This window comes from Methylobacterium sp. Leaf89 (assembly GCF_001422215.1).
Lineage (GTDB): Bacteria > Pseudomonadota > Alphaproteobacteria > Rhizobiales > Beijerinckiaceae > Methylobacterium.
The window spans coordinates 55,780-111,965 of the sequence record NZ_LMML01000026.1 but is presented as its reverse complement, the minus strand read 5'-3'; the positions used below and the strand labels follow the sequence as shown (position 1 = coordinate 111,965).

Below are 56,186 nucleotides of genomic sequence, written 5' to 3'. Positions count from 1 at the left end.
TCCAGCATCGCATCGACGAAGAAGCGCAGGCCCTGCTCCGTCGGCAGACGGCCGGCCGAGGCGTGGGGTGCGAAGATCAGCCCGGAATGCTCGAGATCCGCCATGACGTTCCGGATCGAGGCCGGCGACAGGGCCATGGGCAGGATGCGCGCGAGGTTACGCGAGCCGACCGGCTCGCCGGTCGTCAGATAGCTCTCGACGATCTGCCGGAAGATTTCACGCGAGCGTTCGTTCAGCGCGCTGAGAACCTGCATCTGCTGCGATGTGGAGAAGGGGCGGGCGGGCTCGGTCACATTCCATTCCTGAGGCGGAGAGTGTGACGGTCTCCCGTGCTTTACACAATGCCGTCCACCGTCGCCCCTGGCGGACGCATGGAGAATACGAGAAACCGCTTGGCCGCGGAAGGCGTTCCGCACCTCGGGCTCACCGGCGGCGCCGGCAATCCGCCCGACCTCGCTTGCCGGGCGGGGGCCGGAACCGTAAAGCCGCACTCCATCGACACCGGTAAGGAGATCGGCATGCGGCCCTCGAAGCGCGCGAACGACGAACTGCGCATGGTCACCCTGGAGCGCGCCGTCTCCCGCCACGCCGAAGGCTCATGCCTCGTCAGCTTCGGCGACACCAAGGTGCTGTGCACGGCCACCTTGGAAGAGCGCGGCCCTGGCTGGCTGCGCGGCTCCGGCAAGGGCTGGGTCACCGCGGAATACGCCATGCTGCCGCGCGCCACTCACGCGCGCACCCGGCGCGAGGTGACGGCCGGCAAGCCCTCCGGACGCACCCAGGAGATCCAGCGCCTGATCGGCCGCTCCCTGCGCGCCGTGACCAACCTGCCGGCGATCGGCGAGCGCCAGATCACCGTCGATTGCGACGTGATCCAGGCCGATGGCGGCACCCGCACCGCGGCGATCACCGGCGCCTGGGTCGCCCTGCACGAGTGCTTCACCTGGATGCGCGGCCGCTCGATCATCTCGGTCGACCCCCTGCGCGACCATGTGGCGGCGGTCTCCTGCGGCATCTACAAGGGCAAGCCCGTCCTCGACCTCGACTATTTGGAGGATTCCGTGGCCGAGACCGACGCCAACTTCGTCATCACGGGCACCGGGGGCCTCGTCGAGGTCCAGGGTACCGCCGAGGGCAAGCCGTTCTCGGAGGAGGAGCTGTTCGAGCTGATGCGCCTCGCCAAAAGCGGCATCCAGTCCCTCGTCGCCCTCCAGAAGCAGGCCGTGGCGCAGGGAGTCTCCGCATGAGCGAGCACCGCATCCTCACGGGTCGCGTCGTCATCGCGACCCACAATGCCGGCAAGCTCGTCGAAATGCGCGAGTTGCTGGCGCCGTTCGGCGTCGACGCGGTCTCGGCCGGCGAACTCGGCCTGCCCGAGCCGGACGAGACCGGGACGATGTTCGCCGAGAACGCGGCCATCAAGGCGCACGCCGCCGCGACGGCCTCGGGCCTGCCGGCCTTCGCCGACGATTCCGGCCTCTGCGTCAACGCCCTCGACGGGGCACCCGGGCTGTTCTCGGCCCGCTGGGCCGGGCCGTCCAAGGATTTCACCGGCGCCATGGCCCGTATCGCCGCGGAACTCGACAAGCGCGGCGCCACCACCCGGCGGGCGCACTTCGTCTCCGCCCTGGTGATCGCCTGGCCGGACGGCCACACCGAGACCTTCGAGGGCCGGGTCTTCGGCGAACTCGTGCCGCCGCGCGGCGCGAGCGGGTTCGGCTACGACCCGATGTTCCAGCCCGACGGCGACCACCGCACCTTCGGGGAGATCTCCTCCGCGGAGAAGCACGGCGTCGACTGGCAGACCGGCAACGCCCTGTCGCATCGCGCCCGCGCCTTCGTGCTCCTGGCCCAGACCTGCCTGCGGCGTCCGTAAACTGCCTGCGGCGCCCTTGAGACCGGCCGCGGGATTGCCAAACGGCGGTCCCGCGCGCACATCCGCGTCATGACCGAACCGACAGGCCCGGACCACCCGACCCGCGATGCGGGGTTCGGGGTCTATGTCCACTGGCCCTTCTGCGCCGCGAAGTGCCCGTATTGCGACTTCAACAGCCACGTGCGCCACGCGCCCGTGGACGAGGGCCGTTTCCTGGACGCCTTCCGGGCCGAGATCGCCCATGTGGCGGCGCGCACGCCCGGACGGACGGTATCGAGCGTCTTCCTCGGCGGCGGCACGCCCTCCCTGATGCAGCCCGCCACCGTGGCAGGTCTGCTCGACGCCATCGGCGGCGCCTGGACCGTGACGCCCGACGTCGAGATCACCCTGGAAGCCAATCCCACCAGCGTCGAAGCGGAGCGCTTCCGCGGCTACCGCACCGCCGGGGTCAACCGCGTCTCCCTCGGCGTCCAGGCCATGGACGACGCCGCCCTGAAGCAACTCGGCCGCCTGCACAGCGCAGCCGAGGCCATGGCGGCGGTGCGGGTCGCGGCGGCGCATTTCGAGCGCTACTCCTTCGACCTGATCTATGCCCGGCCCGACCAGGGCCCGGCCGCGTGGCGGGCCGAACTCGAAGGTGCCATCGCCCGGGCGGCGGAGCACCTGTCGCTCTACCAGCTCACCATCGAACCGGGCACGCCGTTCTACGGCCTCGCCGCCGCCGGCAAGCTGGTGCCGCCGGACGACGATGCCGCGCGTGCCCTCTACGACGTGACCCAGGAGGTCTGCGACCGGGCCGGCTTGCCGGCCTACGAGATCTCCAACCACGCCCGGCCCGGTGCGGAATCCCGGCACAACCTCCTGTACTGGCGCTACGGCGAATATGCGGGCATCGGCCCCGGCGCCCACGGACGCCTCGTCGAAGCGGCGGGCCGGATCGGCACCGTCACCGAGCGGGCGCCGGAAGCCTGGCTCGCCCGGGTGGAGGGGCGGGGTCACGGCATCGTCGAGACCGAGACGCTGGCCGCCTCGGACCAGGGCGACGAGTTCCTGATGATGGGTCTGCGCCTGCGCGAAGGCATCGACCCCGCGCGCTACGCCGCCCTGAAGGGGAGGGCCCTCGACCCGGGGCGGATCGACGGCCTCGTCGCCGAGGGGCTGATCGCCCGACATGCGGGCGGCCGCATCGCCGCGACGCCCGCCGGCGCGCCGGTGCTCAACGCGCTGGTGGCGGCGCTCGCCGCCTGATCAGGTGCCCGACGGGCCGAGGGTGCGCGGCGCCGGGCTGACGATGGCCGGCGCGCCCGAACGGATCTCGTAGACCGCCAGGGCGCGGTCGCTCGGGCCGTCCGGCCGGAACCGGAAGGTCCCGTCGACGCCGGAGAAGCCGGACGGGTTGGTCAGCGTGGTGTCTGCGAAACGCTGCGAGCCGAACTGGCGCGACAGGGCCGCCATCAGCGAGACCGCGTCGTAGGCCAGGGTGGCGACGCGCGGCGGCACCGAGCCGAACCGCGCCTGGTAGCGCTGCGAAAAGCCGGTGAAGCCGGCTGCGTCCGGGGCCGCGAACCAGCCGCCCTGGAGGGCGGGCAGGGCGTAGATCCGGGGATCGTTCCAGACGGCGGTGCCGATCGGCCGGACCCGGCCGGGGGCGAACCCGGCCTTGGTCAGGGCCGGGGCGACGGTGGCGAGGCCATCCGGCGTATCCGGCAGGAACAGCGCGTCGGCCTGGGCCGCCGGCCCGGTGATCAGGCCGCCGAGGCGCCCGATGGCGGGGGCCGGATTGCCGACGGGATAGCGCTCGATCGCCACGAGGCGCGCGCCCTTGCGGGCCACTGCCTCGCGGAACTGCGCCTCCACGGCGTTTCCGTAGCTCGAATCCGGGATCATCGCCGCGAAGGATTTGCGGCCGGACGCGACGGATTCGTCGACGACCCGGTCGACCTCGGCCTGGGGCAGGAAGCTCAGGAGGTAGGTGCCGCGGGCCGCGACCCCGGCATCGGTCGAGAAGGCGATGAGGGGCTTGCCCGCCGCGCGTACCACGCCGGCCGCCGCCTGGACGTTGGCGGCGAAGAGCGGGCCGAGGACGACCTCGGCCCCATCCGCCACGGCGGCTTGGGCCGCCTCGCGGGCGCCGTCCGGCGCGCCGCGGTCGTCCTTCACCAGGATCTGCAGGTCGGACTTCTGGAAATCCTCGATGGCGAGTTCGGCCGCATTGCGCATCGCCGTGCCCACCGCCGAGCCCGGTCCGGTGAGCGGCACCACCAGGGCGACCTTCACCGATCCGGTGCCGATCCGCCCCCCCGCAGCGGCGATCGGCGCGTCGGGCCCCGGGCCTTCCGCCTGCGGTGGCGGGACCCGGTTCGAGACGCGGCCGCCGCCGTCCGGCACTCCGACGCAGGCCGCGAGCAGGAGCAGGGTCGAGATCCCGACCAGCCCGGATTTCAGCCTGTTGGCGTGCGTCATCGGAGGCCCCCCTGTCGCCGGCTGACGAACCAGGCTTGCAGCCTAGGGGCCAAAAGTAAATGTGAACCGACGCGCCGCCGAGCATTCCGCAGGGAGCCCCGATCGTGGCAAGGTCCCGGCCATGACCCAGAAGATCGACACGCGGACCCGGCGGCGGCGCGACCCGGCCGCGACGGGGCCCGGCGCCCGCCCACCCGCCACCTTCACGGCCTTCGGGCTCGCCGCCGAGGCCGAGGCGATCGAGCCCGGTCTCCACGTGGTGGCAACCCCGATCGGAAACCTGAAGGACGTCTCGTTCCGCGCCCTGGCGACGCTCGCCGCCGCCGATGCGGTGCTGGCCGAGGACACCCGCGTCACCCGCACGCTGCTGATGCATTACGGGATCACCACGCCCCTGGTGGCCTATCACGAGCATTCCAATGCGGCGGTGCGCGAGCGGATGATCGCCCGGATGCAGGGCGGCGAGGCCCTGGCCCTGGTCTCCGACGCGGGTACGCCCCTCGTGTCGGATCCGGGTTTCAAGCTCGTGCAGGCGGCGATCGAGGCCGGCCTCAGCGTCACGCCCATTCCGGGCCCCTCGGCGGTGATGACCGCCATCGTGGCCGCCGGCCTGCCCACCGACCGGTTCTTCTTCGAGGGCTTCCTGCCCGCCAGGTCCGGCGCGCGGCGCAACCGCCTGGAGGCGCTCGGGCGCATCCCCGGCACCCTGGTGTTGTTCGAATCGCCCCATCGCCTGCCCGAGATGCTGGTCGACGCCGTGGAGGTCCTCGGGCCTACGCGCCCGGCAGCGGTCGCTCGCGAGCTGACCAAGCTCTACGAAACGATCCGGCGCGGCAGCCTCGGCGATCTCGCCGCGCTCTACGCGGAGGAGGGCGCGCCGAAGGGCGAGGTGGTGGTGATCATCGGCACGCAGGACGAGGTGCCCGACGCCGCCGAGACGGATGCGGGCCTCGATGCGGCCCTGACGGCGGCGCTCGCCCGGCACTCGATCAAGGACGCCGCGACCCTGGTGGCAGAGGAGACCGGCCAGCCCCGCCGGGTCGTCTATGCCCGTGCCCTGGCCCTGGCCCGGCGCGACGATGAGACCTGAGGGCCCTGCGGCCGAGCGCCGGCGCGCCACCGAGCTGCGCGGCCGAACGGCCGAGACCCTCGCGCTCCTCGCCCTGATGCTGAAGGGGTACCGGCCGCTCGGGTCGCGCTTTCGCGCGGCGGGGGGCGAGATCGACCTGATCGTCCGGCGCGGGGCGACGATCGCGTTCGTGGAGGTGAAGGCGCGCAGCACGCTGGAGGCGGCGCAAGGCGCCATCGACGCCCGCAAGGTCGCCCGATTCTCGCGGGCTGTCCGGGCCTGGATCAGTCGGCACCCGAACACCGACGCGGCGACGTTTCGGGCGGACGCGGTGTTCGTCTCGCCCTGGGCCTGGCCCCGGCACGTGGCCGACGCCTTTCCGATCCGATGATCTCAGGCGCGCGCGGCCGCCACGGCTGCGATCAGCGTCCGCTTGAGGTCGGCCTGGCTGAACGGCTTCTGCACGACCGGACGATCGCGGAACGGCTCACGGATGCCGGCGCCGCCGTAGCCCGTCGAGAATACGATGGGCAGGTCGCGCTTCACGATGGCTTCGGCCACCGGATAGATCGGCTCGCCCGCCACGTTGACGTCGAGGATGGCGACCTCGAAACTCTCGTTCTCCGCCATCTCGAGGGCGGTCGACAGACGCGCGGCGGGGCCGACGACGGTGCAACCGAAATCGAGCAGCATGTCTTCGAGCAGCATCGAGATCGCGGCTTCGTCCTCGACGACAAGCACGCGAGCCCCATTGAGAAGGTCTTCGTCCACTTGAGCACTCACGCCGGGGCTTCTTCCCTTCGATCGACTTGGAAATCCGGAACGCCTTCCGCGGAAGGTGTTCAGGGGTTCGCTCCCACCGTGTGCAATCAGGCTCGCAACATGCGAATGATGCAGGGCCTGAGCGAGCCGGCAAGGCCCTTTGAACAGCCCGGCACAGAGCGAGCCGTCGCCCGTTCCGTGGGGCGTGTCAAGCACCTGAACCTCGTCAAAGGCCGTCTGCGGGGCAGCAATGTTACGGTCTGAAACATTTCTGCGCCACCGACTCCTACCGGTAGGCAGCCCCCCCCTGGAATGCCAACAACCTATGTTAACGGGACGGTCCGGGGTGCGAGACTGGACGCGACGGTCCGCGATGGCCTGGCTCGCGCTCTCCGGCGTGCGGGCTCCCGACTCGGCCACGGCCGGGTCTCCCCTCGTGGTCGCCTCGAAGAGCGATACCGAGGGCGCGCTGACCGGCGCCATGATCGCCCAGGTTCTGGAGAAACTGAACCTGCCCGTCCTGCGCAAGCTGGGACTCGGGCCGACCCTGATCGTTCGCAACAGCCTCCTGTCCGGCGAGATCGCGATCTATCCCGAATACACCGGCAACGGCGCCTTCTTCACCGGCACGGAGACCGATCCGATCTGGAAGTCGCCGCAGGGCGCCTACGACACCATCCGGCGGCGCGACGCCGAGCGCGGCCTCGCCTGGCTGACCCGGGCACCGGCCAACAACACGTGGCTGATCGCCGTCAACGGGGACCTGGCACGGCGCGAGCACCTGACCACGATGACCGACTTCGCCGGAGCGGTCCGCCGCGGCCTCATTCGGCTCGCCGCCTCCACCGAGTTCGTGGAGAGTCCGGCGGCCCTGCCGGCCTTCGAGGCGGCCTATGGCTTCGCCCTGCCCTTGAATCGCATCATCAGCCTGCCCGGCGGTGACACGTCCGTCACGGCGCGAGCGGCCGCGCAGGGGATCAGCGGCGTGAATGCCGGGATGGTCTACGGGACCGACGGGGCCCTCGCGGCGCTCGACCTCGTCGTCATGAGCGATCCCCTGGATGCCCAGATCGTCTACGAGGTGGCCCCGGTGATCCGGCAGGCCGACCTCGCCCGCCACCCCGAGATCGCGCCCGCCCTGGCGCGCGTGTTCACCCGCCTCGACGCCGAGACCCTGCGGCGGCTGAACGCGCGCATCACCGTGGACGGCGACGTGGCCGAAGCGGTGGCGGCCCGTTACCTGTCCGAGAACGGGCTGCTGCCGTGACGGCGGGGATATCGGGAAGCGCGCTGCGGACGGTCGGGATCGGGCGCGTCCTCGCGTTGCTCGTCGGCACCGCCTGGCTCGGTGCCCTGGCGCTCGCCCTGACCTGGCTGCCGGTGCTCACCATCGCGCAGAACCGGCTCGCGCTCGGGGATCCACGGACCGGCTCGGAGGCGCTCGGCGCAACCGGCGCCCTGGTTCTCGCAATGAGCGCCCTCGCCATCGCCCTCGTGGTCTCGCGCAAGCGGGCGGCGGCGGCGCTCGCCACGCTTCTGCTTCTCCTGGCCATCCTGGCCTTCGGACAGGGCCTCGGCGCCGGTGCTGCCCGGTCCATCGCCGAACTCCCGCCGGCCGCGCGGGCCAGTCTCGGATCGGGATCCTGGCTCGGCCTGTTCCTCCTCGCCGGCGCCCTCGGCCTCGCGGTTCGGCGGTCTCGCAAACCGGGTTTCGGCCTCGCCATCGGCCTCGGCTTGGGCCTGGCGCTCGTCGTCCTCGGGTGGTCGGGCGCCTTCGATGCCCTCTCGCTCGCGGTCGAGTACGCGGCGCGGCGCGAGACGGTGAACGCGGCGCTCGCGGAGCATCTCGCCCTCGCGGGCGCGTCCCTCATTCTCGCGGGTCTCCTCGCAGTCGGGCTGTCGCTGCTCCCGCAGGGGCTGGTGGCCGTGGTCCTTGGCGGGATTCAAGTCGTGCCCGCCGTGGCCCTCCTCGGGGGAATGGTCGCCGTGATGTCGGGCCTCCTCCGCGCCGTTCCGATCCTGCGGGACCTTGGTCTCTCGGCGCTGGGCCCCGTCCCCCCCATCGTCGCCATCGCCGCCTATCTGGCCCTGCCCCTCTGGCGCGGGCTGACCCTGGCCCTGCGGGCGCCGGACGACGACACCCTGCAGGCTGCCGAGGCCCTCGGCCTCTCGCGGGGACAGGTGCTGGCGCGGGTCCGTCTGCCGATCGGTGCGCCGATCCTCGTCGGGGCCGTGCGGGTGGCGGCCGTGCAGGGCCTCGGCCTCGCCACCCTCGGCGCCCTTGTCGGGGCCGGCGGCCTCGGCCGCATCGTCTTCGACGGGATGGCGCAGTTCGCACCCGACCTGATCCTCCTCGGGGCGATCCCGGTCGTGGTGCTCTCGTTGCTGGCCGAGCGCGGTCTCAGCCGACTGGAGGCCGCCGCGCGGCGGCGGTGGCACGCATGAGCCGGTCGCGACGAACCGCGGCCCTCGGCTTCGCCCTCATGGGCCTCGGCCTCGCTGTGGCCAGTCATCCCAGGGTGGCGAGCTGGATCACCGAGGCCCTGGGGGAGCCGGCGCGGCGTCCCCTGTCGGTGGAGCGCCTCCTCGACCTGGCATGGAAGCACCTCGCCCTGGCCGGAACCGGCCTCACCCTCGTGGCCGTCCTGGGGATCGGCCTCGGCATCCTGATCACGCGCCGCTTCGCAGAACCCTGGCGGCCGTTGATCGATGGACTCGCGGCGGCCGCGCAGGCGGTGCCCCCGGTGGTCGTGGTTGCGCTCGCCCTGCCGATCCTCGGCTTCGGAGGTCCCCCGACGCTGCTCGCCCTCGTCGCCTACGGAATCATGCCGGTCCTGCGGGGGACGGCGGGCGCCATCGCGGGGGTGGCACCGGAGGTCCGCGAGGCCGGACGGGCGATCGGCCTGACCCGGCACCAGATCCTGGTACGGATCGAACTGCCCCTGGCCGCCCCCGATATCGTCGAGACCCTGCGCACCGCCCTGGTGCTCGCCATCGCCACCGCCGCCGTCGGCGCCCTGGCGGGGGCCTCGACCCTCGGCACGCCCATCGTGTCGGGCCTGCAGAACCAGAACACCGTGGCGATGCTCCAGGGCACCGCCGCCACGGCCGCCCTGGCGTTCCTGGCCGACGCCGCGCTGCTGGCCGGCGTCGGCGGGTGGCGCGCTATTCGTCCTTGAACACCACCTGCGCGCCGCGGCTGACGCGGTTAGCGAGGTCGCGCGCATCCCAGTTCGTCAGGCGGATGCAGCCGTGGGATTCGGTCTTGCCCACCTTCTCCGGCTCCGGTGTGCCGTGGATGCCGTAGGAGGGGATCGAGAGATCGATCCAGACCACGCCGACCGGATTGTTGGGGCCGGGCGGGATGGTGAACTTGGTCTTCGCCTTCACGCCGGCGAACTGGTACTTCGGATTGTAGGTGTAGGTCGGCGCGTAGGCGACGCCTTCGACCTTCGCGTCGCCGGACGGGGCCGGCTTCTCCTCGCTGCCGATCGAGGCCGGATAGAACGCGACGAGTTTGCCGTCCCGGTCGAAGGCCCGCACGGCGCGGCTCTCCTTGTCGACCTCGATGCGGGTCACGTCCTTCGCGTCGCGCGCCTCGGGATCGACCGCCTGGGCGTTCGAGCCCTTCGTGTCCGTCGCCTTGCCGGTATCCTTGTTGGACTCCCTCTCGCTGGAATCTCTCTTGCCGGATTCCGTCTTGCCGGATTCCATCTTGCTGGCCTCCTGCGCCTGCTTCTTCGCGGCCTTCTCCTCCGTCGTCGCCTTGCCGGTCTCCAGCGGCTTCACCGCGGCGACCAAGATCACCGTACCGGCCTTGCCGAAATCCGCGTCGGGGTTGAGCGCGCCGAGGAGATCCGGGGCCATGTGGAAGCGCTCGGCCAGCATCTCGCGGGGGCTTGTATAGCCCAGCGCGTCGAGATCGGCCTGCTCCTCCATCTTCGCCGGCATCTTCTCGACGAAGGGCCCCGCCGCATCGGCCTCCGTGACTGTATATTCGGTGAGCACCGGATCACGGCTCGTCGCCTGAAGCGTGTCGGCGAGGTCGGGCGCGATCTCCGTTTCGGCCTTCAGGCCGTTGGCGGAGGCGAAGGCCGCCAAGGCGCCGCGAAGGTTGTCGCCGTCCCGGCCGTCGATGGCGCCGGGCGAGAAATGGGCCCGATCGAGGAGGATTTGCGCCTTCACGAGCGCCGGCTCCGGGCGCTTCGCCCCGCTGCGCTTGGCCGCCTCGCCCTTCGACTCGGCCCTGTCCGTCCTCTTCGCCGCGCCCGTCTTCGGTTCGCCGCCCTGGGCGTCGGCCTTCGCGGCGTCCCCGGTCGGCGCCAGGGCTGCGGATTCCACCGCCTCGCGCGTCAGGGCCGGTCCCTCCGCCTTGTCCTTCGTCTCGGCCTGCGCGCCGCCCGCCAGGGCGACCAGGGCGAGGGCGGCGAGACCGCCGCCGATGCGTGTCGAAGGATACCTGATCACCGAAGAACTCCCGCGCTATCCGCCTGATGGCGCAGGAGTAAGCGCGCGGGGCCGTCCGGCGTTCCGCCCTTCACTGACAGAGGCGGTGGCCGGCATTCCGCTGCCGCTCGTCGAGATGGAGGTGGTTGGCGTGGGCCGCATCCGAGCCCGGGCCGAGGACCGTGCGGAAGAACGCGCAGGCCCGGCCGCGTACGGCGGCCAGGAAGGTCGCCTCCGGCGTTCCCTCCGGCGCGGCCAGCACCGAGAGGGCCCGGCGGTTGGCGAAGGTGAAGCCCATCACGTCGATGCCGTTGGCGAAGCTGTGTTCGCTGAGCTTGGCATCGGGATCGTGGTTCTGGCCCCGGCATTCGTAGGAGGTGCCGATCGTCAGCCCCTTCAGCGGCTGGCCGAGGTCGCGCTCGGCGGCCGCCTGCGCCTCCGTCGCCCAGCGGGCGAGGGATTCGGCGGCTTCGCAGACCAGGGTCACCGGCGGCGCCAGGGCGAGGTCGTCGGCCAGCGCCGTGACCTTCAGGGGCCTGGCTGCCCCGCACTGACCGTTCGCGATGGCCGGCAGAGGCTCGAAGCGTGCGCCGAGGCGCTCCAGGCGACGCCGGCAGGCGCCGTCGTCGACGGGCACCACGGTGATGGCCAGGGCGGGGGCCGAGAGTTCGGCGGGTCGCGGGGGCGGTGCCGGCACTTCCCCGCCGTCCGCGGGCTTCACCGGTTCGGCCTCGCGCGCCTTTGCCGCCTCTGCCGGCGGCGACAGTTCCGCCGGTCGTTCGGGTGGGCGCGGCGCTTCGACCTGGGCCGGCGGGGGGAGCTCGGTTGGGCGCGGCGGGGGCGCCGGCGGCGGCATCGGGATCGCCGTCGCATCCGACGGCACGCCTTTCTCCTGCGCCGAACCGTCGCGCGTGAGGCCGAGTTGGCCGGCGAGGACGAGGATCGCGGCTCCGGCAAGGCGACAGGCGGGTCGGTGACGCATCTCGTTTTCCATCTGGTCCGGGGCCCCGGACCGCCGGTAACGGTCGGGAGGCGCTGCGGGTTCGCGCGGGGCCTTTACCGCGTCAACCCAGAGACGAAACCGATGCCGTGTCGCTTGCGGGCGTAGGCCCGCATTTGCGCTTCGCGCCTGGGTGCTTACCTTGCGGCGCGACGCGCGATGAACCGGACGAAGGACTGCGAATGACCACTGGCACGCCCGACGCTTCCCAGGAGATGGCTCACGAGACGACCGCCGCCGCGGCGCGGATCGGCCCCTTCGCCGACCCGGCCTGGTCGACGCCCCACGGCCTGCCGCCGTTCGAGGACATCGTGCCCGCCCATTATCTCCCGGCCTTCGATGCGGCGCTGGCCAGCCACCGGGCCGAGATCGACGCCATCGCGGCCGACACCGCCCCGGCGACCTTCGCCAACACAGTCGCGGCTCTGGAGCGAGCGGGGCACGACCTCGACCGCGTCGCCTCGGTGTTCTTCAACCTGAGTGGAAGCCACACCAACCCCGAGCTGCAGGCGGTCGAGCGGACCATCACCCCGCGCCTGGCCCGCCACGGCAGCGCGATCTACCTCGATGCCGCCCTCTGGGCCCGCATCTCCGCGGTGGATCCCGAGGCCGAGCAGCTCGGACCGGAGGAGCGCCGGGTGCTCGACCGCTACCGGACCCGCTTCCGCCGCTCGGGTGCCGATCTGGCGCCCGAGGCCAAGGATCGGATGGCTGAGATCGCCGCCCGCATGGCCGAGCTCGGCACCAGCTTCAGCCAGAACCTGCTCGCCGACGAGAGCAGTTTCGCCCTGCCCCTGGAGACCGAGGACGATCTTGCCGGGCTGCCGCCCTTCCTGCGCGCGGCAGCGGCGGCGGCGGCCCGGGAGCGGGCCAGCGCGCACGGCCACGTCATCACCCTGTCGCGCTCGCTGATCGAGCCGTTCCTCGTCTTCTCCACGCGCCGGGACCTGCGCGAGAAGGCCTACGACGCCTGGACCCGCCGCGGTGAGAGCGGCGGCGCCACCGACAACCGTGGCCTCATCGCCGAGATCGTCGCGCTGCGGGCCGAGCGGGCCCGACTGCTCGGCTACGACAGCTTCGCCCATTTCAAGCTCTCGGACACGATGGCAGGCTCGCCCGACCGGGCGATGGACCTCCTGCGCAACGTCTGGACGCCGGCGCACCACCAGGCCGCCACCGAGCGGGACCGGCTGCAGGCGCTGGTTCAGGCGGAAGGCCACAACTTCGATCTCGCCAAGCACGACTGGCGTCACTACGCCGAGAAGCTGCGCCGGGCCGAGCACGACCTCGACGAGGGCGAGATCAAGCCGTACCTGCCCCTCGACGGCGTCATCGCGGCGGCCTTCGACACGGCCGAGCGTCTCTTCGGCCTGCGCTTCGCGGAACTGCCCGACGTGCCACGGTATCATCCGGACGTGCGCGCCTGGGCCGTGCGCAACGCGGACGGGTCCGAGGTCGGCCTGTTCCTCGGCGACTACTTCGCCCGCGCCACGAAGCGCAGCGGCGCCTGGATGAGCGCCTTCCGGTCGCAGGAGCGGCTCAACGGCGACATCAAACCGATCATCGTCAACGTGATGAACTTCGCCAAGGCGCCGGACGGCGAGGCCACGCTGCTCTCCTTCGACGATGCCCGGACGCTGTTCCACGAGTTCGGCCATGCCCTGCACGGCCTCCTCTCCGACGTGACCTACCCGCTCCTCGCCGGAACCGCGGTGGCGGGCGACTTCGTCGAGTTGCCGTCGCAGCTCTACGAGCATTGGCTCGAACAGCCGGAGGTGCTGCGCAAGCACGCCCGGCACTACCGCACCGGTGAGCCGATGCCCGAGGACCTGCTGAAGCGCCTGCTCGCGGCCCGGACCTTCAACCAGGGCTTCGCCACCATCGAGTACACCGCCTCGGCGATCGTCGACATGACGCTGCACCTGTCGAGCGCCGGCGAGGACGGGCTCGACGTGGCGGCCTTCGAGGCGGACGCCCTGAAGCGCATCGCCATGCCGGCCGAGATCGCGATGCGGCACCGGACGCCGCATTTCGCGCATATCTTCTCGGGCGACGGCTACGCGGCCGGCTACTACAGCTACCTCTGGTCCGAGGTGCTTGATGCCGACGCCTTCGACGCCTTCCGCGAGGCCGGGGACATCTTCCATCCGGAGACCGCGGCGCGGCTGCGCAAGTACGTGTACGGGGCCGGCAACCTGCGTGATCCGAGCGAGGCCTATACCGCCTTCCGGGGGCGGTTGCCGAGCATCGACCCGCTCCTGCGCCAGCGGGGGCTGGCGGCCTGACGACCCGCCACGCGGGAGACAGGGTAACGGTTTCGTAAAGAAACAGCCTTAACCAATGCTTCCTGCCCCATCAGGAAGCATTGGTCATGACGGATAAGGCCCTCGCGGCATCGGCCGACCCCTCGCCCGACACCCTGCTCAAGCAAGCAATCCTCGGCGCCCGCGCGTCGGCCGAGAAGGCCGCTGCGCCGCCCGTCGCCGGCGGCGCCCCCTGGACCGCGAAGCTCCGCCCCGAGCCGCGTCTCCTCGCCATCGCCGCGGTAAGCCTCGGGCTCGGTGCCCTCATGGGGGCCGGCGCGATGAGCCTCGCAGCCCCGCGCGGGGCGGACGGCAGCGAGACCCTGGCGCAGATCCGCCACCAGATGGAGATCGGCCGCACCGAATCCGAGCGGCAGGTCGAGCGCCTGGCCAAGGGCCTCGCACAACTTCAGGACATTGCGGAGGCCGGCCGCCAGGAGGCCAAGGCGCGCCACACGAATCTCGCCGAGCGCCTCGGCCGCGCAGAGCAGGGCCTCGCCACGAAGCTCGCCGCCACCGGTGACCGCCTCGAGCAGGCGGAGAAGGACCAGAGCGCCCGCCTCGCCGCCCTCACCCTGCAGATCGAGAAGCGCACGGCGGCCCCGGCTCCGCCGCCCGTCGTCGCGCCCCAGGCCGCCAAACCTGCCGCCCCCGAGCCCACCGAGACGGGCGCGCTTCCGGACAAGCCGAAACCGTCACCCGCCGAGGGCTGGGCGGTCCGGGAGGTCTACGATGGGGTGGCGGTCCTGGAGGATCGCAAACGCCGCCTCGTGGAGGTCGGCCCGGGCGACACCGTTCCGGGTGTCGGACGCATCGAGGGCATCGAACGGCGGGGCAAGAGCTGGGTCGTCGTCACCAAGCAGGGCATCATCACGCCGCAGGCGTGGTGAGGCCGGGCCGAGTTCGGCCGACCTGACGAACCGCGGTCAGGACGCCTGGGCCTCGATCTCGGTCTCGGCGTTCCGCACGGGGAAGCGGGGCTCGATCGTCAGGGGATCCGCGATCATCGACCCCCGCGCCGCGCGGTTGCGCCCGTGGGTCAGTGCCCGCGTCTGCGCTTCCGCCGACGGATGCAGGATGGCGGTCAGGAAGGCAAAGCCTTCGAAGTCGGAATCGAGGTTCTTGGCTTCGAACACTGGCATGGCGGTCACCGGACCCGAGGTCCTGAAGGGCCCCCGGAGGGAGCCTCAGGACCCGTCATTGGCAGATAATGGGGACAGCGGCAATAAGTTCCGAAAGCCCACAATTATTTACCGTTAATTCACCTCTGCGCCGGACCGAAGGTTAACGCGGTGCGGCAGCGCACCTGATTACAGTGTTCGCGCATCCTGGTAGATCGCCGCGGGAAGGCCCCGGATGTCGGTCTCGACGGTGAGGAGGTGGCCGGCCAGCGGGTCGTCGGCCGGGTCGCGCCCGCGCAGGGCGGTGGTGATGAACAGGGTCGTCAGATCCGGGCCGCCGAAGGCGCATTTGGTGACGAGCGCGGTGGGCACCGGCAGCACGCGCTCGATCTGCCCCTCCGGATCGAAGCGGGTGATGCGCGATCCGCCGTAATGGCAGACCCAGAGATACCCGGCGGCATCGACCGTCAGGCCGTCCGGCTTGCCCCAATCGGCTTCGAAGGCCGCGAAGGGCTGGGGCGGTCCGATGCGGTCCTCCGCGATGGGATGGACCCGGATCACCCCTTCGGCGGTATCCGCGGTGTAGATCCGGCTGCCGTCGGCCGTCATCACCGGTCCGTTCGACACGGCGACCCGCCCTCCGAAGGCATCGAGGCGCCCACCGTGCCAGCGGTGGAAGGTGCCGGTGGGCTCCGCCTCGGCGTCGTCCATGGTGCTGAAGTAGAGGGCGCCGTCCGGTCCGACATGGCCGCTGTTGAGCCGGTTGCCCGAGCGATGATCGTCGGGCGCCACCAGCGGATCCCGACGGCCGCTCTCCAAGTGAAGCCGCACGACACCGGATTCGAAGCCGGCGAGCACCGTGCCGGGATCTTCCGTGAGAAGCGCGAATCCGAGCTTCTCGTCCTGCGGATAGCGCTGGGTCGCCCCGCTCGCGGGGTCGTAGCGCCAGATCGTCGGTGTCTCGACGTCGACCCAGCTGAGCGTGCCCGAGCGGGCGTCCCAGGTCGCTTCCTCGCCGAGTGCGCAGCGGCAGGGAACGGCGACGCGGGGCGTGTGCGGATGGACGCGCAGGGTCATCGGGTCGGGCTCCGGGCTCGGCAGGGGCTTGAACGGGGGAGCGGCACTCCGCTCCGGCGACGTCGGTCAGGCGACGTCTTCGCGCAGGAGCTCGGTGTTGACCGCGAAGGCCGCCATGGCCCCCTCGGCGGCGGCGACCACGGCGAATTGCACCCGGCGGGAGGCGTCCCCGGCGACGAACAGGCCGGGCACGTTGGTGGTCTCGTACTCGCCCGTCGGCACCACGCCCTTTCGGGTCAGGTCGCAGCCGAGCTGCGTGATGAGGTCGGACGGCTCGCACGGCATCGTCATCAGGAACACCGCGTGGCAGGGCAGACTGGTGCCGTCCGCGAAGGTGAGGCGCTGCGGTTGGCGGCCGTCGCCGTCAAGGCGCCGAATCGGCGTCTCGACGATGCGGACGCCGTGGCGGGCGAGACGCGCGCGATCGTGGTCGGAGAGAACGGTCGGCTGCGCATCGGTGCAGAGGGTGACGTCGTCGCTCCAGACGGTCAACTCGAGGGCCATGCCCTTGGCCGCATCGCCATGGGCATAGACGACGAGGGGCCGGTCTCGATTCTCGTAGCCGTCGCAATAGGGGCAGGAATGGACCCCGTGGCCCCAGTAGAGGTCGAAGCCCTCCACCGAGGGCAGGGCCTGATGCAGGCCCGTCGCTAACACCAGCTTGCGCGTCGTCTCGTGACTGCCGTCGGCCAGGGTGACGCAGAAGCCTTCGTCGCAGCCCCGGGCCTGGGTGACCTCGACCGCGCGGCGCTCCACCGTGGGATAGCGGTCCAGATCGGCCTCGGCCCGGGCCCGTAGCTCCAAGGGCGGCGTGCCGTCTCGAGTGAAGACCCCCCAGCTCCGCGGTGTGACCGCGTTGCGGGGCTGGCCGGCATCGCAGAGGAGCACGTCGCGGCGGCAGCGTCCGAGGATGAGCGCCGCGTTGAGGCCCGCCGGACCGCCGCCGACGATGATGACGTCGCGCATATCGCCCGCTCCCCGGCCTGACCTGTCCGAAGATCAACGGTCGGACACGGGGGGAGGTTCGGTGAAGGCCCCCCGGAACAGGAAAAAGGGCGCTCGCGCGCCCTCGTTCCGTTCCCCAGGGCCAACGCGCGCCTCAGGCGGCGGTCGGAGCCTTCACGGGGATGCCCTTCTCGGACAGGAACTGCTGCAGCTCGCCCGATTGGAACATCTCGCGGGTGATGTCGCAGCCGCCGACGAACTCGCCCTTCACGTAGATCTGCGGAATGGTCGGCCAGTTGGAGAAGGCCTTGATCCCGTCCCGGACCGCCGCATCGTCGAGGACGTTGACGCCCTTGAACGGCACTTCCAGGTAATTGAGGATCTGGACGACTTGGCCCGAGAAACCGCACATCGGAAACTGTGGCGTGCCCTTCATGAAGACGACCACGTCCTGGGACTTGATCTCGTTCTCGATCGCGGTGTTGACGTCGCTCATGGGAGTCCTCGTTCGTCTCGGGTCGTGGAAGCTCGCGCTTGAGTTCAGGATTCCGGCGCGGATTTCAAGGCCGTCGATCCTGCGATCCGCCGCAGTGCCGCATCCAGATCACACGGAAGCACGAGAAGTTCGTCCGGACCGAGTGGGCATTGCGCCGGCAGGTTCGGAATCAAGGTATCGCCGTAGCGCCTCAGGCTCAACTTCGCCAGGGCCTGCGCAGATGACCAGATCTTATCCCAGTCCAGGCGTTGCCGCATGGAGCGCTCGTATCGATTCATCGCCGTGATCTGGAACGTCCCGGCTTCCTGGTACCAGTGGTCGAGGGCTGCCGCGTCCGGCGCGGACAACCGCTTCAGCAGATGCGCCAAAGTCTGTGCCAGCAGGCTCTCCACGGCCTGGACCTGGGATCGACCCACGCTCTCGATCTCCTCGGCGACGTTCTCCCAATCCAGGATGTTCGACAGGTCCGGCCGACGCGCGAGAGCGCGCAGGGTCGAGGCCTGCTGCTCGGCCCAGGTCACGATGTCGTCGTCGTAGAGGCTCGGCTGGTCCATACGGTCCGCCTCCGGGGAGACCTCAATCCTGCGGGACGCCCGTGGTGAGCGCAAGGGCGTGCAGCACGCCCCCCATCCGGCCCTGCAGCGCGCCGTAGACCATCTGGTGCTGCGCGACGCGGGTCTTGCCCTTGAAGGCGGTGGACAGGACCGTGGCGGCGTAGTGGTCTCCGTCGCCGGCCAGATCCTTGATCTCGATCCGGGCGTCGGGCAGCGCCTCACGGATCATCGCCTCGATCTCGCGCGCATCCATCGGCATCGGGTTGGCTCCTGACGGTCGGAAAGGGGGGGCTTCAGGCTGGGACGCCCGCCGGTTGGCTCGCCATGTAGGCCGGCAGCCAGCCCTCGTGGGTCTCGCGCAAGGTGGCCACCGATATGGTCTCGCCGTGCGGCAGGGTCAAATGGTCGTTGCCCGTCACGCCGATCACGGCCGCCGGGATGCCCTGGGCCGAGGCGCTGTAGAGCAGGTCCGGTGCGGTCTCGGGGTCGACGGCCAGGAGGTATCGAGCCTGGTCCTCGCCGAACAGGTAGGCATGGGTCGCCAGGCCCTGGGGCACCTCGGGGAGGGCGGCGCCGATGCCGCCCGCCATCGCCATTTCGGCCAGCGCCACGGCGAGGCCGCCGTCGGACAGGTCGTGGACGGTGTCGACGAGACCCGACGTGATCAGCCCGCGCACGAAGTCGCCGTTGCGGCGTTCGACGGCGAGGTCGACCGGGGGCGGAGCCCCTTCCTCGCGCCCGGCGATCACCGAGAGGTAGACAGACTGGCCGAGCCAGCCGGCGGTCTCGCCGATCAGCACCAGGACGTCGCCGGCGCGCTTGAGGTCGAGGGTGGCGTGGCGCGTGACGTCGTCGAGGACGCCGACGCCGCCGATGGTGGGGGTCGGCAGGATGCCGACGCCGTTGGTCTCGTTGTAGAGCGAGACGTTGCCGGAGACGACGGGGAAGTCGAGGGCCCTGCAGGCCTCGCCGATGCCCTTCAGGCAGCCGACGAGCTGGCCCATCACCTCGGGCTTCTCCGGGTTGCCGAAGTTCAGGTTGTCGGTGATGGCCAGCGGCCGTCCGCCGACCGCCGTGATGTTGCGCCAGGCCTCGGCCACGGCCTGCTTGCCGCCCTCCATCGGATCGGCCTCGCAGTAGCGCGGGGTAACGTCGGCGGTCATGGCGAGACCGCGCGGACCGTCCTCGACCCGCACGATGGCCGCGTCGCCGCCCGGCTTCTGCACGGTGTTGCCGCCGATGAAGTGGTCGTACTGCTCGTAGACCCAGCGCTTCGACGAGAGGTCGGGCGAGCCCACCAGGCGCTTCAGGGCCTCGGCGCTGCCCACGGTCTCGGGCACGTCGGGGGCGGCGAGCACCGGCTGGTGCGTGTTGGCGATGTGGGGCCGGTCGTAGAGGGGCGCCTCGTCGCCGAGCTCCTTGATCGGCAGGTCGGCCATGACGACGCCGTCATGCTTCACGACGAAGCGCAGCGTGTCGGTGGTGTGCCCGATGATCGCGAAGTCGAGGCCCCACTTCACGAAGATCGCCTCGGCCTCGGCCTCCATGCCGGGCTTGAGCACCATGAGCATCCGCTCCTGGCTCTCGGAGAGCATCATCTCGTAGGCGGTCATGCCGGCCTCGCGGGCCGGCACCTTCTCGATGTGGAGCTCGACGCCGAGGTCGCCCTTGGCGCCCATCTCGACGGCCGAGCAGGTGAGGCCGGCGGCCCCCATGTCCTGGATCGCGATCACGGCGCCCGAGGCCATCAGCTCGAGGCAGGCCTCCAGCAGCAGCTTCTCGGCGAAGGGGTCGCCCACCTGCACGGTGGGGCGCTTCGACTCGGAGGCGTCGTCGAATTCCGCCGACGCCATGGTGGCGCCGTGGATGCCGTCGCGGCCGGTCTTCGAGCCGAGATAGACGATCGGATTGCCCACGCCGGTGGCCGCCGCGTAGAAGATGCCGTCGGTGCGGGCGAGGCCCACCGCCATGGCGTTGACGAGGATGTTGCCGTCGTAGCGCGGGTGGAAGCCCATGGCGCCGCCCACCGTCGGCACGCCGAAGGAATTGCCGTAGCCGCCAATGCCCGCGACCACGCCGGAGACGAGGTGGCGGGTGCGCGGATGATCCGGCGAGCCGAAGCGGAGGGCGTTCAGGGCGGCGATCGGGCGCGCGCCCATGGTGAACACGTCGCGCAGGATGCCGCCGACGCCGGTCGTCGCGCCCTGGTAGGGCTCGATGAAGCTCGGGTGGTTGTGGCTCTCCATCTTGAAGACGCAGGCGAGCCCGTCGCCGATGTCGATCACGCCGGCATTCTCACCCGGGCCCTGGATCACCCAGGGCGCCGAGGTCGGCAGGCCGCGCAGGTGCTTGCGGGACGACTTGTAGGAGCAGTGCTCGTTCCACATCGCCGAGACGATGCCGAGCTCGGTCAAGGTCGGGTCGCGCCCGATCAGGCCACGGAAGCGCGCGTACTCGTCCGGCGTCAGGCCGTGCTGGCGGACCAGTTCGGGGGTGATCGGAACATCGTTGCGGAACATGCGACCCTCTCGGCACCGCCCCCGTCCGGGTCCGGCCGTGCGTGACGGCTCTAAAGCGGAACGCCGCGCCGTGGCAACACGCGATCGTGGCGCGAGCGCGATCCGCGGCCCTAATCCTCCGGGCTTTCGGCGATGAAACGCCCCTTGGGCTGCTCCTTCACGTCGCGCCACCGCCGGATCAGCGCATGGACGGGTTCGGGGCCGGCCACGAAGGCGACGTAGTCGAAGGCCTCCGGGTCGCGGCTCGACATGAGCAGCTGGAAGTGCATCCGGAACAGGTTCCACTTGCGCCGGGCGATGATGCGCGTCTCGATCAGATCCTCGATCCGGACGTGAATCTCGACGGGGCGATGGGCCAGGGGCGCCGGAAGCTTCGAGGCGCTGAGCGGATTGCGCTGGTGGACCGAGAGCCAGTCCCACTTGGCCCGGACGTCGAGCCAGCGGATCGCGTCGCTCGCCGCCACCCGGGCGAGGGCGCCGCGGGTCTCGGTGGCGCGGGGATCGAGGGTGATCCACGGGATGACGCTGCCGATGCTCACGAAGGAGACCGGCGTACCGCGCCGGCCGAATTCGGGATCGGCGACGAGCACCCGGTCGAGCGCCTCGAGACCGAGGAAGCTCGATGAGGAATGGCCGATGACCACGATCTCGGAGGCCTGGCCCTCCGCGCCCCGGATGATCGACGCGAAGGCGTCGAGCCGGGCGCGCATCCGGGTGTCGGCGCCGCTGGCGTGATCGTGGGTGAAGGCGGTGTCGTCGACGAGGTGCGCCACGTAGAAAGGTTTGCCGCGGGTCGCCCGCATGAGCAGCGCGAGGAGCCCGTAGGCCAGCACGGGCACCGCCAGGAGCCCCCAGATCCCGGACAGGCCAGGCACCAGGGCGACGGCAGCCGACGCGAGGCCGAGGCTCAGGACGACGAGGAACAGGTAGATCAGGTGCACGCCGACGATGATCCGGGCGAAGCGACGGGCCTCACGCCGGAAGGGAGCGACGTAGCCCGACCGGATCAGGCGCCACCACAGGGCCGGCACCTCGAGCAGACGGCGTCCGTTGGTGCGGGGGAACCGGGCCGCGACGATGTCGTCCCAACGCAGGAGGGTGTAGTGCGTCGTGTGTCCGTCGAGATCCACGCGCCAGTCGACGGCCAGCCCGTCCGCGCTCCGCTCTGGATCGCCCACCGTGATCGCCAGTCCGCGCCGGACGGCCGTGAGCCGGGCTTCCCGCCGGAACAGACCCCAATAGGTCTCGGGTTCGCGGGGATCGAAGCCCGGCATGTAGAAGACCTGACGGGCAGCCGGTGCGGGCGGTTCTGAAGGCGTGATGATGGGGACCCGTCCGATTCGAAGCTGGCGGCCGCTGGCCGCGCCCGTCCCTACACGATGGCGATCCGGATAGACGAGTGCGAAAGCGCATCCGGGCGCCGTCGGGGCGCCCCGACCGCACGTCCTACCGGGCGGCCGGCGCGTGGGACAGGAAATCCGCCACCGCCGCGACGAAGCGCTCGCCGTAGGCCTCGCGCTTGCGCTCGCCGACGCCGTGGACCGTGCGCAGGGCGTAGAGGTCGACGGGCTTGGTGCGCGCCATCTCGATGAGGGTCCGGTCGGGGAAGACCATGAAGGCGGCGATGCCCTCGGCCCGGGCGATGGTGGCGCGCAGGCCGCGCAGGTGCTGGAACAGGGCCTCGGTAGCGGGATCGAGATCCAGGCTCGCGTCCTCGCGGGCCGCCCCGCGCTTGCGGTCGCGCGGCTCGGCCACCTTCGGCTCGGGGTCGGGCCGCATCTGGATGGCCTCGCGGCCGAACAGGATCGCCTCGCCCTTGTCGGTGAGCGAGAGCCCGCCGAACCCGTCGCCGTTCTCGGTCACGGCCCCGGCGGCGAAGAGCTGGCGCAGCATCGCGCGCCAGGCGGCGATGGGCTTGTCGGCACCGACCCCGAAGGTCTTCAACGCCGCGTGGCCGTTACGCCGGATCGTGTCGGATTCCTTCCCGTGCACCACGTCGCAGACATAGGCGGCGCCGAAGCGCTGGCCGGTGCGCACGATGGCCGAGAGCAGCTTCTGGGCCGGCACCGTCGCGTCGATGAGCGAGACGCCGCTGCGGCAGAGGTCGCAGCGCCCGCAGGGTTCGCTCGCCTCGCCGAAATAGCCGAGCAGCGACTGGCGCCGGCAGGTGGCCCCTTCGCAGAGCGCGATCATGGCTTCCAGCTTGCGCCGCTCCACGCGCCTGCGCTCGTCCGGCACGTCCTTCTCGTCGATCTGGCGGCGGCGCAGGGCCATGTCGTCCAGGCCGTAGATGGTCAGGGTGTCGGCAGGCAGGCCGTCGCGGCCGGCGCGGCCGATCTCCTGGTAGTAGCCCTCGACGTTGGAGGGCATGTCGGCATGGCAGACGAAGCGCACGTCGGGCTTGTTGATGCCCATGCCGAAGGCCACCGTGGCGGTCATCACCACGCCGTCCTCCTGCAGGAAGGTGTCCTGGTTCCGCATGCGCGTTCCCTGGTCGAGGCCGGCATGGTAGGGCAGGGCGTTGAAGCCGTCCTTGGCCAGGGTCTCGGCCAGCTGCTCGGTGCGCTTGCGGGACGAGCAGTAGATGATTCCGCTCTCGGCGCGCCGGTGGCGCAGGAAGCGCTCGATCTGGCGGGTGGGGTTGTCTTTCGGCGTGAAGGTCAGGCGGATGTTCGGCCGGTCGAAGGAATGGACGAAGGCCTTGAGTTCGCGACCCGCCGGGAACAGCCGCTCGGTGATGTCGGCCCGGGTCGCCTTGTCGGCAGTGGCGGTGAGCGCCACGGTCTGGACGTTGCCCAGCGCCTCGCGGGCCCGGGCGAGGTCCCGGTATTCCGGACGGAAGTCGTGACCCCATTGCGAGACGCAGTGTGCCTCGTCCACGGCGAGCCGGCGCACGCCGGCGCCCCGCAGGGCATCCATGAGCCCCTCCATCATCAGCCGCTCGGGCGAGACGAAGAGCAAGCGCAGGTCGCCGGAGCGGATCTGCCGCCAGGTCTCGCGGGAGGTCGCCTCGGCGACGGACGAGTTCAGGGTCGCGGCCGCCACGCCGAAGCCGAGCATCTGCTGCACCTGGTCGTGCATCAGGGCGATCAGCGGCGAGACCACGACGGTCAGCGACGATTCGACGAGCGCCGGCAACTGGTAGGTCATCGACTTGCCGGAGCCCGTGGGCATCACGGCGAACACGTCGGCCCCGTCGAGGACGGCGCCGATCACCTCGTCCTGGCCGGGCCGGAAATCGTCGTAGCCGAAGGTGGTCTTCAACGCGGCGCGAGCCTCGTCGAGGCGGCTTGTCATGGGCATCCTGGCCTGATGGTGAGCGGGCGGGCCGCTTGCGGCGCCGATGTGTCGGCAAGACGCTCGACGCGTCTACACGGGTGACGCGTCGATCCGGGGATCGGCATAATGCCTCTGACCATCCGAAGCGAGGAGGTCAATCGCCTCGCGGAGATGGTGGCCACCTGGCCAAGACGAGCCAGACCGAAGCGGTGCGCCGGGCCCTCGCACAGGAGTTCATCGGCAACGACATCACGCAGACCGACAGTCCGGGGATTCTCGTCTGACGCTCCGACACCATTGGGCAATCAGTTCGACGCGATCCGCCCGTCCGCGACCTTGACCATATCGGCCCGCCCGTCCAGCTCGCCGAACAGGGCCGGGTCGGCCCCCGTCATCCAGACCTGCCCCTGCAGGGCTTCGAGGGCATCGAAGAGCCCGGCGCGCCGGCGCGGATCGAGATGGGCCGCGACCTCGTCGAGCAGGATCACGGGCGCCAGGCCGCTCATGGCCTGGACAAGGCGGGCATGGGCGAGGACGAGGCCGATGAGGAGTGCCTTCTGCTCGCCGGTGGAGGCGGTGGCGGCGGGCACGTCCTTCGGGCCGTGGCGGACCACGAGGTCGCTGGTCTGCGGTCCGCTCAGGGTTCGGCCGGCGGCGCGGTCGCGGCTGCGGCCCTGGCGCAGGGCCATGCGGAAGCGGTCCTCGGCCTCGATCGCGGGCCAGACCGCCACGAGGTCGTCGAGGTCGCCTTCCAGGCGCAGGCCGGCCCAGGGAAAGGGCTGGGCATCGTCACGGGTCTCGGCGATGAGCCGATCCAGGCGCTCGGCAGTCTCGCGCCGGGCCAGCGCCACGGCGACGCCGAGCTCGGCCACCTCCCGCTCGATCGCGTCGAGCCATTGGCCATCGTTGGGCCGCTCGTCGAGCAGGCGGTTGCGCGAGCGCAGGGCGCGCTCCATCGCGTTGACGCGGGCGCCGTGGCTCGCGTCCACCGCGAGGACGAGGCGGTCGAGAAAGCGGCGCCGGTCACCGGCCGGGCCGCGAAACAGACCGTCGAGATCCGGGGTCAGCCAGACCACCCGGAGGAACTCCGAGAAGGCCACGGGCGAGGGCGCGGTGGCCCCGTCGATCCGGCACAGGCGGGCGGCGCGGCCGTCGAGGCCGGGCGGTTCGTAGCCGGTGCCGATCCGATGCTCGGTCTCATCCCCCGCCAGGGTCATGGACACGGCGAAGCCGCCCGGCCCGCCGGTCCGCGGCATCGCCGAGAGGTCGGCGCGGCGCAGGCCGCGTCCCGGCGAGAACAGCGAGATCGCTTCCAAAAGGTTGGTCTTGCCGGCCCCGTTCTCGCCCACCAGGGCGACGAAGCGACGGTCGACCGCGAGGTCGAGGTCGGCGTGGTTCCGGAAGTCGCGGCAGATCAGACGGGTGAGACGCACCCGCCTGCCCTTAGCCGATCACCCGCGGCCTGTCTCGCACCGCGACGCCACGAGCGGCGATCACACCCGCATCGGCATCAGCACGTAGAGGGCGGCGGCGCCCTCGCGGTCCTGGATCAGGGTCGGGGAGCCCGGATCGGCCAGCTTGAAGAGGGCGGTGTCGCCCTCGAGCTGACTCGTGATGTCGAGGAGGTAGCGGGCGTTGAAGCCGATATCGAGGGCGGGGGCGTCGTAATCGACGTCGAGTTCCTCGGTGGCGCTGCCGGAATCGGGGTTGTTCACCGAGAGGGCGAGGCGGCCCTCCTGCACGGCGAGTTTCACCGCCCGGCCGCGCTCCGACGAGATCGTCGAGACGCGATCGACGGCCTTGGCGAAGACGTCGCGCTCGACGGTGAGGAACTTGTCGTTGCCCGACGGGATCACGCGCTGGTAATCCGGGAAGGTCCCGTCGATCAGCTTCGAGATCAGCACCACGCCGCTGGCGAACTTGAAGCGGATCTTGGCCGGCGACAGGTCGATCTCGACGCTCTCGCCGCCATCCTCCACCAGCTTGATGATCTCGGCCACCGCCTTGCGGGGCACGATGATCCCCGGCATGTCGCGGCTGCCCTCGGGCGCCTCAATCTCGACGCGGGCGAGGCGGTGCCCGTCGGTGGCGACGCCGCGCATGCGCAGGGTCCCGTCGACCTCGATGGTGTGGAGATAGATGCCGTTGAGATAGTAGCGCGTCTCTTCCGTCGAAATCGCGAACTGCGTCTTCTCGATCAGGCGCTTCAGATCGGAGGCCGCGATCACGAAGCGGGTCGGCAGCTCGCCGGCCGCGAGATCGGGGAAATCCCCCTCGGGCAGGGCGCCGAGCGAGAAGCGCGAACGCCCCGAACGGATGGTCATCTGCCCGGTCTCGCCGCTGGTTTCGAGCGAGACCTGGGCGCCGTCCGGAAGCTTGCGCACGATGTCGTAGATGACGTGGGCGGGCACCGTGGTGGCGCCGGCATCCACCACGTCGGCCGGAATGGTCTCCGTCACCTCGATGTCGAGGTCGGTCGCCCGCAGCTCCAGGCTGCCTGCGTCGCAGCGGAGGAGGACGTTGGACAGGATCGGGATGGTATTGCGGCGCTCCACCACGCGGTGCACGTGGCCGAGCGACCGAAGAAGGGCCGCACGCTCGACAGTGACTCTCATGGTCTGAACTCGTGGTCTCTCGTCGGACGTCGCCGGAACGGGCGCGATCGAAGCGCTCCGGTTCCACGTGCGCCCTGGCACCGTGGCCGTCGAACTTGGCGAAGCCTCCGGGCGAACGCAAGTGCGAGAGGCCGGCTATCCGCGGATGTTTCGGGGCGTCGCACGACGGCGCGACACCCCGGCGCGCTCAATCCTGCAGCATGCGCTTCAGAAGCTCGACCTCGTCGTTCAGGACGTTGTCCTCGCCGATCAGCTTGTCGATCTTGCGCACGGCGTGCAGCACGGTGGTGTGGTCGCGCCCGCCGAAGCGGCGGCCGATCTCGGGCAGCGAGCGCAGGGTGAGCACCTTCGACAGGTACATCGCGATCTGGCGCGGCTTGACCACGGCGGCGGTGCGCCGCTCGGACAGGATGTCGGAGCGCGAGACGTTGTAGCGCGAGGCCACCAGCTTCTGGATGTCCTCGATCTTGATGCGCTTGGGCTCGCGGTTCTTCACGAGATCGCGGATCGCCGTTTCGGCGGTCTCCATGGTCACGGCCGTGCCCGTGAGGGTGGCGTGGGCCAGGAGCCGGTTCACGGCGCCTTCGAGATCGCGACCATTGGCCGTGATCGCCCGGGCGACGTAGGTGGCCACCGTCGGGGATACTTCGAAGTTCGGATGCGAGACCTGCACCGCGGCCAGGCGCGCCGAGAGGATCGAGGCGCGCAGCTGCTCGTCGAGGCTGCCGATCTCCACCACGAGGCCACCAGCCAGGCGCGAGCGCACGCGCTCCTCCAGGGCTTCGAGCTCGGTGGGCGGACGGTCCGAAGCCACGACCACCTGGCGGCCGGCATCGATCAACGCGTTGATGGTGTGGCCGAACTCGGCCTGGATCGACTTGCCCTGGATGAACTGGACGTCGTCGAGGATGAGGAGGTCGATGGCGCGCAGGCGCTCCTTGAAGGCCAGCGCGTTCTGGGTCTTCAGCGCGTTGACGAAGCCGTACATGAAGCGGTCGGCGGTGAGGTAGATCACCCGGCGGCCGGATTCCCGGGCGGCATGGCCGATGCCGTGGAGGAGGTGGGTCTTGCCCAGGCCGACGCCGGCATGGAAGTAGAGCGGGTTATAGAGGGCACCCTGGCCGTCGTGGCGGGCGACGCGCTCGGCGGCGGCGTGGGCCAGGGCGTTCGAACGGCCGACGACGAAGCTCGCGAAGGTCAGGCGGTTGTCGAGGGGGGCGCCGTTGAGGTCGCCGCCGGCCTCGCCGCGCGGGGCCTGGGCCGACTCGCCCTCGGAGACGTTCAGGCCGTCCCCGTGCGACGGCATCGCCGAGCCGGCGGCCTGGAGGCGGGCGAGGGGGCTCGCGGCGCTGCTCGCCGTCTTCGGGACGCTGGGAACGGGGCGGGCCGCGGCGGAGGGACCCCGTACCGAGACGTCGAGGCGCGACACGGTCTCGACCTCGCTGCGGAAGGTGTTCAGCACCCGGTCGAGGTAGTGGGATTCGATCCAGCTCTTGAGGAATCGGGTGGGCACCGTGAGGCGGGCGGTTCCGTCCAGGACCTCCACCAGTTCGAGGCGGGCGAACCAGCTCGCGAACACATCCTCGCCCAATTCCGCCCGCAGGCGCCGCTTCACCCGGGCCCAGGCAGCCACCGTATCGGGACCGCTCACGCCGCTCATGCCCATCTCGGCATTGCCGGACACGCTACCGTCGACATGCATCATCGCTCTCCTCGTCCCGAGAGCGGAGGGCCGCCACCGGTACGTACGCACACTTGACTGACGTTGCGCCCCGCGAGGCATTCGCGAGACCCATATTGCCGGACCAGAGTCAACTGCCTCCGGGAAGGCTTTTGTCGATGAAGCAAGCCTATCAACAATAAGCTACGGTTCTCCTAACAACGGGACTTACGGGGATAGCTAAAATTGCAGCAATTCCGACGCGGGGTTCGGGTGCCGAGTCCAGGCGAGGCTCCCACCTTGTGTACGATTCGCCCTGGACTCGCCGTAACCGGGTATTTGTTGGTTCATCGTGACACATCGTTAAGCTACACTCGCCCTCGACAGGTCGCAACAAGACAGATTCCAGTTAGCGTTAACGCCGTGTCACCGGATCTGTCCCGATTCGGGCGTGTCAGGGGCGTCGTCTCGCATGGTCTCGGTCGCGGCGGGCGCGTGCTCCGCGCAAGGGCCGCAGAAGCCGAAACGAAAAAAGCCCGGCATCGCTGCCGGGCTTTTTCGCGTCTCTGCTGGAAGGATGGCTCAGGCGGCGAGCGCCTTCACCCGCGCGGCGAGGCGCGAGACCTTCCGGGAGGCGTTGTTCTTGTGCACGATGCCGTGCTGGGCGGCCCGCATGATCTCGGGCTCGGCGGCGCGGAGGGCGGTCAGCGCGTTGGACTGATCACCGGCGGCGATGGCCTCCTCGACCTTGCGGACGAAGGTGCGCATACGGCTGCGACGCGAGCGGTTGACCGCGGTGCGCTTCGCAATCTTGCGGGTCATTTTCTTGGCCGACACGGTGTTGGCCATGGGGCATCCTCGTCACGTTTGAGGCGATCGCGACGGGCCCGCGGGCTTGAGTGTCGGTGGATCGCGTGCAGGTTGTTCGGGCAATGGCGAAGCCGACGATCGCGGAGTGCGCGTCCGTCGGCGATGTGGGCTCTATAGCCACGCGTTGCCGATCCGTCAACGGAACGTCATCGTGCCGTCGTCGGTTCGGCGCCCAGGGGGGCTGTCGACGCGCCACCCGAGCGCGAGAGGAGAGCGGATGCGGAGCGAGGCGGATCGGGCGCGGATCGCGCGGCATCGACCCCAATCGGGCATGGCGACCCCGCGATTCTCGGGGCTCGCCAGTTTCATGCGCCTGCCCGTGATCGACCCGTCCGAAGCACCGGAGCGAATCGAGATCGGTCTCATCGGCATTCCCTTCGACGGCGCGACCACCAACCGGCCCGGCGCGCGGCTCGGTCCGCGCGGCGTGCGCGAGGCCTCCACCGGCACCCGCGCCCGGAACGCCGCCACCGGCGTGGCACCCTACGACCTCGCGGCCTGCGCCGATCTCGGCGACGTTCCCGTCAATCCCGTCGACGTGGCCGCCACGGCCCGGGCCATCGAGGCCTTCTACCGGCCCCTGGCGGATGCCCGGATCGTTCCGCTCTCGGTCGGGGGCGACCACTTCGTCACCTACCCGGTGCTCCGGGCCCTCGGAGGAGCGCGTCCCGTCGGCCTGATCCACATCGATGCCCACGGCGACACCGATGACGCGCAGTACGACGGCACGCGCCTGACCCACGGCACCCCGTTCCGCCGCGCCATCGAGGACGGCGTCCTCGATCCCCGCCGGATGGTGCAGATCGGCCTGCGCGGCAGTACCGATTCGGCGGACGAGCTCGACTGGGCCCTGGCCCAGGGCGTACGCATCCTGCCGATGGAGGCGGTGATCGATCGCGGCCTGCCAGCGGTCCTGGCCGAGGCCCGCGCCGTGATCGGCCCCTTGCCGGCCTACCTGAGCTTCGACATCGACGCCCTCGACCCCGCCTATGCGCCCGGCACCGGCACGCCGGAGATGGGGGGCTTCACGGCCCGCGAGGCGCTGCAGATCGTGCGCGGGTTGCGCGGCCTGGATCTCGTGGGTGCCGATGTGGTCGAGGTCGCACCGCCCCTTGATCCCTCCGGTGTGACGGCGCTCGCGGGGGCGACTCTTGCCTTCGAGATCCTCTGTCTCCTCGCCGAGGCGGTCGAGGCACGCAGAACGGGTTGAGCGAGCGGCCGACACACGGATGTCCGGCGGACCGGTCGAGAACCCTCTCGAGCTGAATCGTCGGGAACGAACCGAATCGGTGCTCACCGACGAGAACGGGACGCGGGCAAGCCTGGATATTAGTCTGACAGCGGGCGTGCGCGAACTCAGGCGAGCGCGGACCCGCACCCTCCCGGGCCCGGCGCCGCATCGGACACTGGTTCGAACGGTTGACCTGAGCGGTCCCGGCGCAGAGCCTGCGCCGACCGATTCACCCGGAAGGTCTGCCGCTTGGAACCCGATCTCACGCTCTACCACGCCCCCCAGACGCGATCCTCCGGCGTGCGCATCCTGCTCGAGGAACTCGCCGCGCCGCACACCCTGGACGTTCTGGACCTGCCGTCGGGACGGGGGCGGGAGCCCGAGTACCTGCGGATCAATCCCCTGGGGAAGGTGCCGGCCCTGCGCCACGGCGAGGCGCTGATCACCGAGCAGGCGGCGATCTACCTCTACCTGGCCGACCTGTTTCCCGAGCGGGGCCTCGCTCCGCCCATCGGCGACCCGCTGCGCGGGCCGTACCTGCGCTGGATGGTCTTCTATGGCTCGACCTTCGAGCCGGCGGTGGTCGACCGGGCACTTCAGCGCGAGCCCGGTCCGAGGGCGATGTCGCCCTACGGCGACTTCGACGCGGTGCTGGGGACGGTGGTGGAGGCGCTGACGCCGGGCCCCTACCTCCTCGGCGACCGGCACTCCGCCGCCGATGTGCTCTGGGGCGCCGCGCTCAGCTGGACCACGAGCTTCAAGCTGGTGCCGGAAGAGCCCGCAATCATGGCCTACCTCGCCCGCATCAACGCCCGTCCGGCGGTCCGCAAGATCATGGCGGCCGAGGCCGCTCTCTCGGCGGAGCTGGAGGCGGCGCGGGCCTGAGCGAGGGGCCGCCCCCATGCAAGAGAAGGGATACGGCCGGACGCTCAGCCCGGCGGCAGTGCCGCTCCGCTGCCCCGGGCCACCATCTCCTGCGGGGGAACGTCCGCCGCGAAGGCGGCGATCAGGTGCACGCCGATCACCGGGCCGAACACCAGCGTCATCATCACGGCCATGATCAGCGCGACGCTGGCATCGCCCGGCGTGGAACGCCGTGTCCTGGGCCGGCGCGCCTTGACGCGCACGAGCTTGGAGCCATCCGCGCGGCGGAAGCTGAGGGTCCGCACGGGCGCCACGGCGACGCGCAGGCGTGGAAAGGCATTCGATAAGGTCATGGGCTCACCTCGTTCGACCGGGCCATCGGGGCCGGTCGCGGGCGAGCCGGATCAAGCGATCAGGCGCGGGTCTCGCGGAGGGCCATCGGCGGCGCGGTCCATCGACTACTGTCGCTGGGCATTGGGGTCGGGAGTTCCTGTGGAGTTGCGCGGGCGAGCGGATCTGCTGCACGTGCGAACGACGCCGAAATGATGCGGCGAGAGGTGTTAGTCAAGCCTTAACGCGCCAGCCCGCGATCGGCTCCGCGCGCTTGTCCCGAGCCTGTGGATCATACGTCGAGGAGGTGGGCGAAACGCTGGATCAGGCGGCGGCCGACCTCGTCCTTGTCGAGGGTCGGCCAGGTCTCGACGGTGCCGTCGCGCCCGACCAGATGGACGGTGTTGGCGGTGCCGCCCATCACCCCGCCGGCCGGCGACACGTCGTTGGCGACGATGAGGTCGCAACCCTTGCGGGCGATCTTGGCGCGGGCGTTCTCGAGAACCCGGTCGGTCTCCGCCGCAAAGCCGACGACGAGGCGGGGGCGCCCGGCCGAGCGTCCCGCGATGGTAGCGAGAATGTCGGGGTTCTCGACCAGGGCGAGGGGCGCCGGCGCGGAGCCGTCCTTCTTGATCTTGGACGCGCGCGTCTCGGCCGGTCGCCAGTCGCCGACGGCGGCGGCGAAGATGGCGAGGTCGGCGGGGAGGGCGGCCTCCACCGCCGCCAGCATCGCGCGGGCGGTCTCGACCGGGACTACCTGCACACCGGGCGGCTGGGGAATCGCCACCGGCCCGGAGACCAGGATGACCGTCGCGCCGGCCGCCGCCGCGGCGGCCGCGATGGCATGGCCCTGGCGCCCGGAGGAGCGGTTGGCGAGGTAGCGCACGGGGTCGATCGGCTCGTGGGTCGGCCCGGAGGTGACGAGCACGCGCCGGCCGGCCAAGGGGCCGGACGCGGCCTCAACGGTCGCGCCGCGTCCCGCCAGGAAGCCGAAGCCCGAGGCTGGACGGGCCTCCGCCAGCATCGTCTCCACCGCGTCGGCGATCTCGGCGGGCTCGGCGAGGCGGCCGGGCCCGAACTCCGCTTCGGCCATGGCGCCTTCATTGGGACCGACGACGCGGACGCCGTCGCCGCGCAGGGTCGCGAGATTGCGCTGCGTGGCCGGGTGCTGCCACATCCGCACGTTCATCGCGGGCGCGATCAGGATCGGCAGGGTTGTGGCCAACAGCACCGTGGCGGCGAGGTCGGACGAATCGCCCGTGGCCATGCGGGCCATCAGGCTGGCGGTGGCCGGCGCGACCACGATGGCGTCCGCGTCCCGGGCAAGCTTGATGTGACCGATGTCGGCTTCCTCGGCCCGGTCGAACAGGTCCGTATGGGCGCGTTCACCGGCGAGGGCCGCCGCCGCCAGGGGCGTCACGAATTCCTGGGCCCCCTTGGTCAGGAGCGGGCGCACCTGTGCCCCGCGCTCGCGCAGGCGCCGGATCAGGTCCAGCGCCTTGTAGGCGGCGATGCCGCCCCCGATGACGAGGAGGATGCGGCGGTTCTGGAGCGGGCGGGTCATGGTCGAACCCCTCGGGAGGCGAGCCTGACGGAGCGTTGCAAGGCAGGCTACCGGAACGCCATCACCAGCGCACCGATGGCGATGCCCCACAGGGCCACCGTCGACCAGATCGCGCGCTTGCGCTCGGCCCGGGCGAAGGCGTCGAGGCGACCGGCGTCGCTGGAACCCCGCTCGTCGAGGCGCACCAGGATGCGGCGCAGGCGCTGGGCGAGGTCGGGGAGGTCCGAGACCACGTCGGTGATGGTCAGAGCGGCGCGGCCGAGGCTCTCGACACGGCCCACCGGCCCGAGGTTGCGGGCGATCCAGGAGCGCACCACGGGCTCCGCGCCGGTCCACATGTCGAGTTGCGGATCGAGCGAGCGGGCGACGCCCTCGACCACCACCATGGTCTTCTGCAGCATCACCAGTTCGGTGCGGGTGCTCATGTCGAACAGGGCGGTGATGTCGAACAGCAGGGTGAGCACCTTGGCCATCGAGATCTCGTCGGCCTTGCGCTGATGGATCGGCTCGCCGATCGCTCGGATCGCCTGGGCGAAATCCTCGACCGAATGGTGCGCCGGCACGTAGCCGGCCTCGAAATGCACCTGGGCCACGCGCTTGTAGTCGCGCAGGATGAAGCCGAGCAGGATCTCGGCGAGGAAGCGCCGCTCCATGTGCCCGAGCCGGCCCATGATGCCGAAATCGACGGCCACGAGCGTTCCGGTCGGATCGACGAACAGGTTCCCCGGATGCATGTCGGCGTGGAAGAAGCCGTCCCGGATGGCGTGGCGCAGGAACGACTGGATCACGGCCCGGCCGAGGGCCTTCGGGTCGTGTCCGGCCGCCACGATGGCGGCGCGGTCGTTGAGGCGGATGCCCTCGATCCACTCGCTGGCGAGCACGTCGCGGGCGGTCAGCTCCCAGTCGGGCTTCGGCACGCGGAAATCCGCGTCGTCCCGGGTGTTCTGCGCCAGCTCGGACATCGCGGCCGCTTCGAGCCGGAAGTCCATCTCCATCATCACGGAGCGGGCGAGGATCTCCACCACCTCGCGGGGGCGCAGGCGCTCGGCCTTGGGCGAGAGCACGTGGACCACGCGGGCCATGAAGCGCATGACCTGGAGGTCGCGCTGGAAGCGCTCGCGCACGCCCGGGCGCATGATCTTGATCGCCAGCACGCGCTCGTTGCCGTCGAGGTCCAGGCAATGGGCCTTGTGGACCTGCGCGATCGAAGCCGCCGCGATGGGCGGGCTGAACGAGACGAAGAGATGCGCCACCGGCTTGCCGAGCGCCGCCTCGACCAGGCGGATCGCGGTCTCCTGCGGGAACGGGGGGACACGGTCCTGCAGGGTCTCGAGGTCGCGGGCCGCCGCCATGCCGACGATGTCGGGGCGGGTGGCGAGGAACTGGCCGAACTTGACGTAGCTCGGCCCGAGGCGCGTCAGGGCGCGCTGGAGCGGGCCGGCGCCGACCCCCAGGCCGCGACGCTCCAGCATCCGGCCGATCCGCAGGACGAAACGCAGGTGCGGCGGAAGCTCGGCAGAATCCACCAGCGCGAGCGCGCCTTCGCGGGCGAGCACGAAGCCGACATGCGCGCCCCGGACCAGGTGAACGACGGCGCCGAGCATCAGGCGGCCCGCGTCGTCACGAAACCCGCCGTCACGAGACCTTCCAGCCCGAATGGATCGCCACGATGCCGCCCGTCAGGGGCCGATGGCTGACGTGCCGGAACCCGGCCGCCTCGATCATGCCGGCGAAACGCCCGGGGGAGGGGAACTTGCGGATCGATTCCACGAGGTAGCGGTAGGAATCCGCGTCGCCGGCCACGCGCGCGCCGAGGCGCGGGATCACGTGGAACGAGTAGGCGTCGTAGATCCGGTCGAGCACCGGGAGGTCGACCTTCGAGAATTCGAGGCAGAGGAACCGGCCGCCGGGCTTCAGGACCCGGTGCGCCTCGGCGAGCGCCTTGTCGATCCGGGGTACGTTCCGAATGCCGAAGGCGATGGTGTAGGCATCGAACCGCTCCGCCGGGAGCGGCAGCGCCTCGGCATTGGCCGTGACGAAGTCGATGCGCCCGGTGAAGCGGTCCCCGGCCCGCTCGGCGCCGACGCGCAGCATGGCCTCGTTGATGTCGAGCACGGTGGTGTGCGTCGCGGGGCCGCCGGCCTCCAGGGCGCGGAACGCGATGTCGGCGGTGCCGCCGGCCACGTCGAGGTGCCGGAAGAGCCGGTTGCGCGGCGGCCGCAGCATCGAGATGAGGTGCGACTTCCAGGCGCGGTGCAGTCCACCCGACATCAGGTCGTTCATGAGGTCGTAGCGCTTGGCGACGGAGCGGAAGACGTCGTCGACGCGCCCCTGCTTCTCGTCGAGGGACACGCTTTCGAAGCCGAAATGCGTGCTCGCCTCGTCCGCGGATTGATCGACCGACCGTTTCACCGAACTCATGGACCACCCTCTCGCGGACGCTCATAGCGAAACGTGGCCGAAATCGCCATCTGCCATCCGAGCCCAGTCCCCATCGGCGACGCCGCACCGAAGACACCGATCGAACGCATGCCCGAACTCCCGGAAGTCGAAACCGTACGGCTCGGCCTCGCCCCGGCCCTGGTGGGGTCCCGCTTCAGCCGCGTGATCCTGCGGCGTCCGAACCTGCGCTTCCCGTTCCCCGACCGCTTCGCCGAGCGCCTGGAGGGTCGCACGGTCACGGACCTCGCCCGTCGGGCGAAGTACCTCGTGGCCGGTCTCGATTCGGGAGAGTCGCTGATCATGCATCTCGGCATGAGCGGGCGCTTCGACGTGGCCCTGCCGGACGGGCGCAATCTCTCACCCGGCGATTTCTACCTCGAGGGCGCACAGGGCAACGCCAAGCACGACCATGTCGTCATGGCGATGTCGAACGGCGCCACCGTGACCTACAACGACGTCCGGCGCTTCGGTTTCATGGATCTCGTTCCGACCCCCGCCCTGGGCGAGAGCCGGCACTTCGCCGGCATGGGGATCGAACCCCTGAGCGAGGCCCTGACCTCGGACGCCGTCGCGCGCCTGTTCCGCAACAGGATCACGCCGCTGAAGGCCGCCCTCCTGGACCAGCGACTGATCGCCGGTCTCGGCAACATCTACGTCTGCGAGGCCCTTCATCGGGCGGGGCTGCACCCCGAGATGCGGGCGGGACAACTCGCCAGACCGGACGGGACGCCGACACCGAAGGCCCGGCGGCTCGCCAAGGTCATCGGCGAGGTTCTGACCGAGGCCGTGGCGGCCGGAGGATCGACCCTGCGCGATTACGCCCATACCGATGGCGGCAGCGGCGCGTTTCAACACGCGTTCCGGGTCTACGACCGGGTCGGTCACCGTTGTGGAGCGCGGGGATGTACTGGCACGATCGAGCGGATCGTCCAATCCGGGCGATCGACATTCTTTTGCGCGACTTGCCAGATCCGTCCGACAAAATAACGGGGGATGATGACGTGCCGCACCTTCGTTCGGGAAATGCTCGGACCTGGCTCGTTAAAGCTCATTTCGTAAATGGATGCGAACATGATGTCCGGCGAATGGGCATCCGGTTCTTCGGAAGACTGTCCGTCCAACTACACGATGAGCGCTTTCAGCCCGATGCAATCGGCTGGGCCCGGCACCCCGGAGGTGCCGGGCCCAGCCGGTCGGGTTCGCCGGTCCGCTGGAATTCAGGGCACGCATGTACCCCAAAGCGAGCAACGAAGCCGAGCGCCTGAGGGCGCTGCAGGATCTCGACATCCTGCAAGCGGAACCCGAACCGCATTTCGACGCCATCTGCCGCACGGCGGCGGTCCTGTTCGGCATGCCGATCTCCTACGTCTCGCTGATCGCGGCGGACCACCAGCACTTCCTGGCCAAGTGTGGCCTCGACCTCGACGAGACGGCGCGCGAGGGCGCATTCTGCAACTACGCCATCCTGTCGGACGACGTGTTCGTGGTGGAGGATGCCTGGGCGGATCCGCGCTTTCGCGAGAGCCCCCTGGTGATCAATCCGCCGCATGTCCGGTTCTACGCGGGCGCCCCGCTCGTCGCCGAGGCCGGGTTGCGCGTCGGCATCCTCTGCGTCGTCGATCAGGTCCCGCGCCGGTTCGCACCGGAGGATCGCGCGCGGCTGCAAGATCTGGCCTCGGTCGTGGCGGCACAGCTCAGCCTGCATCGGGCGAAGGCCAAGCTGCGGGAGCGCGAGGCCCATTACCGGCTTCTCGCCGAGAACAGCTCCGACATGGTGATCTGGGCCACCCTCGACACCGTGCGCCGCTACGTCTCGCCGGCCTCACGTACCCTCCTGGGCTACGAGGCCGAGGAACTGATCGGCACCCGGCCCCTGGACCAGGTCCATCCCGCCGATGCCGAGGCGTATGGACGGCTCCTGTCCGATCTCGGCGCGGAGCGCGTCACCCGGGCGGTGTCGACCCAGCGCTACCGCCGGAAGGACGGCAACTGGATCTGGGTCGAGGTCAATTTCAACCTGACCTACGATGCCGACGGCGGGCGTGCGACCGGCTACGTGGCTGCGGCGCGCGACATCAGTGCGCGCAAGGAGGCGGAATTCCAGATCGCCCACATGGCACGGCACGACGCCCTGACGGATCTCGCGAATCGGACGCTGTTCCGCGAGCGCCTCGTCCAGGAACTCGCCGTGAGCCAGCGTCGCGGGGCCACCTTCGCCGTCCTCTGTCTCGATCTCGACCGCTTCAAGTTCGTGAACGACACCCTCGGCCACCATGCCGGCGATATCCTGCTGCGGACGGTCGCGAACCGCCTGCGCGCCCTGGTCCGGTCCGAGGACACCGTCGCGCGGATCGGAGGCGACGAGTTCATGATCATCCAGACCGGACCCGTGGTGAGCAGCAGCATCCGGACCCTGGCCCAGCGCCTGATCGAGGTCGTGTCTCAGCCGATCGACGTCGACGGCACCAGCGTCACCGTCGGCGTAAGCGTCGGCGTCGCGATGGCGCCCCAGGACGGGACCGAGCCCGACCTGTTGTGCCGGAATGCCGACCTCGCCCTGTTCCAGGCCAAGGATTCCGGGCGCAACACCTTCCGGCTCTACGAGCCCGGCATGCGCTTCGGTTCGCCCTGACGGGCGGTCACCAGCCCCGGATATCCTCCCCTGTGGGTCGGCGGCCCTGCGGCGTCAGCCCGTTGATGACCTGGGGCAGGGCTTGGGCGAGCTGCGACAGCAGGTTGTCCCGGTCCAGGCCGGTGCGCTGTTGAAGGGCGTTCACCGTGTCCGAACCGAGGGCGTCGGCGAGACGATCGGGCGCCACGGGACGATTCTCGCCGGAGCCGATCCAGGATTCCATGACATCGCCGAGGCCCCCGCGCTGGAAGCGGTCGATCAGCCCGTCGAGCCCGCTGCGGCCGTCCTGCGCCTCGTGATCGAGATGCGCGTAGGGCCCCGCACCGGCGCTGCGATCCTGAGGGGCCGAGGCACGGTCGCCAGGGCCGTCGAGCATCCCGGACAGGTCGCTGAAATCGCCTTCGCGTCCGGGCAGGGGCGAGGCGTCTTCGCCCCGATCGCGGCCGTAGCCCGGCTCCGGGCCGCGGTCCTGGCCGAAGCCGCCGATGTCACCCCCGTCATCGCCGCGGGGCGGGCGGCCCTCGTCGTGACGGCCGCCGCCCAGGAGATCCCCGAGGCCGCCGGCACCCTTCGACATCAGCAGCATCAGGAGGGCCTGAACGATCGGCGACATCGCCCCGCCGAGCATGCCGCCACTTGAGCCGCCACTCGGGCCGCCGCTCCGGTCGGGCTCGCGCCCGCCGCCGAGCACCTGTCCGAGAACGCCGCCGATGACTTGATCGAGCAGACCCATATGCGCTTCTCCCCTGTGTCGATGAATGGTGGCGGCCCCGCGCCGACGCCTCAGTCGCGGCGCGTTCCACCCGTGGCCGCGCGATCCTTCGCCGGAAGGTGGTCCAGCGGGTTCGTACGCGCACCCGGCTTTGCGTCCGATGCGGTGACGGCGGTCGGGGCGGAGATCGCCTTCGGCGGCGCGACCTGGCCAGTCGGCCGCTCGGCGGCGCCGGCCGCGGTGTCGCGGCCGGGCAGGGTGCCGGGCGTCGGCTGATCGTTGGGATTGGCCACCGACTGTGCCGAGGCCGGCCGCAGGCTCGCGGGCCCGACGAGCAGGCCGACGGCGCCCGAGAGGGCGAGGCCCGACAGGAACAGGGCGGTGATCGCACCGCCGGCGCGGGGCCGGAAGGCCGGGCGGCCTGCCCGGGAGCGGGGCGAGAATGGGTGGGTCACGGGACAGGCTCCGAACGGGAGGGGGCGTCTGTTGCCGAACCAAGCCCCGCCGCCGCCGATGGGTTCCGGCCCGCCGCGGGCAAACCGCCGGGGTCCCGTGCGGTCAGCCGCGCTTGCGTCCGCCCCCGCCCTTGTATTTCGGCTTCTGTCCCCCGAGCCCCTGAGTCGAGCGGGCCTTCGGGCGCTCCTGCCAGACCGGAGCGCCGACCGGCAGCTCGCGGTCGGTCCCCGGCCCCATATTGTCGAGGGTCGGCTTGGAAATGCGGCTCTGCTTGGCGCCGAAGCGCCCCGCCTCCCGCTCCACGTCGCCCTGGCGGGCCATGGGATCGTCCGAGACCAGCAACTCCGTGGCCTGCAGGCGTTTCAGTTCGTCGCGCAGGCGCGCGGCCTCCTCGAAGTCGAGATCGGCGGCCGCCGTGCGCATCCGCTTCTCCAGGTCGGCCATGACCGCCTTGAGGTTGTGCCCGATGGTGACGGCGTTCTTGGCGAGCCCCGTATCGACCTGGACGTGGTCGCGCTCGAAGACGCTGTCGAGGATGTCGGCGATGCCGCGCTTCACGCTCTGGGGCGTGATGCCGTGCTCCGCATTGTAGGCGAGCTGCTTGGTCCGGCGGCGCTCGGTCTCGGCCATCGCCCGCTCCATCGAGCCGGTGATGTTGTCCGCATAGAGAATGCAGCGCGCGTCGGCGTTGCGGGCCGCGCGGCCGATGGTCTGAACCAGCGAGGTTTCCGAACGCAGGAAGCCCTCCTTGTCGGCATCCAGGATGGCCACCAGGGCGCATTCCGGAATGTCGAGGCCCTCGCGCAGGAGGTTGATGCCGATCAGCACGTCGAAGGCCCCGAGCCGCAGGTCGCGGATGATCTCGATGCGCTCCAGGGTATCGATGTCGGAGTGCATGTAGCGCACGCGCACGCTGTTCTCGTGCAGGTACTCGGTCAGGTCCTCGGCCATGCGCTTGGTCAGCGTCGTCACCAGGGTGCGGTATCCGGCCTGCGCCACCTCGCGGACTTCGCCCAGGAGATCGTCGACCTGGGAGCGGGCGGGTCGGATCTCGATCACCGGGTCGACGAGGCCGGTGGGGCGGATGACCTGCTCGGCGAAGACGCCGCCGGTCTGCTCCATCTCCCACTTGGCCGGCGTGGCCGAGACGTGGATCGATTGCGGTCGCATCGCGTCCCATTCCTCGAACCGCAGCGGGCGGTTGTCGAGGCAGGAGGGCAGGCGGAAGCCGTACTCGGCCAGGGTCGCCTTGCGGCGGAAGTCGCCCTTGTACATGCCGCCGATCTGCGGAACCGTGACGTGGCTCTCGTCGGTGAAGACCAGGGCGTTGTCCGGCAGGTACTCGAACAGGGTCGGCGGTGGTTCGCCGGGCTTGCGCCCCGTGAGGTAGCGCGAATAATTCTCGATGCCGTTGCAGGCGCCGGTGGCCTCAATCATCTCGATGTCGAAGGTGCAGCGCTGCTCGATGCGCTGCGCCTCGATCAGGCGGCCCATCTTCGTCAGCTCGTCGACCCGCAGCTTGAGCTCGGTCTTGATGCCCTTGATCGCCTGCTGGAGCGTCGGGCGCGGCGTCACATAGTGCGAGTTGGCGTAGACCTTCACGAACTTGAGGTCGTTGATCTTCTTGCCCGTGAGGGGATCGAACTCGGTGATGGATTCGATCTCGTCGCCAAACAGGCCGATGCGCCAGCCGCGGTCTTCCAGGTGGGCGGGCCAGAGTTCGATAACGTCGCCGCGCACCCGGAAGGTGCCGCGGGCGAAGTCCGACTGGATGCGCTTGTACTGGAGCGCCACGAGGTCGGCGATGAGCTGGCGCTGCTCGATCTTCTCCTCAAGCGACACCGTGAACGACATCGCCGTGTAGGTCTCGACCGAGCCGATGCCGTAGATGCAAGAGACCGAGGCGACGATGATGACGTCGTCGCGCTCCAGCAGGGCGCGGGTGGCGGCGTGGCGCATCCGGTCGATCTGTTCGTTGATCGACGATTCCTTCTCGATGAAGGTGTCCGAGCGCGGCACGTAGGCCTCGGGCTGGTAGTAATCGTAGTACGAGACGAAATACTCCACCGCGTTGTCAGGGAAGAAGCTCTTGAACTCGCCATAGAGCTGCGCCGCCAGGGTCTTGTTCGGCGCCAGAATCAGGGCCGGGCGCTGGGTCGCCTCGATGATCTTCGCCATCGTGAAGGTCTTGCCCGAGCCGGTGACGCCGAGCAGCACCTGATCGCGCTCGGCTTTCTTCACGCCGTCCACCAGCTCGGCGATGGCACGGGGCTGATCGCCGGCCGGCTCGAACTCCGATTTGAGCGTGAAGGCGAGACCGCCCTCGGACTTCTTCGGCCGATCCGGCCGGTGCGGCACCCAGGTCTGGCCATCCCGGAACAGCGGGTTGCCTTCGGTGAGCAGGCGCGACAGCGCGTCCACGGTGGCCGAGACGCCGTCCGCGGCCAGCGAGGTCTCCTCATCATCCGCCGGCTCGACCGCCCCCAGGCCCTCCGGGACCGGTCCGTCCTCCGGCGCGCGCAGGCCCAGGGCCTGGGCGAGGCGCGGATCGACGTCGGCTGCTTCGCCATGGGCGAAGGTCGCCTGCGCGGCCTCGCCGAAGCCCATGCCGGAGGCCTTGTCCGGGACGATCGCCGGGGCCTTGATGGAAGCCGAAAGCGCCTGGCTCGAAGCCGCGGGCGCCTGGTTGGAAGCCGCGGGCGCCTTGGCACGTCCGCGCGGCGGCTTCGGCTGCCCCGGACGGGCCGGGGCCGGCGGCGCGACCGGAGGCAGGCGGTTCCGGTTCAGGGCCGGGCTGAGGAGGGCCGCCAAGTGCTCGTCGAGGGGCTGGAGCTCGGGCTTCGACGCCTTGGAATTCGGCGTCCTCGGTGCGGACGCCTTCGTTCCGGAAGCCTTTGCCCCCGCGGCCTTGGGGCCAGCGCCCTCGGCGCCCGCACGCTTGCCGTCCGAGCCCTTGCTGTCCGAGCCCTTGGAATTCCCGACATTCGTGGTCAGAACCTCCGCGTCGGGAGCTGGGTCGGACGCAGCGCGTGGCTTCTTCGGAGTCGGCATGGTGCAAGTATGGTTTCTACCGGCCGCTTGGAAAAGGGTCCGCAGCGGCCGGATGCTGCACGCCCGTCGCTCCGCCGAGGCCGGAAACACCGCACGGGGCGATTTATCGCGCCTCGCCCGCGTGCCCGCCATCCTCGCCATGGCAACGCGGCCGAGCGCGATCCTTATCCTCTGCGATGAACTGGTTCCCGGACTCGAACCGTTCGGACGCCGTTTCATCCAGGCGCCGATCTGTCTCGTCACCACCAATCTCGATCTCGCGACCCAGGCTCCGGGCGATGTCACCGTGGCATGCGGCCGCCTGGACGATCGGCGCTGGCTGCGCGGGCTGGCACGCTTTCACGGCCCGAGCCTGATCGTCGACCAGCGTCGCTGTTCCGAGGCCGAGCGGGCTTTCGCCTTCGCCGTCCTCTATCCCATGCTGGCCCGGGGCGGCGTCTACGCGGTGCCGGAGCGCACGGGATTCCGGGCGCGCCTGCCCGCCCTGAACCCGTCGGCGCGCCTCCTCGACCAGCGGCTCGCGGCCCTGGGCGAAGGGGGCCGACGCCACGGCGGGTACCGGATGGTGGGTAGGCCGGATGCCGCTCCCGCTTCGATCCGCCTCCGGCCCGCGGCCGAGATCCCGGCCCCCTCGGCGATCTCCATCGATGCGCCGCCGTATCGGCGGGCCCTCGCCGAACTGGTCGGGGCGCCGCCGCGGATCGCCGACTTCGCGGCGCGGTTCTCCGGCTCCGAGGCCGTGCCCCCCGGGGCACGCGTCTACCGATTCCGGGATGCCCGCGTCTTCGGGTTCGCACTGGTTCAGGTGGGCGATGCCCTGGTCGAGGAGAGCCTCATCAACCGCGATCGCGGCGATTATCTCGGCGCCCTGACGCTGACGCCCGACGGAACGGGTTCGGTTCACCACACCCTCCCCCATCCGCGCCGGGTGTCCGGCCGCACGGTGCATCTCTGGCAGCTGTGGGCCGAGAATTACGGGCACTGGCTCATCGAGTGCCTGCCCCGTCTCCACGTCGCCGCCCGCGCCGGTCTGCTCGACGGCGCCAAGGTCACCGTTCACGCCATTCCGGCGATGGAAACGGTCTACCGGGACTCCCTGGCGGCCCTGGGCATCGGCGCGGATCGGATCGTCTGGCTCACGCAGCGCGAGGTCGTGTTCGCGGAACTGGTCTATCCGACCCCGATCACCCGGCAGCCGATCACCAAGTCGCCCCTCGTCATCGACTCCGCGCGGGAGATCCGCCAGCGGATCGGCCCCCCGCCCGAGCCGCTGGCGGAGCGGATCTACGTCAGCCGCAACCGCAACGCGCGGCGGCGCCTCGTCAACGAGGCGGAGGTGATCGCCGTGCTGGCGGAGCGCGGCTACCAAACCGTTCATCCGGAGACAGAGTGTTTCGCGCGCCAGGTCCAGATCTTCGCCGCCGCACGCTTCGTCATCGGCGGGATGGGGGCCGCCCTCAGCAACCTCGCCTTCGCCGAGCCCGGCGTGCGCTGCCTGATGCTGACCAACCAGGACATGCTCGACGACTTCTTCCTCGATCTCGTCGGCCTCGTGCGCGGCACCTACGTCTGCATCCACGGCAGCAGCGCCGCACCGGATCTCGGGATGCAGTCCGACTACGCGATTCCGATCGACATCCTGCGAGAGACCCTCGACCGCCACGGGTTCTGACGGCGGCCGCTAAAGAATCCGCCCCTCCGTTCCTCGACACCTGCGCCCGCGGAGCTAGGTTGCGCGCAGGACCGCCGCCGCATCGCGCCCCAGACCGGACAGACCGATGGATCCCGAGACTTCTTCGACAGGCGAGACGTCGCCGAAACCCGAGCTCGACGCCGACACCCTGGCCTTCGCCGCCCGGGTCTTCCAGTACGCCCGCATGGGGCACGCGGAGGATCTCGCGACACTGTTTGGGCAGGGCTTGCCGGCGAACCTGCGCAACGACAAGGGCGACAGCCTCCTGATGCTCGCCGCCTATAACGGACAGGCCGAGGCGACGCGGGTGATCCTCGAGGCGGGCGGCGACCCCGAACTCGCCAACGACCGGGGCCAGACGCCGCTGGCCGGCGCCGCCTTCAAGGGTGACATGGCCATCGCCGGCCTGCTCCTCACCCACGGCGCCCAGGTCGACGGCACGGGGACGGGGAGCCGGACCGCCCTGATGACCGCGGCCATGTTCAACCGCACCGAGATGGTCGCGTTGCTCCTCGCCCACGGCGCCGATCCGGATGCCCGGGACGGCTCGGGGCTCACCGCCGCCGCCCTGGCGGGCTCCATGGGCGCCGCCGACACGCCCGCGCAGCTCGCCGGGGCCGGACGCCCGGGCGCAACGGGCTGATCGGAACCGTTCCCGTCCCAGAATCCGCTGCGGATCGCCCGGCCACGGGGCAACCGAGGTGAGGAATGCTCATGCCGAACACGTTTCGCCGCGGACTCACCGCCCTCATTCTCGCGAGCCTGCCGGGGGCGGCCCTGGCGGCCGACGACTGGCCGATGTTCGGCCGCGACCACACCAACCAGCACTTCTCGCCGCTCACCGGGATCGACCGGGGCAACGTCAAGGCCCTGCGCCCGGCCTGGATCTTCCAGACCGGCATCACCGGCTACTTCCAGGCGGAACCCGTGATGGTGGACGGGACGCTCTACGTCTCGACCACCCAGAACCACGTCGCCGCCCTCGATGCGCGCAGCGGACGGGTGCTGTGGACCTACACCCACAAGGCGCGCACGGAGAAGATCTTCGGGCCGCCCTCGAACCGGGGCGTGGCCGTCTCCGGCGGCAAGGTCTTCGAGGCGACCATGGACGGGCGGATCATCGCCCTCGACGCGGCCACCGGAAAGGTCCTGTGGGACCACGAGGCGGTACGCCCGGAGGAGGGGGAATCGGAGACCGCCTCGGCCCTGGCGGACACGCTCGGGGCCGGCACGGTCCAGGGGTCGAGCCGCCTCGGCTTCAAGATGCCGCCCCTGGTGGCCGACGGCCTCGTCATCGTGGGCGTCGCCGGCGCCGGCTACGGCCTGCACGTGGAAGACGCCAAGGGCGGCCTCGACGGCGGCGCGGTGGTGGGCATCGAAGGCGGCTACGGCCGCCGCGGCTGGCTCGCGGCCTACGACGCCGCCACGGGGGCCGAGCGCTGGCGCTGGTACGTGACCAAGTCGGACGGCTGGGAGGGCGCCTTCTCGGCGACCACGCCCGACGGGGTGCCGCTGCACCGGGACATCGCCGCCGAGAAGGCCGCCGCCCCGGCCCACCCGGAAGCCTGGCGGGTCGGGGGCGGCTCGCTCTGGATGACGCCGGCCTACGACCGGGATCTCGGGCTGATCTACGTCGGCACCGGCAATCCGGCGCCGCAGAATTTCGGCCTCTCGCGCCCGGGCGACAACCTCTACACCATGAGCCTCGTCGCCCTCGACGTCCGTACGGGGCAGTTGCGCTGGTACTATCAGCAGGTCCCGCACGACGAGTGGGGCTACGACGTGGCGAGCCCGCCCTTCCTCCTCGACCAGCCGACGCCGCAGGGCCCGGTCAAGGCCGTGGCGCAGGGCTCGAAGACCGGCTGGCTCTACGTCCACGACCGCATGACGGGGAAACTTCTGGCGAAGTCCGAGCCGCTGATCGCCCAGAAGAACCTCTACGCGCCCCCGACCGAAACCGGAACGGTGGTCAGTCCCGGACCGCTCGGGGCGATCTCCTGGCATCCGGTGGCCTACGATGCGCACCGGGGGACCGCCTTCGCCCAGGTCCGGCACGGAGCGACCACCTACGTGGTCCGAACGGTCCCCGCCTCGGGCGACCGGCCGGCGATCCGCTACACCGAGACCACCGAGGCCAAGGGCGAACCGAGCTTCAGCACCCTGACGGCGGTGGACCTCGCCCGGGGCGGCGCGATCAAGTGGACGGTGAAGGGCGGCAGCCGGCTCTCCGGCGGCACGCTGGCCACCGCCTCGGGCCTCGTCTTCTCCGGTGAGGAGGACGGCCATCTCGACGCCCACGATGCCGAGACCGGTGCGATCCTGTGGCGCTTCCAGTGCGGCGCCGGCATCGGCGGCCCGCCCATCACCTACGCCCTCGACGGCCGGCAGTACGTCGCGGTGGCGGCCGGCGGCGCCTCCTTCACCAAGGGGTCCGGCTTCGGCACCGGCGACGCCCTCGTGGTCTTCGCACTGCCGGATTGAGAACCTGACCGCTCCACGGCCGATGTGAGATGACGGCGCGGGCGGCGCACGGCTTGCGTGCGCCGGTCCAGCGCAACCAGAGACCCTCTCCTCCATGACGACCGACGCCTCCGCATCGCGCCAGCCCGACGACCGCGGCCCGCCCGTGGTGCGCACCATCGCGATGCCCGCCGACACCAACCCGGCCGGGGACATCTTCGGCGGCTGGCTGATGGGCCAGATGGATCTCGCGGCCGGCAACATCGCCGCCCGGCGCTCCCGGGGCCGCTGCGCCACGATCTCGGTGGAGGCCATGACCTTCCACCGACCGGTCATCGTCGGCGACGAGGTGAGCATCTACGCCTGGATCGTGCGGGTCGGCCGCACGTCCATGGGCATCCAGGTGGAGGTCTGGCGCCGGGAGCGCGAGGGCGAGGAGACCATGAAGGTCACCGAGGGACTCTTCACCTTCGTGGCGATCGGCCCGGACCGCCGGCCCCGGGTGATCCCGCCGGAGCCCGAGACCGCCGGGGCGTGAGCCGTCCCGGCCCCTCCCGCCGAGCCGTCCTCGGCGGCGCTCTCGGCCTTGCCGGGAGTCCCGTCTTCGCAGCAGGGCCCGGCTTCGCCGCGGCGCCTTCGTGGTCGGAGGACAGCCTCCAGGCGGCGGCCGCGCGCAAGGGGGTGGCCTACGGCTCGGCGGTGAACGGAACCACCCTGCGCCAGGACCCGGCCTACGGGCGCGCCCTGGCGCGGGAGGCCGGCATCCTCGTCTCCGAGAACGCGATGAAGCTGACCTATGCCTGGCGGGCACCGGACAGCCTCGATTTCACCTACGCGGACGAGGTCGCGGCCTTCGCGGAGACCAACCGCCAGCGCCTGCGCGGCCACACCCTGGTCTGGCACGAGGGCCTGCCGGCCTGGGTCGGCGAACGGCTCGCGGTGGGGGAGGGCGAAGCCTTCCTGCGCCGCTGGATCGGCGCCATGGCCGGTCGCTATCGGGGGCGGATCGAGGCCTGGGACGTGGTCAACGAGATCTGCGGCCCCCAGGACGGGCGCCCGGACGGGCTGCGGCGCACCCCGTGGCTCGCGGCGCTGGGGCCTGCTTACGTCGATCTCGCCTTCCGCATCCAGCACGCGGTTGCACCGGACGCCGCTGGGGTCTGGAACGAGAACGATCTCGAACTCGACGCGGACTGGATCGACCAGCGCCGCGCGATGGTGCTGCGGACCCTGGAGGGGATGCGCCGCCGCGGCGTGCCGATCCGCCGGCTCGGCCTACAGGGGCACCTCTACGCGAAACACCCGCTGAACCAGGACAAGCTGCGCACCTTCCTGCGCGAGGTGGCCAGCCTCGGGCTCGCCATCGAGGTCACGGAACTCGACGTCAACGATCGGACCTACCCCGCCGACCTGAATGCCCGCGACCGGGCGGTGTCCGACCTGGTCCGCCGCTTCCTCGACGTGGTCCTGGACGAGGCGGCGGTGCTCAACGTCCTCACCTGGGACATCACCAACCGGAACACCTGGCTCAACGCCAATCCCGAGCGCCGGCGCCCCGACGGGCTGCTCCAGCGTGCCCTGCCGCTGGATGAGAACCTCGCGCGCACGCCGCTCTGGTCGGCGATGCGCCGGGCCTTCGCCGATGCGCCGGACCACCGGCAGACGCGGGACGCCTTGCGCGGCGCCTGAGCCCCTGGAATCTGTCTTGTCGTCTGTCGTTTCGGGATAACCGGTTTTAGCTGCGCCCCGACAGATCCTAGCGGGGGACCATCCGCGCCTGCTGCGGTCGGTCGCCGGCGTGCTGGCGCAGGAAGGCCGCCATCTCGGCGAGCTCGGGGGCCTTCGACCGGAAGGTCACGGAGAGCGCCAGCAGGGTGTCGGCATGGTCGAGCCCCGCATAGATCCGCTCCTGCACCGGCACGCGGGCAGCGCGCAGCCGCGCGGCGAGGCTGCGCGTGTTGGAAGGGCGCACGGTGGTGTCGCCGTCGCCGGAGGCGAGGAAGGCCGGCGGCGAGTGCGGGCCCGCGAAGGTGATGGGCTGGGTCGCCGCCGTGTCGGGGGCCTCGCCGAACAAGTCCGTGGCGGTGCCTGCATCCAGCGGCAGGAAGTCGTAGGGACCGGACAGGCCCGCCACCGCCCGGATCACCCGCGGATCGACGCCGGCCCGGCGCAGGTAGGACGGGTTGAGCGCGAGCATCACTGCATTGTAGGCGCCGGCCGAATGCCCGGCGAGGACCACCCGGCTCGGGTCGCCCCCATAGGCGGCGATGTTCCGCTCGACCCACGCCAGGGCCTGGGCCCCGTCGTCGAGGAAGTCCGGGAACCGGACCTCCGGATAGAGCCGGTAATCCGGCAGGACGGTCACGAAACCCTGCGCCGCGAGGGCCTGTCCGACGAAGGCATAGTCCTCCTTCGCGCCGTTCTTCCAAGAGCCACCGTAGAAGAACACCAGCACGGGGGCGCCGGTGGGGCCGGCCACGGGGGTGAAGACGTCGAGGCGCTGGCGCGGATGGGCGCCGAACGCGGCGTCCTTCAGGCTGATCCGTCCGCCCTGGTCCCGGGGACCGATCGCGTCGAAGAAGGCGAGGGGGGAGCAGGCCGTGATGCCGAGCGCGACGAGCGCGAGTCCGGCGAGGCTGGCAAGGACGGCAAGAACCCGGGTCATGCATCTCTCTGTTGGGGGGCGAGCCCCCTGTGACAGGGCCGGCGCGGCGGATTCATGGCGCGAATGCAATTCATGGCGCGAGGTCGATTTGTGGCGACCTGTCGCGTCGCGGTGCGATGCGGGTCCTCAGGTTCTTGGCGTCCCGATCAGGTTCTGAGGACGAGGCAGGCGCCGCCCACCTGCCGGATGCGCCCGCACAGGCCGTCGGCGGCCTCCCGGCTCTGGGCCGGGATGCGGATGCGGTAGAAGGCGCGGGTGCCGCGGCTGCGCAGGCGGGTGCCGATGATCATCGGACGAACGTCGCCGATCACGCTTGTGTAGAGCTTCCGTGTTCGCGCGAAGCTCTGCAGCGCCAGCGATTTCGAGAAGTTTCCGGCGAGCTGGATGCCCCAGGGCGCCGCCGGCCCCTCGTTTCCGCCGAGGGCGAACCGGTCGCCGCGCGACGGAATGCGCAGCGCCGCCGTCACCTTGAGGCAGCTGGTCTCGGAATTGGCCCCGGGCTCAGAAGCCGCGGCCTCGGATTTCTTCGGTCCGAGATCCTGGGTCTCCGGCGTCTTGGTCTCTTGCGTCTTGATCTCTTGCGTCTTGGTCGAACCGTCCTTCACTTTCGGCGCGTCCTCCTCGGGCATCTCGATCGCCGCGCCCGGGCGCCAGGCTTCCGCGGGCGAGCCCGTGATCGCCAGGACGTAGTTCCGGGTCTCGGTGGGCAGGCCGCCGCTGCCCGCGAGCCAGGCCGAGACCCGGCCCGGCCCGCCGTTGTAAGCCGCCGCCGCCAGCCCGAGATTGCCGAATTGCCGGTTGAGGTCGGCGAGCAGATGAGCCGCGTGCGGGATCGCCTGCTCGGGATCGAACGGATCGGTCAGGCCGCGCTCCCGGGCCGTACCCGGCATGAACTGGGCGACGCCCTGCGCGCCCACGGGGCTCACGGCGGTGACCCGGAAGGCGCTCTCGCGCCAGATCAGGCGCGTCAGGAACGGCACCGGCAGGCCGCGGGCCTTGGCCGAGCCCTCGATGAGGCGGCACAGGGCCTGTTCGACCGTCTCCGTCGCGCCCTCGGCGGCGGCGCGAGCCGACCCTGGGGCTAGGACACCGAGGAGGAGGGACAGCAGGGCGGCGGAGAGACGGCGAAGGGGCAAGGTCACGGTCGGGTTGTAGAGCGTGCGCGCCGACGATCAATTACAAACGCCCCCGACCGCGTCGCATCCGCGTTCGCCGATCCCGTCCGCCCACGCTATAACCCGCGTGCTGGCGAATTCCGCCCCGCTGCAGAACAGGCCTCGATGCCCGAAACGCTCCTCGACGTTCAGGACCTGTCGGTCGCCTTCCGGGCGCGGGAGCGCGAGACCCGCGCCGTGGATCGCGTGAGCTTCACCATCACGGCCGGAGAGACGCTGGCCCTCGTGGGGGAATCCGGCTCGGGCAAGTCGGTGACGGCCCTCTCGATCCTGCGCCTCCTCGACGGCAGCGCTTACCATCCGGGCGGCCGCATCCTGTTCAAGGGCGAAGACCTGCTGACCCTGCCGGAGAAGCGCCTGCGCGGCATCCGCGGCGCCGACATCACCATGGTGTTCCAGGAGCCGATGACCTCCCTGAACCCGCTGCACACGATCCAGCGGCAGATCGGCGAGGTGCTGGAGGTGCATCGCGGACTGTCCGGTCGCAAGGCGCGGGCCCGCATCCTCGAATTGCTCGAACTGGTCGGGCTGCGCGACGCCGAGCGCCGCCTCAACGCCTATCCGCACGAGCTCTCGGGCGGACAGCGCCAGCGCGTGATGATCGCAATGGCGCTCGCCTGCGAGCCCGAACTGCTGGTGGCCGACGAACCGACCACCGCCCTCGACGTGACCGTCCAGGCGCAGATTCTCACCCTGCTGGCCGACCTGCAGAAGCGCCTCGGCATGGCGATGCTGTTCATCACCCACGACCTCGGCATCGTGCAGCGTATCGCCGACAACGTCTGCGTCATGCTCGCCGGGCGCGTCGTCGAGGCCGGCCCGGTGGCGGAGATCTTCGCCCGGCCGCAGCACGACTACACCCGCCGCCTCCTCGCCTCGGAGCCGAAGGGCCGAGCCAACCCGGTTCCCCCCGAAGCCGGGTGCCTCCTGGAGGCCGGCCCGCTCAAGGTCTGGTTCCCGATCCGCGAGGGTTTGTTGCGCCGGACCACCAGCCACGTGAAGGCGGTGGACGGGGTGTCCCTGCGGGTCCGGGCCGGCGAGACCGTCGGGGTCGTCGGCGAATCCGGTTCGGGCAAGACCACCCTCGGCCTGGCGCTCCTGCGCCTCACCGGCTGCGAGGGCCCCATCGTGTTCCTCGGCCGCTCCATCGCGGGCCTGCCGCCCGCCGCCATGCGCCCGATCCGACGCGACATGCAGGTGGTCTTTCAGGACCCCTACGGCTCGCTCTCGCCGCGCATGACGGTGGCGGACATCGTCGCCGAGGGGCTGGTGGTCCAGGGCGCGGTGAAGACGCGGGCCGAGCGGCAGGCGGTCGTCGCCAAGGCCCTCGACGATGTCGGCCTCGATCCGGCGACCATGAACCGCTACCCGCACGAGTTCTCCGGCGGCCAGCGGCAGCGCATCGCCATCGCGCGGGCCATCGTGCTCAAACCCAAATTCGTCGTCCTGGACGAGCCGACCTCGGCCCTCGACCGCTCGGTCCAGGCCCAGATCGTCACCCTCCTGCGCGACCTACAGCGCGAGCGCGGGCTCGCCTACCTGTTCATCAGCCACGACCTCAAGGTGGTGCGGGCGCTGGCGAACTACGTGCTGGTGATGCAGAACGGCCGCGTCGTCGAGGAGGGCCCGGCCGAGGACATCTTCGCCGCGCCGAAGACCGCCTACACCCAGGCGCTGTTCGCCGCCGCCTTCGATCTCCAGAGCGACGCCGTCGCCGATCCGATCCCGGCCTGAGGGGAACGGGCATGCCGCGCGCCTTCCTCATCGTGCTCGATTCCGTCGGCATCGGCGGCGCGCCGGATGCCGCTCGCTACGGCGATGCCGGGTCCGATACGGTCGGACACATCGCCCGCGCCTGCGCCGAGGGGCGGGGCGACCGGGCTGGCCTGCGGCAGGGCCCCCTGGCACTCCCGAACCTGGCCCGCCTCGGCCTCGGGCTGGCGGCGATGGGCGCGACCGGCGCGGTGCCGCCCGGTCTCGCGATCCCCGGCGCCCCGACGGGCGCCTACGGCCACGCGGTCGAGGTCGCCGCCGGCAAGGACACACCCTCGGGTCACTGGGAGATCGCCGGCGTGCCGGTCCGCGAGCCCTGGGGCTACTTCCCCGTCGCGGTCCCGACCTTCCCGGCCGCGCTGACGGAGTCGCTGATCGCGCGAGCCGGCCTGCCGGGCATCCTCGGGGACTGCCACGCCGCCGGCGTCGCGATCATCGACAGCCTGGGCGCCGAGCATGTCCGGACCGGCTGGCCGATCTGCTACACCTCCGCCGACAGCGTGTTCCAGATCGCGGCGCACGAGGACAGCTTCGGGTTGGAGCGGCTCTACGACACCTGCCGGATCGCCCGCGAGCTCTGCGACGCCTACCGGGTCGGCCGGGTCATCGCCCGGCCCTTCGTCGGCAGCGCGCAGGACGGGTTCCGGCGCACCGCCAACCGCAAGGACTATGCGGTCGAACCACCCGGCCGGACCCTCCTGGACGTGCTCCGAGCCTCCGGGCGGAGCGTCGTCAGCGTGGGCAAGATCGGCGACATCTTCGCCCATCGGGCGACCGGGCAGGAGATCAAGGTTGGCGGCAACACCGCGTGTCTCGATGCCGCGCTGACGGCATTCGCGGCGCTGCCGGAGGGCGGCCTCGTCTTCCTCAACCTCGTCGACTTCGACACCGAGCATGGCCATCGCCGGGACGTGCCCGGCTACGCCGCCGAACTCGAACGCTTCGACGCCCGGCTGCCCGAGATCCACGACGTGCTGCGTCCCGGAGACCTCTGCATCATCACTGCGGACCACGGCAACGATCCGACCTGGGGCGGAACCGAACACACTCGGGAACAGGTTCCCGTGCTGGCCTTCGGCCCCGGCGTCTCGCCGGGGTCCCTGGGCCGACGCGAAACCTTCGCGGATATCGGCGCGACCCTCGCGCAGCATCTCGGGGTCGCGCGCCTCGATGCGGGGACGGGCTGGCACTGACGGACGAGAGGGGAGCACCATGCGCAACGAGGACGACCGAGCCATCCGGCAGACCATCGCTCACCGGGTCGGCGAACCGTTGGACACGCTGTCGGTCGAGGATCTCGAGGAGCGGATCCGCCTGTTGCGGTCCGAGGTGGAGCGGCTGGAGACGGCGCGGCACGCCAAGAAGGCAGCCCTGGAGCGGGCGGGCTCCCTCTTTCGGCTCTAGGGCCTCCCCCGAAGGAATCGCTTTAAAGTTACATTTCCTGCGAAGGAATTCCCGCTTTCCCCCAAATGGGGGATGAAGGCCGCCCAACCCCACGCTTGAATACTCTCCAAACCACGGGCGAGGGCGGTCATGCTGGAGAGATGGACGATGGCGCCATGGATGCGCCGGCGGGTTGCGCGACACGTGCAGCGGGGCACGAGCGATCGGATGATCGCCTGCCTGATCAATCCGGCCCCGGCGCCCTTACCCGACAGCGTCGCGCCGACCGCGAACAGCGCCGAGATCACCGTCCAGTATGATCTGTCGAACGTCATCCTGTTCCGCGCCCTCGCGGCGAATCGGGTGGGCGGCGGCCGGGACGCCCGGTGACCTCCGCCGTCACCGGATCAGGCTGAGGCCCGAGATCAGCCGGGCCAGATCGACCTGGCGCGTCACACCTGTCTTGGCGAAGATCGCCTTGACCTGACCGCGAATGGTTTCCGGCCGCACGCTCTGCTGCGCGGCGAGGATCGCGATGGTGACGCCGTCCGCGATGCCCCGCGCGATCCGCGCCTCGGCCGCCGTCAGGTCGAACAGACCGGCCAGCAATTCGGTGCCCGGGACGGGACGCGGCAGGACCGGGGCGGCGATCATCAGGAGGGTGCCGCCACCGAAGACGTCCTGGGCCTGCCCGCGCATGGGCAGCAGGTGGAGAACCATGGCGGGATGGTCGTCGTCGGCCGGGATCGGAATGGAGCGCGCCGCCTGCGCCCGCTGACCGGCGAGCACGTCCGCCATGAGGGCGTCCGCACCGGGATGGGCAAGGGCGACCCGCTCGCGCTGATCGCGCACCACCCGCGGCACGAGGCCGGTGAAACTCGCATTGCGTTCCTGCAGGCGCCCGTGGCGTGAGAGGACGGCCGCCGGGAGGCCCAGCACCTCCAGGGCGCCCACCGCGGCGCGTGCCCGTTCCAGCTTCAGCCGGGCCGAGACGAGGGCCGCGCGGCCCAGATGCGGCCGCAGGGTGTCGAGGACCACCGTCGCGGCCTGCGGGACCGGACCGTCCGTGTAGCGCCGCTCGATGCTGAAGATCAGCGTGTCGCCGGTGGTCAGCGGGCAGGCGGTGGCGGCACCCCATCCGAGCCCGCGCGGACGCAGGAATTGCTGGATCAGGACGTCCTGCTCCAGTTCGGCCTGGGTGTAGACGTCCTGCTCGCGGATGAAGCCCGCATGGCGGGCGGCGAGAAGCTTCGCCGTGCGCTGGCCGGCGCTGCTCCAACCCCCGGCGGCGAAATCGGCCATGACCTGATCGAGGGATTCGCTGTTGATCCAGCGATGGGTTTCAAGATCGGCCGCGATCAGGACCGTTCCCTGGGCGCCGGCGATGGCGGCGAGTCGGTCCAGGACCGCAGGCCACAGCTCGGGCAGGATCGCCGCCTCGTAGATGAGGTCCGTCAGGGTTTCGAAATCACCCTGTCCCGTCGACTCCCGCACGGCTCGTGATCCACAGCCCAAGGTTTCTACTTCGTAAATATCATGGGGGCAAAGCTTCGAGCCCGACAAGCGTCTTCGAGACGGAATCCCGTGATCTGCCCGTCGGATACGGGAAACCCGACGGGATTCGACCTCCGTGGCCCCGGGGAGGTCTCGTCAGCCGATCTCTTCGTGTTAGGGGAGGGGGCGACGGGGAACCTTCGGCCGACACGACCGGTCCTGTCGATGCGGAGCGGGGGCGGGGAGTTTGGCGTGCGGCATTGGCGCGAAGGACCGGGTGACCGACGAAGCTACCACCACGGCAACCTCAAAGAGGCGCTGATCGAGGCGGCGCGCCGCTTCATCGCCGAGCGCGGCATCGGCGGCTTCACGCTGGTGGATGCGGCCCGCCTCGTCGGCGTCACGCCGGCGGCGCTCTACCGCCATTTCCGCGGGCGCGAGGCCCTGCTCGAAGAGGTGGCCGGCCGCGGCTTCGCCGACCTCGCCGAGCGCCTCGCCCGCGCCCTCACGGCCAAGGGCACGCCGCTGGAGCGGTTCACCCGGATGGGCGAGGCGTATCTGGCTTTCGCCGAGGAAGAACCCGGCTACTACGCGGCGATCTTCGAGACCCGCGGCCTCGCCGCCGCCGAACCGAACGCAGTGCCGAGCCTCCGACCGAGCCCGTTCGACCTCCTGGTGGAGGCCCTTCAGGCGACCTTTCCGGAGGGGTTCGGGGGCGTCGCGCCCCGGTTCATCGCCCTGGAGGTCTGGGCCCTCGCACACGGCCTCGCAACCCTCTCCGCGTCCGGACACCTGCCGAAATCCGCCGGCATGCCGGACAAGTACGAGCTGCTGCGCGCGGGCGTGCTCGCCCTCGTCCACGGCGCAGCAGCGGGCGGCCGGACGCGCGAACAGGCCTGACCGATTAAGCGCCCCTTGAAAGCGCGTCGCTCCATCCGCAAGTGAATGTCGTTCACATTTACATTGGAGCCGTGAGCCGTGAGCTTCTCTTCCTCCCCCTTCACCACCGGGAAGGTCTGCCGTAGCGGCCCCTTCCCCAAGCGATCCCTCGAAATCGGCGCCATCGTCGTCGCCTTCGTCTACTGGTGGCCCCTGGCCGCCGCCTACATCGCCTGGAAGGTCGCGGGGTATCCCGCGCTCAGCGAGTTGCGGGGCCTCGCCGGCCGCGGCTTCTCGTGGAACGCGAGCGCGACGCGCTCGCGCTTC

Annotated in this window: 53 protein-coding genes (2 of these 53 only partly in view); 25 read left to right on the top strand and 28 right to left on the bottom strand. The window is 70.7% G+C overall.

All coding sequences use genetic code 11. The annotated features are described in order from the left end of the window. Positions 1-254, bottom strand: the start of a protein-coding gene (gene hrcA, locus ASF18_RS09955) for a heat-inducible transcriptional repressor HrcA (RefSeq protein ID WP_200917560.1). It extends 802 nt beyond the left edge of the window; only the first 254 of its 1,056 coding nucleotides appear in the window; the start codon lies at positions 252-254; its stop codon lies beyond the left edge, outside the window. Between the two features lie 264 nt (positions 255-518). Between hrcA and rph the strand changes: the two genes are divergently transcribed. From rph to hemW, 3 genes are all read left to right on the top strand, one after another. Next, entirely contained in the window at positions 519-1,247 is a 729-nt protein-coding gene (gene rph, locus ASF18_RS09950; RefSeq protein WP_056351255.1) for a ribonuclease PH, read from the top strand. Next, positions 1,244-1,876 (top strand): RdgB/HAM1 family non-canonical purine NTP pyrophosphatase, encoded by a 633-nt coding sequence (gene rdgB, locus ASF18_RS09945; RefSeq protein WP_056222757.1) that lies wholly within the window; start codon positions 1,244-1,246, stop codon positions 1,874-1,876. The genes rph and rdgB overlap by 4 nt, the downstream gene beginning before the upstream one ends. Before the next feature lie 69 nt (positions 1,877-1,945). Continuing rightward, the gene (gene hemW, locus ASF18_RS09940) at positions 1,946-3,124 is read left to right on the top strand and encodes a radical SAM family heme chaperone HemW (protein WP_056351161.1); all 1,179 of its coding nucleotides are present in this window, start codon (positions 1,946-1,948) and stop codon (positions 3,122-3,124) included. On the opposite strand, the gene ASF18_RS09935 is transcribed toward hemW, so the two are convergent. Further along, positions 3,125-4,339, bottom strand: a complete 1,215-nt coding sequence (locus tag ASF18_RS09935; RefSeq protein ID WP_056351159.1) for a penicillin-binding protein activator — start codon at positions 4,337-4,339, stop codon at positions 3,125-3,127. Between the two features lie 121 nt (positions 4,340-4,460). Between ASF18_RS09935 and rsmI the strand changes: the two genes are divergently transcribed. Both rsmI and ASF18_RS09925 read left to right on the top strand, forming a co-directional pair. Then, positions 4,461-5,429 carry a 16S rRNA (cytidine(1402)-2'-O)-methyltransferase gene (gene rsmI, locus ASF18_RS09930; protein ID WP_056222748.1) on the top strand — a complete coding sequence of 323 codons (969 nt, stop codon included), beginning with the start codon at positions 4,461-4,463 and terminating at the stop codon, positions 5,427-5,429. Then, entirely contained in the window at positions 5,419-5,799 is a 381-nt protein-coding gene (locus tag ASF18_RS09925) for a YraN family protein (RefSeq protein ID WP_056223020.1), read from the top strand. Before rsmI ends, ASF18_RS09925 begins: the two co-directional genes overlap by 11 nt. 2 nt (positions 5,800-5,801) lie before the next feature. On the opposite strand, the gene ASF18_RS09920 is transcribed toward ASF18_RS09925, so the two are convergent. Continuing rightward, positions 5,802-6,191 carry a response regulator gene (locus tag ASF18_RS09920; RefSeq protein WP_056222745.1) on the bottom strand — a complete coding sequence of 130 codons (390 nt, stop codon included), beginning with the start codon at positions 6,189-6,191 and terminating at the stop codon, positions 5,802-5,804. A gap of 352 nt (positions 6,192-6,543) precedes the next feature. Here ASF18_RS09920 and ASF18_RS09915 point away from each other — a divergent pair, with 352 nt between their 5' ends. From ASF18_RS09915 to ASF18_RS09905, 3 genes are read left to right on the top strand one after another with little or no spacing between them, the layout of a single operon-like run. After that, positions 6,544-7,437: a glycine betaine ABC transporter substrate-binding protein gene (locus ASF18_RS09915; protein WP_082487363.1), complete on the top strand. Its 894-nt coding sequence runs from the start codon at positions 6,544-6,546 to the stop codon at positions 7,435-7,437. Beyond that, positions 7,434-8,615 carry an ABC transporter permease subunit gene (locus tag ASF18_RS09910; RefSeq protein WP_244472650.1) on the top strand — a complete coding sequence of 394 codons (1,182 nt, stop codon included), beginning with the start codon at positions 7,434-7,436 and terminating at the stop codon, positions 8,613-8,615. The genes ASF18_RS09915 and ASF18_RS09910 overlap by 4 nt, the downstream gene beginning before the upstream one ends. Continuing rightward, on the top strand, positions 8,612-9,349 hold the full coding sequence (locus ASF18_RS09905) for an ABC transporter permease subunit (RefSeq protein ID WP_056351155.1): 738 nt from the start codon (positions 8,612-8,614) through the stop codon (positions 9,347-9,349). Before ASF18_RS09910 ends, ASF18_RS09905 begins: the two co-directional genes overlap by 4 nt. Here ASF18_RS09905 and ASF18_RS24690 read toward each other — a convergent pair. Both ASF18_RS24690 and ASF18_RS09895 read right to left on the bottom strand, forming a co-directional pair. Further along, positions 9,336-10,637 (bottom strand): L,D-transpeptidase, encoded by a 1,302-nt coding sequence (locus ASF18_RS24690; protein WP_244472649.1) that lies wholly within the window; start codon positions 10,635-10,637, stop codon positions 9,336-9,338. The two genes, ASF18_RS09905 and ASF18_RS24690, sit on opposite strands and share 14 nt — an antisense overlap. A 70-nt stretch (positions 10,638-10,707) precedes the next feature. Further along, positions 10,708-11,472: an extensin family protein gene (locus ASF18_RS09895; protein WP_156649762.1), complete on the bottom strand. Its 765-nt coding sequence runs from the start codon at positions 11,470-11,472 to the stop codon at positions 10,708-10,710. A gap of 359 nt (positions 11,473-11,831) precedes the next feature. Here ASF18_RS09895 and ASF18_RS09890 point away from each other — a divergent pair, with 359 nt between their 5' ends. Further along, on the top strand, positions 11,832-13,901 hold the full coding sequence (locus ASF18_RS09890) for a M3 family metallopeptidase (RefSeq protein ID WP_056351248.1): 2,070 nt from the start codon (positions 11,832-11,834) through the stop codon (positions 13,899-13,901). Positions 13,902-13,987: 86 nt separating this feature from the next. After that, positions 13,988-14,809 (top strand): hypothetical protein, encoded by an 822-nt coding sequence (locus tag ASF18_RS09885; protein ID WP_056351153.1) that lies wholly within the window; start codon positions 13,988-13,990, stop codon positions 14,807-14,809. A gap of 36 nt (positions 14,810-14,845) precedes the next feature. Here the strand turns inward: ASF18_RS09885 and ASF18_RS09880 are convergent, their stop codons facing one another. The 13 genes from ASF18_RS09880 to rpsT all read right to left on the bottom strand — a co-directional run bounded on the left by ASF18_RS09880 (position 14,846) and on the right by rpsT (position 29,034). Further along, positions 14,846-15,061, bottom strand: a complete 216-nt coding sequence (locus tag ASF18_RS09880; protein WP_056351245.1) for a hypothetical protein — start codon at positions 15,059-15,061, stop codon at positions 14,846-14,848. A gap of 168 nt (positions 15,062-15,229) precedes the next feature. Next, complete coding sequence (locus tag ASF18_RS09875; RefSeq protein ID WP_056351151.1) at positions 15,230-16,117, bottom strand: SMP-30/gluconolactonase/LRE family protein; 888 nt, start codon at positions 16,115-16,117, stop codon at positions 15,230-15,232. Positions 16,118-16,183: 66 nt separating this feature from the next. Next, entirely contained in the window at positions 16,184-17,083 is a 900-nt protein-coding gene (locus ASF18_RS09870) for an NAD(P)/FAD-dependent oxidoreductase (protein ID WP_056351148.1), read from the bottom strand. Positions 17,084-17,216: 133 nt separating this feature from the next. Beyond that, the gene (gene grxD / locus ASF18_RS09865; RefSeq protein WP_056222726.1) at positions 17,217-17,558 is read right to left on the bottom strand and encodes a Grx4 family monothiol glutaredoxin; all 342 of its coding nucleotides are present in this window, start codon (positions 17,556-17,558) and stop codon (positions 17,217-17,219) included. A 44-nt stretch (positions 17,559-17,602) separates the two neighbouring features. Then, on the bottom strand, positions 17,603-18,112 hold the full coding sequence (locus ASF18_RS09860) for a DUF29 domain-containing protein (RefSeq protein WP_056351146.1): 510 nt from the start codon (positions 18,110-18,112) through the stop codon (positions 17,603-17,605). 22 nt (positions 18,113-18,134) lie between these two features. Further along, entirely contained in the window at positions 18,135-18,371 is a 237-nt protein-coding gene (locus tag ASF18_RS09855; protein ID WP_056222722.1) for a BolA family transcriptional regulator, read from the bottom strand. A 34-nt stretch (positions 18,372-18,405) separates the two neighbouring features. Continuing rightward, positions 18,406-20,631, bottom strand: a complete 2,226-nt coding sequence (gene purL, locus ASF18_RS09850) for a phosphoribosylformylglycinamidine synthase subunit PurL (protein WP_056351144.1) — start codon at positions 20,629-20,631, stop codon at positions 18,406-18,408. A 110-nt stretch (positions 20,632-20,741) separates the two neighbouring features. Beyond that, positions 20,742-21,905, bottom strand: coding sequence for a hypothetical protein (locus ASF18_RS09845; RefSeq protein WP_056351142.1), 1,164 nt, complete (start codon positions 21,903-21,905; stop codon positions 20,742-20,744). Positions 21,906-22,077: 172 nt separating this feature from the next. Next, positions 22,078-23,928, bottom strand: coding sequence for a DNA helicase RecQ (recQ, locus tag ASF18_RS09840; RefSeq protein WP_056351140.1), 1,851 nt, complete (start codon positions 23,926-23,928; stop codon positions 22,078-22,080). Positions 23,929-24,215: 287 nt separating this feature from the next. Then, a complete protein-coding gene (gene recF, locus ASF18_RS09835) occupies positions 24,216-25,343 on the bottom strand; it encodes a DNA replication/repair protein RecF (RefSeq protein ID WP_056274775.1) in 1,128 nt (375 codons plus the stop codon). A 60-nt stretch (positions 25,344-25,403) separates the two neighbouring features. Then, a complete protein-coding gene (dnaN, locus tag ASF18_RS09830) occupies positions 25,404-26,525 on the bottom strand; it encodes a DNA polymerase III subunit beta (protein ID WP_056222704.1) in 1,122 nt (373 codons plus the stop codon). Between the two features lie 187 nt (positions 26,526-26,712). Then, positions 26,713-28,227, bottom strand: a complete 1,515-nt coding sequence (gene dnaA / locus ASF18_RS09825) for a chromosomal replication initiator protein DnaA (RefSeq protein ID WP_056223003.1) — start codon at positions 28,225-28,227, stop codon at positions 26,713-26,715. A 540-nt stretch (positions 28,228-28,767) separates the two neighbouring features. Next, positions 28,768-29,034, bottom strand: a complete 267-nt coding sequence (rpsT, locus tag ASF18_RS09820; protein ID WP_055951936.1) for a 30S ribosomal protein S20 — start codon at positions 29,032-29,034, stop codon at positions 28,768-28,770. A 292-nt stretch (positions 29,035-29,326) separates the two neighbouring features. On the opposite strand from rpsT, the gene speB reads away from it, so the two are divergent. Together speB and ASF18_RS09810 are read left to right on the top strand one after the other, a co-directional pair. After that, a complete protein-coding gene (gene speB, locus ASF18_RS09815) occupies positions 29,327-30,265 on the top strand; it encodes an agmatinase (RefSeq protein WP_348271393.1) in 939 nt (312 codons plus the stop codon). A 270-nt stretch (positions 30,266-30,535) separates the two neighbouring features. Beyond that, positions 30,536-31,171, top strand: coding sequence for a glutathione S-transferase family protein (locus ASF18_RS09810; RefSeq protein WP_056274771.1), 636 nt, complete (start codon positions 30,536-30,538; stop codon positions 31,169-31,171). A gap of 44 nt (positions 31,172-31,215) precedes the next feature. On the opposite strand, the gene ASF18_RS09805 is transcribed toward ASF18_RS09810, so the two are convergent. The 4 genes from ASF18_RS09805 to ubiE form a co-directional block, all read right to left on the bottom strand. Next, complete coding sequence (locus tag ASF18_RS09805) at positions 31,216-31,503, bottom strand: hypothetical protein (RefSeq protein ID WP_244472648.1); 288 nt, start codon at positions 31,501-31,503, stop codon at positions 31,216-31,218. A 269-nt stretch (positions 31,504-31,772) separates the two neighbouring features. After that, positions 31,773-33,044: a bifunctional phosphopantothenoylcysteine decarboxylase/phosphopantothenate--cysteine ligase CoaBC gene (gene coaBC, locus ASF18_RS09800; protein ID WP_056351136.1), complete on the bottom strand. Its 1,272-nt coding sequence runs from the start codon at positions 33,042-33,044 to the stop codon at positions 31,773-31,775. 47 nt (positions 33,045-33,091) lie between these two features. Then, positions 33,092-34,648 carry a 2-polyprenylphenol 6-hydroxylase gene (gene ubiB, locus ASF18_RS09795; protein WP_056351134.1) on the bottom strand — a complete coding sequence of 519 codons (1,557 nt, stop codon included), beginning with the start codon at positions 34,646-34,648 and terminating at the stop codon, positions 33,092-33,094. 31 nt (positions 34,649-34,679) lie between these two features. After that, complete coding sequence (gene ubiE, locus ASF18_RS09790) at positions 34,680-35,465, bottom strand: bifunctional demethylmenaquinone methyltransferase/2-methoxy-6-polyprenyl-1,4-benzoquinol methylase UbiE (RefSeq protein WP_056351133.1); 786 nt, start codon at positions 35,463-35,465, stop codon at positions 34,680-34,682. Between the two features lie 108 nt (positions 35,466-35,573). Here ubiE and mutM point away from each other — a divergent pair, with 108 nt between their 5' ends. Beyond that, positions 35,574-36,473 (top strand): bifunctional DNA-formamidopyrimidine glycosylase/DNA-(apurinic or apyrimidinic site) lyase, encoded by a 900-nt coding sequence (gene mutM, locus ASF18_RS09785; RefSeq protein WP_056351243.1) that lies wholly within the window; start codon positions 35,574-35,576, stop codon positions 36,471-36,473. A 241-nt stretch (positions 36,474-36,714) separates the two neighbouring features. Beyond that, on the top strand, positions 36,715-38,118 hold the full coding sequence (locus tag ASF18_RS09780) for a sensor domain-containing diguanylate cyclase (RefSeq protein WP_244472647.1): 1,404 nt from the start codon (positions 36,715-36,717) through the stop codon (positions 38,116-38,118). Between the two features lie 7 nt (positions 38,119-38,125). Here ASF18_RS09780 and ASF18_RS09775 read toward each other — a convergent pair whose 3' ends face one another. The 3 genes from ASF18_RS09775 to uvrB form a co-directional block, all read right to left on the bottom strand. After that, positions 38,126-38,851, bottom strand: a complete 726-nt coding sequence (locus ASF18_RS09775; RefSeq protein ID WP_056351131.1) for a YidB family protein — start codon at positions 38,849-38,851, stop codon at positions 38,126-38,128. Positions 38,852-38,901: 50 nt separating this feature from the next. After that, entirely contained in the window at positions 38,902-39,285 is a 384-nt protein-coding gene (locus ASF18_RS09770; protein ID WP_338011826.1) for a hypothetical protein, read from the bottom strand. 103 nt (positions 39,286-39,388) lie between these two features. After that, positions 39,389-42,337 carry an excinuclease ABC subunit UvrB gene (uvrB, locus tag ASF18_RS09765; protein WP_244472646.1) on the bottom strand — a complete coding sequence of 983 codons (2,949 nt, stop codon included), beginning with the start codon at positions 42,335-42,337 and terminating at the stop codon, positions 39,389-39,391. Between the two features lie 52 nt (positions 42,338-42,389). Here uvrB and ASF18_RS09760 point away from each other — a divergent pair, with 52 nt between their 5' ends. The 5 genes from ASF18_RS09760 to ASF18_RS09740 all read left to right on the top strand — a co-directional run bounded on the left by ASF18_RS09760 (position 42,390) and on the right by ASF18_RS09740 (position 48,179). Next, positions 42,390-44,009: a glycosyltransferase family 61 protein gene (locus ASF18_RS09760; RefSeq protein ID WP_056351129.1), complete on the top strand. Its 1,620-nt coding sequence runs from the start codon at positions 42,390-42,392 to the stop codon at positions 44,007-44,009. Between the two features lie 106 nt (positions 44,010-44,115). Next, the gene (locus ASF18_RS09755; RefSeq protein ID WP_056351128.1) at positions 44,116-44,673 is read left to right on the top strand and encodes an ankyrin repeat domain-containing protein; all 558 of its coding nucleotides are present in this window, start codon (positions 44,116-44,118) and stop codon (positions 44,671-44,673) included. Between the two features lie 71 nt (positions 44,674-44,744). Further along, entirely contained in the window at positions 44,745-46,511 is a 1,767-nt protein-coding gene (locus tag ASF18_RS09750) for a PQQ-binding-like beta-propeller repeat protein (RefSeq protein ID WP_244472645.1), read from the top strand. A 94-nt stretch (positions 46,512-46,605) separates the two neighbouring features. After that, positions 46,606-47,028 (top strand): acyl-CoA thioesterase, encoded by a 423-nt coding sequence (locus ASF18_RS09745; RefSeq protein ID WP_056222674.1) that lies wholly within the window; start codon positions 46,606-46,608, stop codon positions 47,026-47,028. After that, positions 47,025-48,179, top strand: a complete 1,155-nt coding sequence (locus tag ASF18_RS09740) for an endo-1,4-beta-xylanase (protein WP_056351123.1) — start codon at positions 47,025-47,027, stop codon at positions 48,177-48,179. The genes ASF18_RS09745 and ASF18_RS09740 overlap by 4 nt, the downstream gene beginning before the upstream one ends. 67 nt (positions 48,180-48,246) lie before the next feature. Here ASF18_RS09740 and ASF18_RS09735 read toward each other — a convergent pair whose 3' ends face one another. Together ASF18_RS09735 and ASF18_RS09730 are read right to left on the bottom strand one after the other, a co-directional pair. Beyond that, the gene (locus tag ASF18_RS09735) at positions 48,247-49,155 is read right to left on the bottom strand and encodes an alpha/beta hydrolase (protein WP_056222669.1); all 909 of its coding nucleotides are present in this window, start codon (positions 49,153-49,155) and stop codon (positions 48,247-48,249) included. A 146-nt stretch (positions 49,156-49,301) separates the two neighbouring features. After that, positions 49,302-50,297, bottom strand: a complete 996-nt coding sequence (locus ASF18_RS09730) for a lytic transglycosylase domain-containing protein (protein WP_200917554.1) — start codon at positions 50,295-50,297, stop codon at positions 49,302-49,304. Positions 50,298-50,435: 138 nt separating this feature from the next. Between ASF18_RS09730 and ASF18_RS09725 the strand changes: the two genes are divergently transcribed. The 4 genes from ASF18_RS09725 to ASF18_RS23650 all read left to right on the top strand — a co-directional run bounded on the left by ASF18_RS09725 (position 50,436) and on the right by ASF18_RS23650 (position 53,876). Beyond that, entirely contained in the window at positions 50,436-52,064 is a 1,629-nt protein-coding gene (locus ASF18_RS09725) for an ABC transporter ATP-binding protein (RefSeq protein ID WP_056351122.1), read from the top strand. Positions 52,065-52,075: 11 nt separating this feature from the next. Then, positions 52,076-53,296 (top strand): phosphopentomutase, encoded by a 1,221-nt coding sequence (locus tag ASF18_RS09720; protein WP_056351120.1) that lies wholly within the window; start codon positions 52,076-52,078, stop codon positions 53,294-53,296. Between the two features lie 19 nt (positions 53,297-53,315). Then, entirely contained in the window at positions 53,316-53,507 is a 192-nt protein-coding gene (locus ASF18_RS09715) for a DUF1192 domain-containing protein (RefSeq protein WP_056351118.1), read from the top strand. A gap of 207 nt (positions 53,508-53,714) precedes the next feature. Then, positions 53,715-53,876 (top strand): hypothetical protein, encoded by a 162-nt coding sequence (locus ASF18_RS23650; protein WP_156649756.1) that lies wholly within the window; start codon positions 53,715-53,717, stop codon positions 53,874-53,876. A gap of 9 nt (positions 53,877-53,885) precedes the next feature. Here the strand turns inward: ASF18_RS23650 and ASF18_RS09710 are convergent, their stop codons facing one another. Beyond that, positions 53,886-54,980 carry a helix-turn-helix transcriptional regulator gene (locus ASF18_RS09710; protein WP_056351115.1) on the bottom strand — a complete coding sequence of 365 codons (1,095 nt, stop codon included), beginning with the start codon at positions 54,978-54,980 and terminating at the stop codon, positions 53,886-53,888. 252 nt (positions 54,981-55,232) lie between these two features. On the opposite strand from ASF18_RS09710, the gene ASF18_RS09705 reads away from it, so the two are divergent. Further along, positions 55,233-55,880 (top strand): TetR/AcrR family transcriptional regulator, encoded by a 648-nt coding sequence (locus tag ASF18_RS09705; RefSeq protein WP_056222983.1) that lies wholly within the window; start codon positions 55,233-55,235, stop codon positions 55,878-55,880. A 78-nt stretch (positions 55,881-55,958) separates the two neighbouring features. Beyond that, positions 55,959-56,186: the 5' portion of a DUF2852 domain-containing protein gene (locus tag ASF18_RS09700; RefSeq protein WP_056351113.1), read on the top strand. 225 nt of this gene lie beyond the right edge of the window; 228 of the gene's 453 nt are visible here — the first part of the coding sequence; its start codon is at positions 55,959-55,961; its stop codon lies off the right edge, out of view.

Excerpts from the sequence above, each read along its gene's own strand:
- ASF18_RS09915 (WP_082487363.1), top strand. The coding sequence starts at position 6,544 with ATGGCCTGGCTCGCGCTCTCCGGCGTGCGGGCTCCCGACTCGGCCACG.
- ASF18_RS09725 (WP_056351122.1), top strand. The coding sequence starts at position 50,436 with ATGCCCGAAACGCTCCTCGACGTTCAGGACCTGTCGGTCGCCTTCCGG.
- ASF18_RS09760 (WP_056351129.1), top strand. The coding sequence starts at position 42,390 with ATGCTGCACGCCCGTCGCTCCGCCGAGGCCGGAAACACCGCACGGGGC.
- ASF18_RS09905 (WP_056351155.1), top strand. The coding sequence starts at position 8,612 with ATGAGCCGGTCGCGACGAACCGCGGCCCTCGGCTTCGCCCTCATGGGC.
- rdgB (WP_056222757.1), top strand. The coding sequence starts at position 1,244 with ATGAGCGAGCACCGCATCCTCACGGGTCGCGTCGTCATCGCGACCCAC.
- ubiE (WP_056351133.1), bottom strand. The coding sequence starts at position 35,465 with ATGAGTTCGGTGAAACGGTCGGTCGATCAATCCGCGGACGAGGCGAGC.
- ASF18_RS09780 (WP_244472647.1), top strand. The coding sequence starts at position 36,715 with ATGTACCCCAAAGCGAGCAACGAAGCCGAGCGCCTGAGGGCGCTGCAG.
- dnaA (WP_056223003.1), bottom strand. The coding sequence starts at position 28,227 with ATGCATGTCGACGGTAGCGTGTCCGGCAATGCCGAGATGGGCATGAGC.
- ASF18_RS09745 (WP_056222674.1), top strand. The coding sequence starts at position 46,606 with ATGACGACCGACGCCTCCGCATCGCGCCAGCCCGACGACCGCGGCCCG.
- uvrB (WP_244472646.1), bottom strand. The coding sequence starts at position 42,337 with ATGCCGACTCCGAAGAAGCCACGCGCTGCGTCCGACCCAGCTCCCGAC.
- ASF18_RS09855 (WP_056222722.1), bottom strand. The coding sequence starts at position 18,371 with ATGCCGATGGATGCGCGCGAGATCGAGGCGATGATCCGTGAGGCGCTG.
- ASF18_RS09860 (WP_056351146.1), bottom strand. The coding sequence starts at position 18,112 with ATGGACCAGCCGAGCCTCTACGACGACGACATCGTGACCTGGGCCGAG.
- coaBC (WP_056351136.1), bottom strand. The coding sequence starts at position 33,044 with ATGACCCGCCCGCTCCAGAACCGCCGCATCCTCCTCGTCATCGGGGGC.
- ASF18_RS09925 (WP_056223020.1), top strand. The coding sequence starts at position 5,419 with ATGAGACCTGAGGGCCCTGCGGCCGAGCGCCGGCGCGCCACCGAGCTG.
- ASF18_RS09755 (WP_056351128.1), top strand. The coding sequence starts at position 44,116 with ATGGATCCCGAGACTTCTTCGACAGGCGAGACGTCGCCGAAACCCGAG.
- ASF18_RS09880 (WP_056351245.1), bottom strand. The coding sequence starts at position 15,061 with ATGCCAGTGTTCGAAGCCAAGAACCTCGATTCCGACTTCGAAGGCTTT.
- mutM (WP_056351243.1), top strand. The coding sequence starts at position 35,574 with ATGCCCGAACTCCCGGAAGTCGAAACCGTACGGCTCGGCCTCGCCCCG.
- ASF18_RS09715 (WP_056351118.1), top strand. The coding sequence starts at position 53,316 with ATGCGCAACGAGGACGACCGAGCCATCCGGCAGACCATCGCTCACCGG.
- ASF18_RS09775 (WP_056351131.1), bottom strand. The coding sequence starts at position 38,851 with ATGGGTCTGCTCGATCAAGTCATCGGCGGCGTTCTCGGACAGGTGCTC.
- rph (WP_056351255.1), top strand. The coding sequence starts at position 519 with ATGCGGCCCTCGAAGCGCGCGAACGACGAACTGCGCATGGTCACCCTG.
- grxD (WP_056222726.1), bottom strand. The coding sequence starts at position 17,558 with ATGAGCGACGTCAACACCGCGATCGAGAACGAGATCAAGTCCCAGGAC.
- dnaN (WP_056222704.1), bottom strand. The coding sequence starts at position 26,525 with ATGAGAGTCACTGTCGAGCGTGCGGCCCTTCTTCGGTCGCTCGGCCAC.
- ASF18_RS09885 (WP_056351153.1), top strand. The coding sequence starts at position 13,988 with ATGACGGATAAGGCCCTCGCGGCATCGGCCGACCCCTCGCCCGACACC.
- ubiB (WP_056351134.1), bottom strand. The coding sequence starts at position 34,648 with ATGCTCGGCGCCGTCGTTCACCTGGTCCGGGGCGCGCATGTCGGCTTC.
- hemW (WP_056351161.1), top strand. The coding sequence starts at position 1,946 with ATGACCGAACCGACAGGCCCGGACCACCCGACCCGCGATGCGGGGTTC.
- rsmI (WP_056222748.1), top strand. The coding sequence starts at position 4,461 with ATGACCCAGAAGATCGACACGCGGACCCGGCGGCGGCGCGACCCGGCC.
- recQ (WP_056351140.1), bottom strand. The coding sequence starts at position 23,928 with ATGACAAGCCGCCTCGACGAGGCTCGCGCCGCGTTGAAGACCACCTTC.
- ASF18_RS09750 (WP_244472645.1), top strand. The coding sequence starts at position 44,745 with ATGCCGAACACGTTTCGCCGCGGACTCACCGCCCTCATTCTCGCGAGC.
- ASF18_RS09935 (WP_056351159.1), bottom strand. The coding sequence starts at position 4,339 with ATGACGCACGCCAACAGGCTGAAATCCGGGCTGGTCGGGATCTCGACC.
- ASF18_RS09890 (WP_056351248.1), top strand. The coding sequence starts at position 11,832 with ATGGCTCACGAGACGACCGCCGCCGCGGCGCGGATCGGCCCCTTCGCC.
- ASF18_RS23650 (WP_156649756.1), top strand. The coding sequence starts at position 53,715 with ATGATCGCCTGCCTGATCAATCCGGCCCCGGCGCCCTTACCCGACAGC.
- ASF18_RS09895 (WP_156649762.1), bottom strand. The coding sequence starts at position 11,472 with ATGCCGCCGCCGGCGCCCCCGCCGCGCCCAACCGAGCTCCCCCCGCCG.
- ASF18_RS09720 (WP_056351120.1), top strand. The coding sequence starts at position 52,076 with ATGCCGCGCGCCTTCCTCATCGTGCTCGATTCCGTCGGCATCGGCGGC.
- rpsT (WP_055951936.1), bottom strand. The coding sequence starts at position 29,034 with ATGGCCAACACCGTGTCGGCCAAGAAAATGACCCGCAAGATTGCGAAG.
- purL (WP_056351144.1), bottom strand. The coding sequence starts at position 20,631 with ATGTTCCGCAACGATGTTCCGATCACCCCCGAACTGGTCCGCCAGCAC.
- ASF18_RS09875 (WP_056351151.1), bottom strand. The coding sequence starts at position 16,117 with ATGACCCTGCGCGTCCATCCGCACACGCCCCGCGTCGCCGTTCCCTGC.
- ASF18_RS09870 (WP_056351148.1), bottom strand. The coding sequence starts at position 17,083 with ATGCGCGACGTCATCATCGTCGGCGGCGGTCCGGCGGGCCTCAACGCG.
- speB (WP_348271393.1), top strand. The coding sequence starts at position 29,327 with ATGGCGACCCCGCGATTCTCGGGGCTCGCCAGTTTCATGCGCCTGCCC.
- ASF18_RS09805 (WP_244472648.1), bottom strand. The coding sequence starts at position 31,503 with ATGACCTTATCGAATGCCTTTCCACGCCTGCGCGTCGCCGTGGCGCCC.
- ASF18_RS09845 (WP_056351142.1), bottom strand. The coding sequence starts at position 21,905 with ATGCCGGGCTTCGATCCCCGCGAACCCGAGACCTATTGGGGTCTGTTC.
- ASF18_RS09735 (WP_056222669.1), bottom strand. The coding sequence starts at position 49,155 with ATGACCCGGGTTCTTGCCGTCCTTGCCAGCCTCGCCGGACTCGCGCTC.